Source organism: Nocardioides alcanivorans (assembly GCF_021555175.1).
Classification (GTDB): Bacteria; Actinomycetota; Actinomycetes; order Propionibacteriales; family Nocardioidaceae; genus Nocardioides; species Nocardioides alcanivorans.
This window is the reverse complement of record NZ_JAKGRW010000056.1, coordinates 1-55,214: the sequence shown is the minus strand read 5'-3', so window position 1 is coordinate 55,214 and position 55,214 is coordinate 1. Positions and strand designations below refer to the sequence as shown.

60 protein-coding genes and 4 pseudogenes (1 of these 64 running past the window's edge) are annotated in these 55,214 nt (G+C 68.7%); 12 read left to right on the top strand and 52 right to left on the bottom strand.

Features of this window, described 5'->3' with window-relative positions; all coding sequences use genetic code 11:
- Positions 1-407: the end of a 4-hydroxy-2-oxovalerate aldolase gene (gene dmpG / locus L1066_RS23905; protein WP_235738852.1), read on the top strand. The gene continues 607 nt to the left of window position 1, outside the view; the window shows 407 of its 1,014 coding nt (coding positions 608-1,014); its start codon lies beyond the left edge, outside the window; it ends in the stop codon at positions 405-407.
- An 81-nt stretch (positions 408-488) separates the two neighbouring features.
- Here the strand turns inward: dmpG and L1066_RS23900 are convergent, their stop codons facing one another.
- The 19 genes and pseudogenes from L1066_RS23900 to L1066_RS23820 form a co-directional block, all read right to left on the bottom strand.
- Positions 489-824, bottom strand: a complete 336-nt coding sequence (locus L1066_RS23900) for a YnfA family protein (RefSeq protein WP_235738851.1) — start codon at positions 822-824, stop codon at positions 489-491.
- A 156-nt stretch (positions 825-980) separates the two neighbouring features.
- Complete coding sequence (locus tag L1066_RS23895) at positions 981-2,150, bottom strand: benzoate/H(+) symporter BenE family transporter (protein WP_235738850.1); 1,170 nt, start codon at positions 2,148-2,150, stop codon at positions 981-983.
- Positions 2,151-2,221: 71 nt separating this feature from the next.
- The gene (locus tag L1066_RS23890) at positions 2,222-2,473 is read right to left on the bottom strand and encodes a hypothetical protein (protein WP_235738849.1); all 252 of its coding nucleotides are present in this window, start codon (positions 2,471-2,473) and stop codon (positions 2,222-2,224) included.
- A 23-nt stretch (positions 2,474-2,496) separates the two neighbouring features.
- Complete coding sequence (locus tag L1066_RS23885; RefSeq protein ID WP_235738848.1) at positions 2,497-2,817, bottom strand: VOC family protein; 321 nt, start codon at positions 2,815-2,817, stop codon at positions 2,497-2,499.
- Positions 2,818-2,890: 73 nt separating this feature from the next.
- Positions 2,891-3,787, bottom strand: a pseudogene (locus tag L1066_RS23880) (low temperature requirement protein A); the annotation flags it as partial.
- Positions 3,788-3,886: 99 nt separating this feature from the next.
- Positions 3,887-6,173 (bottom strand): annotated as a pseudogene (locus tag L1066_RS23875) (heavy metal translocating P-type ATPase).
- Positions 6,133-6,639 carry a DUF8832 domain-containing protein gene (locus L1066_RS23870; RefSeq protein ID WP_512699735.1) on the bottom strand — a complete coding sequence of 169 codons (507 nt, stop codon included), beginning with the start codon at positions 6,637-6,639 and terminating at the stop codon, positions 6,133-6,135. Before L1066_RS23870 ends, L1066_RS23875 begins: the two are co-directional and overlap by 41 nt.
- Positions 6,613-6,789, bottom strand: a pseudogene (locus L1066_RS29360) (DUF8832 domain-containing protein); the annotation flags it as partial. The gene L1066_RS23870 and the pseudogene L1066_RS29360, both read right to left, overlap by 27 nt.
- Positions 6,717-7,055 carry a hypothetical protein gene (locus tag L1066_RS23865; protein WP_235738845.1) on the bottom strand — a complete coding sequence of 113 codons (339 nt, stop codon included), beginning with the start codon at positions 7,053-7,055 and terminating at the stop codon, positions 6,717-6,719. The gene L1066_RS23865 and the pseudogene L1066_RS29360, both read right to left, overlap by 73 nt.
- Positions 7,052-7,270 carry a heavy-metal-associated domain-containing protein gene (locus tag L1066_RS23860; RefSeq protein WP_235738844.1) on the bottom strand — a complete coding sequence of 73 codons (219 nt, stop codon included), beginning with the start codon at positions 7,268-7,270 and terminating at the stop codon, positions 7,052-7,054. The genes L1066_RS23865 and L1066_RS23860 overlap by 4 nt, the downstream gene beginning before the upstream one ends.
- A 145-nt stretch (positions 7,271-7,415) precedes the next feature.
- On the bottom strand, positions 7,416-7,721 hold the full coding sequence (locus tag L1066_RS23855) for a metal-sensitive transcriptional regulator (protein WP_235738843.1): 306 nt from the start codon (positions 7,719-7,721) through the stop codon (positions 7,416-7,418).
- Positions 7,722-7,855: 134 nt separating this feature from the next.
- A complete protein-coding gene (locus tag L1066_RS23850) occupies positions 7,856-8,542 on the bottom strand; it encodes a hypothetical protein (protein ID WP_235738842.1) in 687 nt (228 codons plus the stop codon).
- A gap of 126 nt (positions 8,543-8,668) precedes the next feature.
- Positions 8,669-8,902, bottom strand: coding sequence for a biotin/lipoyl-containing protein (locus L1066_RS23845; RefSeq protein ID WP_235738841.1), 234 nt, complete (start codon positions 8,900-8,902; stop codon positions 8,669-8,671).
- Positions 8,899-9,927 carry an alpha-ketoacid dehydrogenase subunit beta gene (locus L1066_RS23840; RefSeq protein ID WP_235738840.1) on the bottom strand — a complete coding sequence of 343 codons (1,029 nt, stop codon included), beginning with the start codon at positions 9,925-9,927 and terminating at the stop codon, positions 8,899-8,901. The genes L1066_RS23845 and L1066_RS23840 overlap by 4 nt, the downstream gene beginning before the upstream one ends.
- An 11-nt stretch (positions 9,928-9,938) precedes the next feature.
- On the bottom strand, positions 9,939-10,067 hold the full coding sequence (locus tag L1066_RS27285; RefSeq protein ID WP_283095602.1) for a hypothetical protein: 129 nt from the start codon (positions 10,065-10,067) through the stop codon (positions 9,939-9,941).
- Positions 10,033-10,911 carry a thiamine pyrophosphate-dependent dehydrogenase E1 component subunit alpha gene (locus L1066_RS23835; protein WP_235738839.1) on the bottom strand — a complete coding sequence of 293 codons (879 nt, stop codon included), beginning with the start codon at positions 10,909-10,911 and terminating at the stop codon, positions 10,033-10,035. The genes L1066_RS27285 and L1066_RS23835 overlap by 35 nt, the downstream gene beginning before the upstream one ends.
- A gap of 64 nt (positions 10,912-10,975) precedes the next feature.
- Positions 10,976-11,344, bottom strand: coding sequence for an IclR family transcriptional regulator domain-containing protein (locus L1066_RS23830; RefSeq protein WP_249225380.1), 369 nt, complete (start codon positions 11,342-11,344; stop codon positions 10,976-10,978).
- Complete coding sequence (locus L1066_RS23825) at positions 11,227-11,715, bottom strand: helix-turn-helix domain-containing protein (RefSeq protein WP_235738837.1); 489 nt, start codon at positions 11,713-11,715, stop codon at positions 11,227-11,229. Before L1066_RS23825 ends, L1066_RS23830 begins: the two co-directional genes overlap by 118 nt.
- A 133-nt stretch (positions 11,716-11,848) precedes the next feature.
- Positions 11,849-13,318, bottom strand: coding sequence for an aldehyde dehydrogenase family protein (locus L1066_RS23820; RefSeq protein ID WP_235738836.1), 1,470 nt, complete (start codon positions 13,316-13,318; stop codon positions 11,849-11,851).
- A 370-nt stretch (positions 13,319-13,688) separates the two neighbouring features.
- Here L1066_RS23820 and L1066_RS23815 point away from each other — a divergent pair, with 370 nt between their 5' ends.
- Positions 13,689-14,378, top strand: a complete 690-nt coding sequence (locus L1066_RS23815; protein ID WP_235738835.1) for a DMT family transporter — start codon at positions 13,689-13,691, stop codon at positions 14,376-14,378.
- 20 nt (positions 14,379-14,398) lie between these two features.
- Here the strand turns inward: L1066_RS23815 and L1066_RS29005 are convergent, their stop codons facing one another.
- The 3 genes from L1066_RS29005 to L1066_RS23805 form a co-directional block, all read right to left on the bottom strand.
- Entirely contained in the window at positions 14,399-14,584 is a 186-nt protein-coding gene (locus L1066_RS29005; protein ID WP_376707730.1) for a YbdD/YjiX family protein, read from the bottom strand.
- A complete protein-coding gene (locus L1066_RS23810) occupies positions 14,581-16,770 on the bottom strand; it encodes a carbon starvation CstA family protein (RefSeq protein WP_235738834.1) in 2,190 nt (729 codons plus the stop codon). The genes L1066_RS29005 and L1066_RS23810 overlap by 4 nt, the downstream gene beginning before the upstream one ends.
- Before the next feature lie 271 nt (positions 16,771-17,041).
- Positions 17,042-17,314, bottom strand: coding sequence for a helix-turn-helix transcriptional regulator (locus L1066_RS23805; protein ID WP_235738833.1), 273 nt, complete (start codon positions 17,312-17,314; stop codon positions 17,042-17,044).
- 46 nt (positions 17,315-17,360) lie between these two features.
- On the opposite strand from L1066_RS23805, the gene map reads away from it, so the two are divergent.
- A complete protein-coding gene (gene map, locus L1066_RS23800; protein WP_235738832.1) occupies positions 17,361-18,143 on the top strand; it encodes a type I methionyl aminopeptidase in 783 nt (260 codons plus the stop codon).
- 173 nt (positions 18,144-18,316) lie between these two features.
- Here the strand turns inward: map and L1066_RS23795 are convergent, their stop codons facing one another.
- Positions 18,317-18,529 carry a helix-turn-helix domain-containing protein gene (locus L1066_RS23795; protein ID WP_235738831.1) on the bottom strand — a complete coding sequence of 71 codons (213 nt, stop codon included), beginning with the start codon at positions 18,527-18,529 and terminating at the stop codon, positions 18,317-18,319.
- Positions 18,529-19,053, bottom strand: a complete 525-nt coding sequence (locus tag L1066_RS23790; RefSeq protein WP_235738830.1) for a DUF2975 domain-containing protein — start codon at positions 19,051-19,053, stop codon at positions 18,529-18,531. Before L1066_RS23790 ends, L1066_RS23795 begins: the two co-directional genes overlap by 1 nt.
- Positions 19,054-19,184: 131 nt before the next feature.
- On the opposite strand from L1066_RS23790, the gene L1066_RS23785 reads away from it, so the two are divergent.
- The gene (locus tag L1066_RS23785; protein WP_235738829.1) at positions 19,185-19,772 is read left to right on the top strand and encodes a hypothetical protein; all 588 of its coding nucleotides are present in this window, start codon (positions 19,185-19,187) and stop codon (positions 19,770-19,772) included.
- A 167-nt stretch (positions 19,773-19,939) separates the two neighbouring features.
- On the opposite strand, the gene L1066_RS23780 is transcribed toward L1066_RS23785, so the two are convergent.
- From L1066_RS23780 to L1066_RS23665, 24 genes are all read right to left on the bottom strand, one after another.
- Complete coding sequence (locus tag L1066_RS23780; protein WP_235738828.1) at positions 19,940-20,689, bottom strand: thioesterase family protein; 750 nt, start codon at positions 20,687-20,689, stop codon at positions 19,940-19,942.
- A complete protein-coding gene (locus L1066_RS23775) occupies positions 20,686-21,000 on the bottom strand; it encodes a hypothetical protein (protein ID WP_235738827.1) in 315 nt (104 codons plus the stop codon). The genes L1066_RS23780 and L1066_RS23775 overlap by 4 nt, the downstream gene beginning before the upstream one ends.
- 250 nt (positions 21,001-21,250) lie before the next feature.
- Positions 21,251-21,418, bottom strand: coding sequence for a hypothetical protein (locus tag L1066_RS23770; protein WP_235738826.1), 168 nt, complete (start codon positions 21,416-21,418; stop codon positions 21,251-21,253).
- Positions 21,402-22,136, bottom strand: coding sequence for an HpcH/HpaI aldolase/citrate lyase family protein (locus tag L1066_RS23765; protein ID WP_235738825.1), 735 nt, complete (start codon positions 22,134-22,136; stop codon positions 21,402-21,404). The genes L1066_RS23770 and L1066_RS23765 overlap by 17 nt, the downstream gene beginning before the upstream one ends.
- Positions 22,133-23,311, bottom strand: coding sequence for an acyl-CoA dehydrogenase family protein (locus L1066_RS23760; RefSeq protein ID WP_235738824.1), 1,179 nt, complete (start codon positions 23,309-23,311; stop codon positions 22,133-22,135). Before L1066_RS23760 ends, L1066_RS23765 begins: the two co-directional genes overlap by 4 nt.
- Positions 23,311-23,757: a Zn-ribbon domain-containing OB-fold protein gene (locus L1066_RS23755; protein WP_235738800.1), complete on the bottom strand. Its 447-nt coding sequence runs from the start codon at positions 23,755-23,757 to the stop codon at positions 23,311-23,313. Before L1066_RS23755 ends, L1066_RS23760 begins: the two co-directional genes overlap by 1 nt.
- Positions 23,754-24,902 (bottom strand): acetyl-CoA acetyltransferase, encoded by a 1,149-nt coding sequence (locus L1066_RS23750; RefSeq protein WP_235738799.1) that lies wholly within the window; start codon positions 24,900-24,902, stop codon positions 23,754-23,756. Before L1066_RS23750 ends, L1066_RS23755 begins: the two co-directional genes overlap by 4 nt.
- On the bottom strand, positions 24,899-25,348 hold the full coding sequence (locus L1066_RS23745) for a MaoC family dehydratase (RefSeq protein WP_235738798.1): 450 nt from the start codon (positions 25,346-25,348) through the stop codon (positions 24,899-24,901). The genes L1066_RS23750 and L1066_RS23745 overlap by 4 nt, the downstream gene beginning before the upstream one ends.
- The gene (locus tag L1066_RS23740) at positions 25,345-25,866 is read right to left on the bottom strand and encodes an FAS1-like dehydratase domain-containing protein (RefSeq protein WP_235738797.1); all 522 of its coding nucleotides are present in this window, start codon (positions 25,864-25,866) and stop codon (positions 25,345-25,347) included. The genes L1066_RS23745 and L1066_RS23740 overlap by 4 nt, the downstream gene beginning before the upstream one ends.
- A complete protein-coding gene (locus L1066_RS23735; RefSeq protein ID WP_235738796.1) occupies positions 25,866-27,104 on the bottom strand; it encodes a RidA family protein in 1,239 nt (412 codons plus the stop codon). The genes L1066_RS23740 and L1066_RS23735 overlap by 1 nt, the downstream gene beginning before the upstream one ends.
- Before the next feature lie 14 nt (positions 27,105-27,118).
- Complete coding sequence (locus L1066_RS23730; protein ID WP_235738795.1) at positions 27,119-28,474, bottom strand: MmgE/PrpD family protein; 1,356 nt, start codon at positions 28,472-28,474, stop codon at positions 27,119-27,121.
- Positions 28,471-29,721, bottom strand: coding sequence for a CaiB/BaiF CoA transferase family protein (locus tag L1066_RS23725; RefSeq protein WP_235738823.1), 1,251 nt, complete (start codon positions 29,719-29,721; stop codon positions 28,471-28,473). Before L1066_RS23725 ends, L1066_RS23730 begins: the two co-directional genes overlap by 4 nt.
- Positions 29,718-30,749 carry an LLM class flavin-dependent oxidoreductase gene (locus L1066_RS23720; protein ID WP_235738822.1) on the bottom strand — a complete coding sequence of 344 codons (1,032 nt, stop codon included), beginning with the start codon at positions 30,747-30,749 and terminating at the stop codon, positions 29,718-29,720. Before L1066_RS23720 ends, L1066_RS23725 begins: the two co-directional genes overlap by 4 nt.
- Positions 30,746-31,279 carry a MaoC family dehydratase gene (locus tag L1066_RS23715; protein WP_235738821.1) on the bottom strand — a complete coding sequence of 178 codons (534 nt, stop codon included), beginning with the start codon at positions 31,277-31,279 and terminating at the stop codon, positions 30,746-30,748. The genes L1066_RS23720 and L1066_RS23715 overlap by 4 nt, the downstream gene beginning before the upstream one ends.
- Before the next feature lie 224 nt (positions 31,280-31,503).
- The gene (locus L1066_RS23710; protein WP_235738820.1) at positions 31,504-32,247 is read right to left on the bottom strand and encodes a FadR/GntR family transcriptional regulator; all 744 of its coding nucleotides are present in this window, start codon (positions 32,245-32,247) and stop codon (positions 31,504-31,506) included.
- Entirely contained in the window at positions 32,237-32,707 is a 471-nt protein-coding gene (locus L1066_RS23705) for a class I adenylate-forming enzyme family protein (RefSeq protein ID WP_376707729.1), read from the bottom strand. The genes L1066_RS23710 and L1066_RS23705 overlap by 11 nt, the downstream gene beginning before the upstream one ends.
- Complete coding sequence (locus tag L1066_RS23700) at positions 32,704-33,798, bottom strand: AMP-binding protein (RefSeq protein ID WP_376707728.1); 1,095 nt, start codon at positions 33,796-33,798, stop codon at positions 32,704-32,706. Before L1066_RS23700 ends, L1066_RS23705 begins: the two co-directional genes overlap by 4 nt.
- Before the next feature lie 3 nt (positions 33,799-33,801).
- Complete coding sequence (locus tag L1066_RS23695) at positions 33,802-35,004, bottom strand: enoyl-CoA hydratase-related protein (RefSeq protein ID WP_235738819.1); 1,203 nt, start codon at positions 35,002-35,004, stop codon at positions 33,802-33,804.
- Positions 35,001-35,798, bottom strand: a complete 798-nt coding sequence (locus tag L1066_RS23690; RefSeq protein WP_235738818.1) for an alpha/beta fold hydrolase — start codon at positions 35,796-35,798, stop codon at positions 35,001-35,003. Before L1066_RS23690 ends, L1066_RS23695 begins: the two co-directional genes overlap by 4 nt.
- Before the next feature lie 2 nt (positions 35,799-35,800).
- The gene (locus L1066_RS23685) at positions 35,801-36,655 is read right to left on the bottom strand and encodes an ATP-binding cassette domain-containing protein (protein ID WP_235738817.1); all 855 of its coding nucleotides are present in this window, start codon (positions 36,653-36,655) and stop codon (positions 35,801-35,803) included.
- A complete protein-coding gene (locus L1066_RS23680; protein ID WP_235738816.1) occupies positions 36,642-37,466 on the bottom strand; it encodes an ABC transporter ATP-binding protein in 825 nt (274 codons plus the stop codon). The genes L1066_RS23685 and L1066_RS23680 overlap by 14 nt, the downstream gene beginning before the upstream one ends.
- A complete protein-coding gene (locus L1066_RS23675) occupies positions 37,463-38,311 on the bottom strand; it encodes an ABC transporter permease (RefSeq protein WP_235738815.1) in 849 nt (282 codons plus the stop codon). The genes L1066_RS23680 and L1066_RS23675 overlap by 4 nt, the downstream gene beginning before the upstream one ends.
- Positions 38,304-39,299 (bottom strand): ABC transporter permease, encoded by a 996-nt coding sequence (locus L1066_RS23670; RefSeq protein WP_235738814.1) that lies wholly within the window; start codon positions 39,297-39,299, stop codon positions 38,304-38,306. The genes L1066_RS23675 and L1066_RS23670 overlap by 8 nt, the downstream gene beginning before the upstream one ends.
- An 88-nt stretch (positions 39,300-39,387) precedes the next feature.
- Complete coding sequence (locus L1066_RS23665; protein ID WP_235738813.1) at positions 39,388-40,983, bottom strand: ABC transporter substrate-binding protein; 1,596 nt, start codon at positions 40,981-40,983, stop codon at positions 39,388-39,390.
- Between the two features lie 267 nt (positions 40,984-41,250).
- Here L1066_RS23665 and L1066_RS23660 point away from each other — a divergent pair, with 267 nt between their 5' ends.
- From L1066_RS23660 to L1066_RS23650, 3 genes are read left to right on the top strand one after another with little or no spacing between them, the layout of a single operon-like run.
- Positions 41,251-42,417, top strand: coding sequence for an acyl-CoA dehydrogenase family protein (locus L1066_RS23660; protein ID WP_283095601.1), 1,167 nt, complete (start codon positions 41,251-41,253; stop codon positions 42,415-42,417).
- A 1-nt stretch (position 42,418) separates the two neighbouring features.
- Positions 42,419-43,333, top strand: coding sequence for a VOC family protein (locus L1066_RS23655; RefSeq protein WP_235738811.1), 915 nt, complete (start codon positions 42,419-42,421; stop codon positions 43,331-43,333).
- Positions 43,330-44,535, top strand: a complete 1,206-nt coding sequence (locus L1066_RS23650; protein ID WP_235738810.1) for an MFS transporter — start codon at positions 43,330-43,332, stop codon at positions 44,533-44,535. Before L1066_RS23655 ends, L1066_RS23650 begins: the two co-directional genes overlap by 4 nt.
- Here L1066_RS23650 and L1066_RS23645 read toward each other — a convergent pair.
- The 3 genes and pseudogenes from L1066_RS23645 to L1066_RS23635 all read right to left on the bottom strand — a co-directional run bounded on the left by L1066_RS23645 (position 44,508) and on the right by L1066_RS23635 (position 47,531).
- Positions 44,508-45,185: an enoyl-CoA hydratase-related protein gene (locus tag L1066_RS23645; RefSeq protein WP_235738809.1), complete on the bottom strand. Its 678-nt coding sequence runs from the start codon at positions 45,183-45,185 to the stop codon at positions 44,508-44,510. The genes L1066_RS23650 and L1066_RS23645 overlap by 28 nt on opposite strands.
- A pseudogene (locus tag L1066_RS23640) lies at positions 45,185-46,338 on the bottom strand (acyl-CoA dehydrogenase family protein). The gene L1066_RS23645 and the pseudogene L1066_RS23640 overlap by 1 nt, the downstream one beginning before the upstream one ends.
- Before the next feature lie 233 nt (positions 46,339-46,571).
- Complete coding sequence (locus L1066_RS23635) at positions 46,572-47,531, bottom strand: T3SS (YopN, CesT) and YbjN peptide-binding chaperone 1 (RefSeq protein WP_235738808.1); 960 nt, start codon at positions 47,529-47,531, stop codon at positions 46,572-46,574.
- A 151-nt stretch (positions 47,532-47,682) separates the two neighbouring features.
- Here L1066_RS23635 and L1066_RS23630 point away from each other — a divergent pair, with 151 nt between their 5' ends.
- The 3 genes from L1066_RS23630 (at position 47,683) to L1066_RS23620 (ending at position 51,875) form a co-directional block, all read left to right on the top strand.
- Complete coding sequence (locus L1066_RS23630; protein ID WP_235738807.1) at positions 47,683-49,293, top strand: long-chain-fatty-acid--CoA ligase; 1,611 nt, start codon at positions 47,683-47,685, stop codon at positions 49,291-49,293.
- A gap of 105 nt (positions 49,294-49,398) precedes the next feature.
- Positions 49,399-50,481, top strand: a complete 1,083-nt coding sequence (locus L1066_RS23625; protein WP_235738806.1) for a Fic family protein — start codon at positions 49,399-49,401, stop codon at positions 50,479-50,481.
- 227 nt (positions 50,482-50,708) lie between these two features.
- Positions 50,709-51,875 (top strand): pyridoxal-phosphate dependent enzyme, encoded by a 1,167-nt coding sequence (locus L1066_RS23620; protein ID WP_235738805.1) that lies wholly within the window; start codon positions 50,709-50,711, stop codon positions 51,873-51,875.
- A 46-nt stretch (positions 51,876-51,921) separates the two neighbouring features.
- Here L1066_RS23620 and L1066_RS23615 read toward each other — a convergent pair whose 3' ends face one another.
- Positions 51,922-52,629: a hypothetical protein gene (locus tag L1066_RS23615; RefSeq protein ID WP_235738804.1), complete on the bottom strand. Its 708-nt coding sequence runs from the start codon at positions 52,627-52,629 to the stop codon at positions 51,922-51,924.
- 163 nt (positions 52,630-52,792) lie between these two features.
- On the opposite strand from L1066_RS23615, the gene L1066_RS23610 reads away from it, so the two are divergent.
- Positions 52,793-54,358, top strand: a complete 1,566-nt coding sequence (locus L1066_RS23610; protein WP_235738803.1) for an AMP-binding protein — start codon at positions 52,793-52,795, stop codon at positions 54,356-54,358.
- Positions 54,355-55,214: CoA transferase (locus L1066_RS23605; protein ID WP_235738802.1), on the top strand; the 860-nt coding region annotated here is incomplete at its 3' end. The genes L1066_RS23610 and L1066_RS23605, both read left to right, overlap by 4 nt.

The window sequence follows — 55,214 nt, the reverse complement described above, 5'->3', positions numbered from 1 at the left end:
TGTCGGTGGCCAACTCCGTGGTGGCCGTGGAGAACGGCGTGTTCCGCGTCGACGCCTCGCTCGCCGGTCACGGCGCCGGCGCGGGCAACTGCCCGCTCGAGGCCTTCATCGCCGTCGCCGACCTGTCGGACTTCAAGCACGGCTGCGACCTCTTCGCCCTCCAGGACGCGGCCGACGACATCGTCCGCCCGCTGCAGGACCGACCGGTGCGGGTCGACCGCGAGACGCTCACCCTCGGCTACGCCGGCGTCTACTCGTCGTTCCTCCGGCACGCGGAGACCGCCGCCGAGCGCTACGGCCTCGACGTGCGCGACATCCTCACCGAGTGCGGCGCCCGCCGCCTCGTCGGCGGTCAGGAAGACATGATCGTCGACATCGCGCTCGACCTGGTCGCCGCGAAGGGCTGACCCCTCCGGGCACCACGACCGGTGGTCGCTCCCCTGCTGTCCTCACGTCGGAGGGCAGCAGGGGCGCCGACCGATCACGTCTCAGATGTCCCGCGGGGCATACATGATCATCGCGACCCCGACCAGGCACACCAGCGCGCCGGCGATGTCCCAGCGGTCGGGCCGGAACCCGTCCGCGACCATTCCCCACGCCAGCGAGCCCGCGACGAAGACACCGCCGTACGCCGCCAGGATGCGTCCGAAGTGGGCGTCCGGTTGGAGCGTGGCCACGAATCCGTAGGCACCGAGGGCCAGCACGCCGGCGCCGATCCAGAGCCAACCCCGGTGTTCGCGCACGCCCTGCCAGACCAGCCAGGCACCACCGATCTCGGCCAGCGCGGCCAGGCCGAAGAGCAGCAGCGACTTCGTGACGGTCATGGTGATGATCGTCGCAGACCCCGCGCCGCCCCGCGGCTCGCCCCGGCCGGTGCGCCGGGAGCGCTCGACCGATCCGGTTCACCTGCGATGCTTCCGCAGCGGATCCGGCAGTCTCCTGCTGCGAGGGTTCACGTGCCCCCGTTCAGCGAATGCGCGTCAAGTGACTGCCGCGGAGGGCCGACGCAGCACCAGGTGCGTGACCAGACCGGCCACCAATCCCCAGAAGGCCGCGCCGATGCCGAGCACCGTGACCCCGCTCGCCGCGACGAGGAAGGCGACCACGGCAGCCTCGCGCCCCTCGGCCGCGGACGTTGCACCGGCCAGGCTGGCACCAAGCGTGCCGAGCAGTGCCAGACCAGCCACGGTCTCGATCAGGCCGGCCGGCGCGGAGGTCGCCAGGCTGATCAACGCCACGGAGAGCAACGCCAGCACCAGGTAGGCCCAAGCTGCGGTCTCGGCGGCGATCCATCGACGCTTCGGGTCAGGATGGACCTCGGGGTTGGCCGCCAACGCAGCCGTGATCGCGGCCAGGTTCACCGCGTGCCCACCGGCCACTGCGCCTCCCAACGTGCCGAGTCCGGTGACGGTCATGGTCTCGCGCCACGGCACCCGATAGCCGTAGCTGGCCATCACCGCGACACCTGGCACGTTCTGCGAGGCCATCGTGACGACGTACAGGGGCAGGGCGATGCCGAGCACCGCGCCGACACTGAGCTGCGGGACCGTCCCGCTCACCGTCGGCACCCAACCCCCGTCGATCCCACCGTGGCCGGATGCCCAGACACCGATGACCACCAGAGCGACGGCGAAGGCAGTCGGCACCGCGGCCTTGGGGGCGAACCGGAGGAGGGCCAACCAGGTGAGCACCACCGGAGCGACCAACGCAGGCTCGTCGATGAGCGAGGTGACGGGCGCAAGGCACAGCGGCACGAGGACGCCGGCCAGCATCGCCTGTGCGATCGGCGTGGGGATCGCGCCGATCAGGTCGCCGAGCACCGGCCACATGCCGGTGAGCAGGATGAGAACACCGACCACCAGGAACGCGCCGACCGCGGCCGGCCAACCTCCGTCGACCATGCCGGTGCCTGCCAGCAGCGCGGCCCCGGGCGTCGACCAGGCGAGGGTGAGCGGAATCCGGTGCCGACGGACCAACCACAGCATTCCCAGCGCCTGCGCGATGCAGAGCACGGCGAGACCGCTCGCGGCTTGTGCTGGAGTCGCGCCGACTGCGGTCAGCCCGGCCAGCACCACCGCAAAGGAACTCGTGAACCCCACGAGTGCGGTGAGGATCCCGGCGGTCACCGGCTGACTGCGACTGCTCTGCACGTGAGCACGCTAGTGCCTGAGCCCCCGCCACTCGTGCCGACTCGACTGTCCGCGCTGGCTGACTCGAGCTGCTAGTTGCGCTGACTCGACTGGTCCTGGTGGTGCAGCGCCAGGCCCCAGGCGACGCCCTTGGCGATCACCCCGAGCATCAACAACACGGATCCGAACACGACGAAGGCCGCGCCGTAGCGCGCGGACTCCCCGGACCCGCCGATGCTCAGGCCCGCCACCACGAGCAGGGCACCGAACAGGATCGCGCTGTAGGGCAACGGCACTCGCTGGGTGCGGGTCGTGTTGGCGGGCTGGGGCGAGGAGGACGGCACGCGGCCATCCTCCCCACCTCGATTCAGCCGCGGATACCGATCAGGTTTCCGTCCGCGTCGACGAGCACGCAGATGCGGACACCGGCGGCGACCTGCTTCGGCGCCAGCTTCTCCGTGGCGCCGGCCGCGATCAGCTTCTCGCGTGCCGCGTCGAGATCCGGCACATCGGCATACAGGACGGGGACGCCGACGCTGTCGTCGCCGGGCGCGAGTGCGATCTCGAAGCCGTCGACGTTGTAGCCGACGTAGTACGGCGTGTCCGTGTGCGGCTCGCCCGCCAGCGCACCATAGACGGCCTTGGCGACGTCGAGGTCGGTCACCGGGATCACCATGCTGTTGAACATCTGCTCCTCCTTCTCCAAGCCGACGCTGCGTCGGCCTTTCCTCGTTGACGATCGGCCGTGGCCCGATGTGACATCAGGTCGCGGGAGTTCGATGCTCCCGCACCACGAGCACCACGACCAGGGCCGCCATGACCGCAGCGGTGATCGCGAACGGCACCGGAATGACTGGGTCGAGCAACACCAGCACCGCCGCGGCCAGCACTGTCAGGTCGACCCGACGGTCACCGACCTTCCGGATCGCCACCACCCAGACACCGAGCAGGAACACCGCGATCGGGACGGTCACCGTGAACGACGCCGCCACCTCGGAGAGCTCGCTGCGATGGGTCAACACATCGATCTCGACCTCGACCCCAGCAGAGAACGCCCCGGCGGCAGCGAAGACGAAGTAATGGCCGTAGCCGTAGCGCAACGTGTTCCAGATGCTCCCGATCGCGGCGTGGTGGGGCGGCCAGAAGTAGACCCACCACAGGGCAGCCGTCACCACAAGAGTGAGTACGGCGAGGGCAATCAGGCCAGCCATGTCTTCGTCGGCATGCAGGGCCCCAATGATGGCGGTCGACGAGGCGAGCAAGCTCTCGCCCAGCAGGATCAGGGTGAAGCAGCCATAGCGCTCGGTGATGTGGTGCGGGTGCCACGGCGTCTGCCCACGACGCTCGGCCGTCGCCGGCACACTGATCTCCGCGGCGATCAGCACCACCAACGCCACCGTCCCCGCGGTGCCGTCGAGCAGGAGCATTCCCAGCCAGAGCACCTGCAGCGCGGCGATGCCCCCGGCATAGGTGAGGGTCGCGACCCGTGCCTGACCGGCCGACCTCGAGGCGCGCAGCCAGTGGGCGACCATCGCGACCCGCATGACGACGTACGCCAGCACGAGCACGGTGAAGTCGTCGTCGACGAAGGCCGGCTCGATGCCCGCCGCCAGCACGAGCACCCCGCCCATCTGCACGAAGGTGACGACACGATAGAGCCAGTCATCCGCGGCCTACTCCGGGACCCGACGAGTGGTCGATCCTTGCTGTTTTCGGGAGGAAGAACAGCAAGGATCGACCACTGATCGTCGAGTGCGTCAGACCGAGCTGCGGAAGCCCCGCAGTCGCAGGCTGTTGGTCACCACGAAGACCGACGAGAAGGCCATCGCGAAGCCGGCCAGCATCGGGTTGAGCAAGCCCGCAGCAGCCAGTGGCAGTGCCGCCACGTTGTAGGCGAACGCCCAGAAGAGGTTGCCCTTGATCGTGGCCAGCGTGCGTCGCGACAACCTGATCGCGTCGACGGCCACGAGCAGGTCGCCGCGCACCAGCGTCAGGTCGCTGGCCTCGATCGCAACGTCCGTGCCGGTGCCCATCGCGAGCCCCAGATCGGCAGTGGCCAGCGCGGCGGCGTCGTTGACCCCGTCGCCCACCATCGCCACCACGCGGCCCTCGTCCTGCAGTCGCTTGACCACGTCGACCTTCTCCGAGGGGAGTACGTCGGCAATCACCTCGTCGATGCCGACCTCCGCCGCGACGGCGCGGGCCACGACCTCGTTGTCACCGGTGAGCAGCACGGGGCGAAGCCCGAGCTCACGTAGGCGCCGGATCGCCTCGGCGGAGGTCTCCTTCACCGCGTCCGCGACCACGACGATGCCGCGAGCGGCCCCGTCCCAGCCGACGGCGACCGCCGTACCCCCTGCTCCCGAGCGTCCTGCAACGCCGACTCCAGCTCGGGCGTGAGGTGCTGCGACCACTCCTCCAACAGCCGCGGACGGCCGACCAGGACGGCGTGGGTGGTGTCGCCGACCGCGACGACACCCTGCACCCCGAGACCCTCGATGCTGGTGAAGTCGTCGACCTCGGGCAACGCGCCGTCTTCACGAGCGGCGTCGGCGATGGCCCGGGCGATCGGGTGCTCGGAGGCGGCCTCGAGGGCTCCGGCCAACCGGAGCAGGAGATCGGCGTCCTCGCCCTCGGCGGCGACCACGGAACGCAGTCGCATCTCGCCCGTGGTGACGGTGCCCGTCTTGTCGAGCACCACGGTGTCGACCCGGCGGGTGGACTCGAGCACTTCCGGACCCTTGATCAGGATGCCCAACTGGGCCCCTCGTCCGGTGCCGACCATGAGGGCCGTCGGCGTGGCCAACCCCAGCGCGCAGGGGCAGGCGATGATCAGGACCGCGACAGCGGCAGTGAAGGCAGGACTGAGACCGTTGCCGGTGCCCAGCCAGAAGCCGAGGGTGGCCGCGCTGAGCAGGATCACGATCGGCACGAAGACGCCCGAGATCCGATCGGCCAAGCGCTGCACCTGGGCCTTCCCGGTCTGCGCGTCCTCCACCAGACGGGCCATCTGTGCCAGCTGGGTGTCGGCGCCCACGCGGGTCGCACGCACCACGAGCCGCCCGCCAGCATTGACGGTCGCGCCCACCACCGCGTCACCGGGTCCGACCTCCACCGGGACGGATTCGCCGGTCAACATCGACGCGTCGACCGCCGACGTTCCGGTCTCCACGACACCGTCGGTGGCGATCTTCTCGCCGGGACGGACCACGAAGCGCATCCCCTCGGCCAGGTCGCCGATCGGCAGCAACCGCTCGGTGCCGTCGTCGGCCTGAACCGCGACCTCCTTGGCGCCGAGCTCCATCAGGGCCCGCAACGCGGAGCCAGCCTGCCGCTTGGCGCGATGCTCGAACCATCGGCCGGCGAGCAGGAACGTGGTCACGCCGGCAGCAGCCTCGAGATAGATGTTGCCGGAGCCGTCCGTGCGCTCCACGGTGAACTCGAAGGGGTGGGTCATCCCCGCGACGCCCGCAGTGCCCCAGAAGAGCGCATAGACCGACCAGCCCAACGCGGCCAGCGTGCCCATCGAGATGAGCGTGTCCATCGTGGTGGCGCCGTGCCGCAGGTTGGTCCAGGCCGCCTTGTGGAACGGCCATGCACCCCAGACCACGACCGGCGCGGCCAGGGTGAGGGAGAGCCACTGCCAGTTGGTGAACTGCCAGGCCGGCACCATCGCCATCGCGATCACCGGCACGGTGAGTACGGCGGAGATCACCAGCCGCTGCAGCAACGGGTCGACGCCCTCCTCGGCACCAGGCTCCGACGCGGCACCCGCAGCACCCGGCGAGGGGGCAGCGTGGCGGCGTATCCGGCCTCCTCGACGGTGGTGAGCAGCAGGTCGGGGCTGATGTCGGCGACGAAGCTGACCTTCGCCTTCTCGGTGGCGTAGTTGACGGTGGCGGTGACGCCGTCGAGCTTGTTGAGCTTGCGCTCGATGCGGTTGGCGCAGGAGGCGCAGGTCATGCCGGTGACGGCGAGCTCGACCTGCTGGTCGACCTGGCTGTCAGTGGGTGTGGGAGTCACTGTGATCCTCCTGCTCCTCATCCTGCGCAGCGGGCGCCGCGCCACTCGTGCTCAACGTGAAGGCCGCGGTGCGGACCACCCCTTCGTGCCGGAAGTCGAGGTAGAGGTGATAGCGGCCAGTGCTGGGAACGTTGGTGTGGAAGACGACCTCGGGACCTGCGTCGCCCTCCTCCGGGTGGACGTGGAGGTAGGCCAGGTCGCCGGCGCGCAGCGCCACGAGGTGTCCGTAGGCGCCCAAGTAGGGCTGGAGGTCGGTGACCGGCCGGCCGTCCTTCGTGATCGCCAGGCTCAGCTCGGTGTCGCTGCCGGGGGTGAGGTCGCCGGTCAGACGCACCTCGTAGCCGTCGACCTCGGCCGTTCGCGACTCCGCCGCTGCCTCGGTCGGTTCGTAGTCACCGGCGACCTGGAGGTCGGCACCGAGAGTGAGTGGGGCGCCGTGGGCCGAGAAGTCGGCGAAGACCCGCCAGGTTCCTGGTGTCAGGTCCAACTCGGTACGCCAGGTGCCCCGCTCGCCGAGCGTGGGGTGCACGTGCTGGAAGCCGGTGAGGTCACGGCGTACGGCGATCAGGTGCAACTGCTTCTCGTGCACGACGTCGTAGTCGGTGACCGGATCGCCGTCAGCGTCAGTGATGGTGAAGGCGAGCTCACGAGCCTTCCCGGCGGGGGCGGACTCGGAGGCGAGCTCGAGCGTGTGACCCGCGCTGCTGACGGCGAGGCCCCCGGGGAGCGTCTCCGGGGGTCGCCCTCGTCACCATGGCCGCCGTGCCCCTCCGCCTCCTCGGTGTGCCCGTGGCTCCCGGTGTCGGTGTCGACCGGGCCGACCGCCTTCCCGATGCCCGCCGCTGCGCCGAAGACCACCAGCGCGATCGTCAGGAAGCCGAGCAACCTCACCGGCGTGCTCATGACGGGCCCTCCGTGACTTGGTAGCCGGCCTCCTCGACGGCGGCACGGACGGCGGTGTCCTCCAAGGGAGAGGCACTGGTGACGGTCACGGCACCGCTGGGCAGGTCGACGTCGACCTGCTCGACGCCGGCGAGCTCGGAGACCTCCTCGGTGACCGACGAGACGCAGTGTCCGCAGGTCATGCCGGTGACGGTCCAGGTCTGGATGGTGCTCATGGTGACTCCTTCGGTCGATGTCAGATGGTTGAACTTGCCTCGGTGCTCGAGACCCCGTTGGTCGAGCCTGTCGAGACCCTGCAGAAGGGTCGACCGTCCTGAGCCCGTCGAACGGCCGAGACCTGCGAAGGGCCGAGACCCACGGTCAGGAGCGGACGAGCCGCGCGATCGCGTCGGAGGCTTCCTTGAGCTTCACGTCGGCCTCGGGCCCTCCTGCCTTCACGGCATTCACGACGCAGTGCGCCATGTGCTCGTCGAGCAGGCCGAGCGCAACCGCTTCGAGCGCCTTCTTCATCGCGGAGACCTGCGTGAGGATGTCGATGCAGTACTTCTCCTCCTCGACCATCCGCTGCAGCCCCCGGGCCTGACCCTCGATCCGGCGCAGCCGCCTGAGGTAGTCGTCCTTGGTGTGGTTCGCGATGTAGCTGTGCTGGTGGGCGTCGTGCTCCATGGTGGCCTCCTCGGTTCCTGCGACATCAATACAGTACCCCCTAGGGTATATGGATCAAGAACAGGCACCCCGAACGAAGTCGTGCGCCCCAGCTGCCGGAGCAACCGGGGCGCACGACCTAACGAACGACCGGATCAGCCGCGTTCGGCCCAGGCCCGCGCGAGCGCCTCATGAGCGGGGTGGTCGACGTCGACCTCGACCGGCTCCCCCTCCAGCCACATGGAGCCGGACCAGGCCTCCAAGGTCATGGGCGCGGAGGGCGAGGGATACCAACCCGGCGGCAGCACCCGACGGTCGGGCGGCGCGACGACAGTGCCGTCCCGGCGCAGGCACCACAGGCCACGGAGGTCGAAGGCCGCCCGGGTGCGGACCCCGTTGTTGCGGGCCGATCCGACACCGCCTTGGCCCAGCTGTCCGTCGCGCAGGGCCCAACCGCGGGCGGCTCGCTCGAACACGACCAACATCGACCGCACCTGGTCCCGCAGGGTCACCCAACCGGCGACGAGGACGCCGAACACCGGCAGGATCCAGACGAACCAGGGCGCGTCCAAGTAGATGCAGAGCAGGTAGCCGGCCACCAGGACGACCCACGCCGAGACCGCGCGCCACCACGCGAAGCGCACCGGCGTCGGCACCGCGGCAGGCGGCTCAGCAGGCACGACCGGCGCGCAGTCGAGGGAGCGGAACTCCCAGAACCCGGGAGCCAGGGTCGGGTGGGTGATGCTCAGCTCCGCCACGACCTTGGCGGGGAGCAACTCCAGCGCCGGTACGTCGCCCCAGCGACGCAACGGGTCATCCTGCGGCTGCTCCGGATCCACCAAGGCACTGCTCCTCGACTCGCTGTGTCTGCGCAACCGTCAGTCTGCCCTCCTCGCCACAACGTCATGTGCCCCGGTCGTCAGGACGACCGGGGCACATGACGTCCCACTGGGGAGGGGGAACCGGGTTCAGGTGATGGTGCCGAGGGGTGAGCCCTGCTTCACCACGTCCCCCTCGGCGACGCCGTGGGTCAGGGTGCCGGCGCAGGGGGCGACGATCTCCATGTCGACCTTGTCGACCGCGACCTCGGCGAGCAGGTCACCCTCGTCGACGACGCTGCCGTCCTCGGCGAACCACGTGGCCAGCGCCCCCTCGGCATCGGGATCCTTCTCCGAGACGATCGGAAACACGACGTCGGTCATCGCCCCACCTGATCAAGGATCGCCGCCTTGATGCGCGCCGGAGTCGGGAGGGCGGCGTACTCCAGGGGGCGGGAGTAGGGGATCGGCACGTCGGGCACGGCGACCCGGCTGACCGGCGCCTTGAGGAGCGTCGGGTCGTGCTCGACCACGCGAGCGACGATCTCGCCGGAGAGGCCGTAGGAGAGATAGTCCTCGTCGACCACCACGAGGTGGCCGGTGCGCGAGACCGATTCGATGATCGTCTCGGCGTCGAGCGGCACGAGGCTCCGCAGGTCGATCACCTCGGCATCGACCCCCTCCCCGGCGAGCTCCTCGGCAACATCGAGGGCGTGGTGCACCGACAACGAGAGGGTCACCACGGTGACGTCGGAGCCGGATCGCGCGACAGCGGCCTTGCCGATCTCGACCGTGTGGTCGCCCTCGGGGACCGGACCGATCGAGCGAGGGTTCTTCGCCATCCACGGCAGGCCCTGGATGCCCTTGTGGAACATGAAGACCACGGGGTTGTCGTCACGGATCGCCGAACGCATCAGACCAGCGGCGTCGGCCGGGTTGCTGGGCACGACCACCTTCATGCCGGGCAGGTGGGCGAAGGTGCCCCACAGGCACTGCGAGTGCTGGGCGCCGTCGGAGTAGCCACCGCCGACCGCGGTCATCAGCACCATCGGCACCTTCACGTTGCCGCCGGACTCGTAGTGGATCTTCGCCATGTGGTTGTAGATCTGGTCCATGCAGACGCCGAAGAAGTCGACGAACATCAGCTCGACGATCGGCCTCATGCCCTCCACCGCAGCACCGATGGCAGCGCCGATGAATGCGGTCTCCGAGATCGGGGTGTCCATCACCCGTTCCGGACCGAAACGCTCGAGGAGCCCGGTGGTGGAGGAGAAGATGCCTCCGTAGGGTCCGACGTCCTCGCCGAGCACGAAGACACTGTCGTCGCGCTCCATCTCGGCGGCGATCACCTCGACGGTGGCCTTGGCGGTGTTGAGCCTGCGGGTCCTCGGCTCCTGGATCGTGGTCATGGCACTACCTTTCAGGCGAAGACGTAGTCGCGGACGCTGTCGGGGTCGGGCAGCGGGCTCGCCTTCGCGAAGTCGATGGCCGCCTCGACCGCCGCCGAGGCCTGCTCACGGATGGTGGTGACGCTGTTGTCGTCGAGCACGCCGTCTGCGCGCAGGGTGGCCTCGTAGGTGGGGATCGGGTCGTGTCCCGGCACCCTCCAGATCGGGCCGATAACCCTGCGCGTCTCCCTCGAAGTGACCCCACAGCCGCAGGGTGTGCACCTCGAGGAGCGTGGGTCCGCCGCCGGCGCGGGCCCGGTCGATCGCCTCGCCGGCGGCGGCGTACACGGCCTCGACCGAGTTCTCCTCCACCCGCACGCCCGGGATCCCGTAGCCGCGGGCCCGTTCGGCATTGGAGGGGATCGAGGTCGACGCGCTGCGGGGCACCGAGATGCCCCAGTCGTTGTCCTCCACCACGAAGAGGACGGGGAGCTTCCAGAGGGCAGCAAGGTTGAGGGACTCGTGGAAGGCGCCCTGGTTGGCGGCACCCTCACCGGTCACGGCGACGGCGACGCGATCGGTGCCGCGCTTGCGGAAGGCGAGCGCCTGGCCGACGGCCGGCGGATAGCCCTCGGCGATGATCCCGGAGCAGGAGAAGTGGGTGGCCGGATCGAAGAGGTGCATGTGGCCGCCCCGGCCGCGACCGAGGCCGTCGACCCGGCCGAAGATCTCGGCGGTCATGGCTTGCAGGTCCATGCCGTGCGCGATGGCGAAGTGATGGGGTCGGTGAGTGGCAGTGACCGCGTCATCGGCGGTGAGATGAGCACAGACACCGGCAGCGACCGGCTCCTGCCCTGCGGAGAGGTGCATCTCTCCGGGGATCAGGCCGGCACCGATGTCGAAGACCGGCTTCTTGTCGGCGTGGTATTCGCGCAGGATCGCCTCCTCGTAGGTGCGCACCAGCACCATCGTGGAGAAGAAGTCGAGTCGGGTGGTTGCTTGCATGGGTCCTCCTTGACCGGGACTCCATGCTGTGACCTGGGTCACGCCTTCGGCAACGGGTGTTATTTCAAATGGTGATCGGCTGCGATATCGCCCAGCCGAGCCGGCGGGCAGCTCGCCGTAGCGCGACCGATGGCGCAGGGTCGGCTGCGCGTCGCGAGGGCAGCGACACCGCAACGGCGCCCACGGTGTCGCCGACCCGGATCGGCGCCGCCCGGCAGGAGGTGCCGAGCAGGTACTCCTCCGCATCGGCCCAGATGTCGGTCTCGTCGGCCAGCCGCTGCTCCAGCACTCGCCGACTGGTGATCGTGTTGGGCGTCAGGTCGTGGAGTTGGTGGCGATCGATGTAGTCCATGCGCTGCTCCAGCGGCAGCCCGGCAAGGATGCACTTGCCGAAGGCGGTCGCATGCCCCGAGTCGTGCACCCCGACCCACAGGTCGACGCACGGTGCATCGGGGCCCTCGGCGATGTCGACCAAGCGGATCTCCCCTCGGAGAAGACCGACAGGTAGGTCGCGCCGCGGACCTCGTCACGCAGACTCCGCAACACCGCCCGGATCTGCGGCAGCTGCGCCTGCAGCCCGGGGGCGTCGTGCGGCCGGGCCGCCTCGCCGAGCACGTAACCCTCGTCGAGCTTGCGCAGATATCCCTCGTGCACCAGCGTGCGCAGCAGGTGGTAGGCCGTCGGCAGCGGGAGACCGACCATCCGGGCCAGACGCTTGGCGGACAACACGTCCTCGCTCGCCGCGACAGCTTCGAGCAGACGCAAGGCCCGCTGCACCGAGCCGATGAGCGTCGGCTGAGCCACGACGTACCTCCTCGCGCCACTCGACCGGGGCCGCGTGGCGCCGGTCACATCACCACGGTATCGGAGCCGACCGCAGAACTCACTCCCCGAAATGGTGGAAGCGAGGGACGACCCACCACCTGGCCGGCGTCGGTCAGCGGCCGTGGAGGAGGCGGAGCATCCTGGGCAGCGCCTTCACGAGCCAGCCGGGGCGGTCCATGGTCATCAGGTTGACCGGCGCCCGGCGGCGTTGGGTGGCGACGGCGCGGGTGCGGGTGAACTCGCGCAGACCCTCGGGTCCGTGGATGCGCCCGAAGCCGCTCTCGCCACGCCCACCGAGCGGCATCGAGGCCATGCCGGCGAAGCCGATGACAGAGTTGACCGACACCTGCGAGGTGTCGAGCTGGTCGACGATCTCGTCGGCGTGGTGGCGCGAGAAGACGGATCCGCCCAGACCGTAGCGGGTGTCGTTGGCGAGCTTCACCGCCTCATCGAGCGAGTCGACCGTGGTCACCGTGATGGTCGGCCCGAAGGTCTCCTCCTGGATCGCCGCCGACTCGTGCGGCGGGTCGAGCAGCAGCACCGGCGCCGCATAGCGGTCACCGACGCTCTCCGGACCGCCCACGACGGCCTCGGCTCCACCGGCGATCGCGTCGTCGATGTGTCGTCGGACCACGTCGAGTTGGCTGGGCATCGTCATCGGCCCGTAGGAGGAGCCTGCCTGCGATCCGGGCCGCAGCGCCCGCATCCGGACCGCGAGCAGCTCGACGAACCGGTCGCGCACCTCTCGCTCCACATAGACCCGTTCGATGCCGACACACGTCTGCCCGCTGTTTCCGAGAGCACCGAAGGCGATGGCGTCAGCGGCCCGTGCCAGGTCGGCGTCAGCGGCGACGATCGCGGCGTCCTTGCCACCGAGCTCCATGACCACCGGCACCAGCGACTCGGCGCATGCTGCCATCACCTTGCGGCCGGTCGGGCCGGATCCGGTGAAGGCGAGCTTGTCGACGACGGCACGGCACAGCGCGGCTCCCGTGTCGCCGTACCCGGTCACGACCTCGAGTACGCCGCGGGGTGCGCCGGGATTGGCGGCGCGGAAGGTCTCCGCGAAGAAGGTCCCGATCGCGGGGGTGTATTCGCTGGGCTTGAAGACGACCGTGTTGCCGGCGGCGAGGGCCGTGGCGATGGAGCCGTTGGGAGTGAAGACGGGATAGTTCCACGGGCCGATCACGCCGACGACGCCGAAGGGCAGGTGGTCGACGCGGGCGGAGAAGTTGGCGAGCATCGCGCCGGGCCTGCGCTTCTCGGAGGCGAGTTCCTTCTCGGCATGCTTCGCGACCCAGGTGATGTGCTCGAGCGCGAGCAGGATCTCGAGTCGCGCGTCGGTGAGTGGCTTTCCGTTCTCACGGCGGATCAGCTCGGCCAACTCGTCACTGGTCCGGGCAAGGTGGCGCCGCCAGTTGAGCAGCGCGACGCGGCGACCGCCATGTCCCTGTTCCTGCCACCAGACGCTGGCCTCACGCGCTCGCCTGACGGCGTTGCGGACCTCCTCCTCACCCTGGACGGGGAACGTGGCCACCACCTCGTCGGTGGCCGGGGAGGTCGAGACGAGCTGCTGGGTCATGCCGACTCCTGAGTTCGGGGGCGCGCTGAAGACGTCGCCACCTACGGTACGAGAATGACTCACGGAGGGCCGCAGGTCCATCGACGCGATGCGTGACGGCGCAGCCACCGACAGCACTACGCTGCGCTGGTGGACACTCGCCGGCGGGACGCATGAGTCGGCGCATCGGCCTGCTGCAGGTGTGCACGGCCGGCATCCTCTGGGGCACCGGAGGCCTGGTGGTGACACTGCTGCACCAACGCGACGGCATGGGCGCGATGACCACCAGCGCCTGGCGCACCCTGCTCGCCGCGCTCACGCTGCTGCTCTTCGCCGCCGCCACCCGGGGATCGCGAAGGCTCGCGCCACGTTTCGGACCCACCCCGGTCTCGTGGTGCTGGTGGGCTGCGGCACGGCGCTCTACCAGGCGACGTACTTCATCGCCGTGCTCTGGGTCGGCGTCAGCGTCGCCACGGTCGTCTCGCTCGGTCTGGCGCCGGTGCTCGCGGCTGCGGCCGACCACCTCCGCGCGGGCAGCCGGCCGGATCGACGCGAGGTGCTGGTGCTGCTCGCAGCCCTCGGCGGGCTGGCACTGATCAGCTCCCAGGCCGGTGGCACTGACGGCCCGCGCCCGGTCGCCGGCCTGCTGCTGGCCGTCCTCGCCGGTGCCGTGTACGCCGCCACGACGGTCCTCGGGCACGGCCTGGCCCAGCGCGTGGAGACAACGGCGCTCACCACCTGCGCAACAGCGGTGTCAGCCGTCGTGTTGGCGCCGTTCCTCGTGATCGCCGGGCTGTCCGGCGACGCGTTGGTGCCTGATTCGAGCGGGTCGTGGGTGCTGCTGGTCTACCTCGGCGTGGCGACGATGGCGTTGGCCTATGCCTTGCTCTATGCGGGACTGCGCACCACGTCGGGGTCGGCAGCCACCGTCGCGACGCTGGTGGAGCCGCTCTCCGCCGCGCTGCTCGCCGCGCTCATCCTCGACGAGGTGTTGACCGCGGCCGCACTGGTCGGTGGGGTCCTCCTCCTCGCCGCAGTCGTGGCGTTGCATCGGCCGGAGGAGCATCCGGCGCCGGTCTGAGCCGAGACGACCTGCACGGCCTAGCAACAACTCGACCGCGCCGAGGTCTCCCGATGCTGATCACGATGGCGCTCGAACTCCCGCCGTGACATCGGCGTGGTGCCGGCGGCAGCACAACGGAGGAGGTAGTCGTCCCACTTCGCCTCGCCGGTGAACTGCCGGACATACCACCGCAGTCGGCCGAGCCCTCGCCGCAGCGCCGTCATCGGTCGCTCCCGACCTTCTCGCGCGACTCCTCCCAGAGACGCAACTCCTCCTTCTCCTCGGCAGTGGCGAAGAAGTCGGCAGGAGCCACGAGCTCGGACTCGACCTTGGGCACCTCGGTGGTCGGCAGCCCTCCAGCCCGGATGCCCTTGATCCAGATCCAGATCGCGTTGAGCACCACGACGATGACCAGCAGCGCGAAGGTCGCCTGGAGGGTGCCGTTGAGAGTGGAGTTGGAGATGATCTGGTCCATCTCCGAGCGGTTGCTCGCGGGCGCGAGCAACTCCCCGGCATCTCGGGCCTCGCGATAGCGAGAGGCCTGACTGAAGTAGCCGATCGCCGGGTTGTCGGAGAAGACCTTCTGCCAGCTCGCGGTCAGGGTGACGACGAGGTCGAACACGAGCCCGATGCCCGGCACCCACGCCCATCGCACCTTGCCGTGCTTGATCAGCAACGTCACGCACAACGTCAGCGCGATCGCGGCGAGCAACTGGTTGGCGATGCCGAAGAGCGGGAAGAGCTGGTTGATGCCACCGAGTGGGTCCGTCACCCCGACGTAGAGCATGTAGCCCCACAGCCCGACGACGATCGCGCTCGCCGACCACGAGGCGGGGATCCAGGAGATGTCGGCGTAGCGCTTCCAGATGTTGCCGATCGAGTCCTGCAGCATGAAACGACCCACCCTGGTGCCGGCGTCGACGGCGGTGAGGATGAAGAGTGCTTCGAACATGATCGCGAAGTGGTACCAGAAGGCGGCCATCCCGCCGTGGAAGGCATCGGTGAACACCTGCGAGATGCCGAAGGCGAGCGTCGGCGCTCCGCCGGTGCGGGAGATCAGAGTGCTCTCCTCCACGCTGGCCGCCGCGGCCTGGAGATCTGCCGGGGTGATCGTGAAGCCCAGCGTGGCCACGAAGTCCGAAGCAGTCGCCGGGTCCACCCCCGTCGCGCTGGCTGGCGCGTTGATCGCGAAGTAGAGGCCGGGGTCGATGACGCTCGCCGCGATCAGCGCGGAGATCGCCACGAACGACTCCATCAGCATGCCGCCATAACCGATCATCATGACCTGCGGCTCCTTCGCCACCATCTTCGGCGTCGTTCCCGAGGAGATCAGCGCGTGGAAGCCGGACAGGGCGCCGCAAGCAATGGTGATGAACACGAACGGGAAGAGCTTGCCAGCGAAGACCGGTCCGTCACCGTCGACCGCGAAGGAGCTCACCGCCTCGTTCTGCAGCGATGGCGCCGCGACCACGAGCCCGATGGCGAGGAGCACGATGACGCCCACCTTCATGAAGGTGGAGAGATAGTCACGCGGGGTCAGCAGCATCCACACCGGCAGGATCGACGCCACGAAGCCGTAGACCACGAGCGCGAGCGTCAGTTGCTCCTTCGACAGGGTGAGCGTGTCGGCCCAACCCCACTCGTCGACGTACCCGCCGCCGATGATGGCGAGCAACAACAGCACCACACCGATGGCGGTGACCTCCATGACCCGGCCCGGCCGCAGGACCCTCAGGTAGAAGCCCATGAACAGCGCGATGGGGATGGTCAGCCCGATCGAGAACACACCCCACGGCGACTCGGCCAGGGCGTTGACCACGACGAGTGCGAGCACTGCCAAGATGATGATCATGATCGCGAAGACCGCGATCAGAGCGGCGATCCCGCCGACCAGCCCGATCTCCTCGCGCACCATCTGGCCCAGACTCTTGCCGTCACGGCGCATCGAGAAGAACAGCACGATCATGTCCTGGACGGCGCCGGCGAAGATGACGCCGACGATGATCCAGATCGTGCCGGGCAGGTAACCCATCTGCGCAGCGAGCACCGGGCCCACCAACGGTCCGGCTCCCGCGATCGCAGCGAAGTGGTGACCGAACAGCACGTGCCGATCGGTCACGTCGAAGTCGTGGCCATTCTCCAGGCGTTCAGCCGGGGTCGCTCGATCCTTGTCGACCTTCAGCACCCGGTAGGCGATGAAGCGGGCGTAGAAGCGATAGGCAATGGCGTACGACGACAGCGCGGCGAAGAGGATCCACAGCGCCGAGACCTCCTCACCTCGAGAGAGCGCAAGCACCACCCAGCAGACGGCGCCGACGACGGCGATCGCCGCCCACACGGCGATCGACAGCGGAGTGGGACGTTTCGACTTGGGGCGTGGCGCGGACGGTGTCGACGTGGTGGTGGGCATGTCGCCTCCTCGAGCGGCTGGCTCGTCACGATCTGTGGGTCGCATCACTGATCGTGGCCCTCTCGGCCAGTCCCCGCAAGGGTGCCGCGTTCAGCCACGCGCCTGGGCGCCGGCGATCACCTCCCCGTGCGCTCACGGCCCTCGTGCCTCGTCGGCGCATCCGTCGCTGAGCAGGGTCAGGAACGCTCGCTGCACCGGCGCACCGTCGTGGCGCATGTCGGGGTTGTGACAGTGGCTCCCTCCCTGGGCACTCACTCCCGACCAGCGCGCATCACACTCCCGCGACCGTCACCTGATCCGCGGGTACGGCGATCTGTGCCCAGACATCGTCGAGCGAGAGCCCCAGTGCCTGAGCAAGGGCGGCGATGGTCGAGAACGCCGGGGTGGCCACGCGGCCGGTCTCGATCTTGCGCAGCGTCTCCGGCGACACTCCGGCGACGAGGGCGACCTCAAGCATCGAACGTTCCCCGCGAGCAAGCCTCAGCAGCGCGCCCAAGCGTTTCCCGCGTTCGATCTCCTCTGGGGTGAGTGGCAGTCTGACCATGCTCCTATTCTAGTACCGGTATTTTTTGACCGGTATAGTTATAGTCATGATTGAAATCCTCACCCCCGCTCAACTCGACCGCGCACGTGGCACCGGACGCCTGGTCGGCGACATCCTCCACAGCCTGAAGCACCGCGCGAACGTGGGCACGAACCTGCTCGACATGGACCGATGGGCGAAGGAGATGATCCTCGACGCCGGTGCCGAGTCCTGCTATGTCGACTACGCCCCGTCGTTCGGCCGCGGCCCCTTCGGCCACTACATCTGCACCGCCGTCAACGACGCCGTGCTGCACGGCATGCCGCACGACTACCGGCTCGCCGACGGTGATCTCCTCACCCTCGACCTCGCGGTGAAGCTACGGGGTGTGGCTGCCGACGCCGCGATCAGCTTCGTCGTCGGCCATCGGCGTGATCCCGCCGATGAGCGGATGATCGCGACCACTCAGCAGGCGCTGACGGCCGGAGTCGCGGCAGCCCGCCCGGGCGCGCGGATCGGCGACCTCTCCCACGCCATCGGCGACGTGCTCTCCGAAGCGGGCTATCCGATCAATCTCGAATTCGGCGGCCACGGAATCGGCACCACCATGCATCAGGACCCGCACGTCGCGAACACCGGCCGCCCCGGCCGCGGCTACAGGCTCCGCCCCGGCCTCCTGCTCGCCCTCGAACCATGGGTCATGGCTGACACCGACCAGCTCATCACCGACGCGGACGGCTGGACCCTGCGCAGTGCCACTGGGGCCCGGACCGCGCACAGCGAACACACGATCGCGATCACCGACGGCGGGGCGGAGATCCTGACGTTGCCCAGCGAGCACATCGCGTAGGTGCACGAGCGCGTCCAGCCCGGTCGAACCTTGCGTTCTGCACCCCGGCGGCGGCAAGGATCAGCTGACCGGCGACGAACCCGGGGCCCCGGCGGCAAAGAACACCATGGCCGAGCCGAGGTCGGCGTCGGGCCGTCATACAGACCGAGCCAGCGTGGCCCGCGGCGCGCCACTCAGGGAGCCTCGGACTCCCAACGGAGCAGATCGCCGGGCTGGCACTCCAGCACCTCGCACAGAGCCTCGAGCGTGGTGAACCGGACGGCCTTGGCCCGGCCGTTCTTGAGCACGGCGAGGTTGGCGGGCGTGATGCCGACGCGTTCCGCGAGTTCGCCGACAGCCATCTTGCGGCGCGCCAGCAGGACGTCGATGTCGACGACGATCGGCATCAGATCACCTCGTCGAGCTCGGACTGCAGCTGCTTGGCCTCGGAGTCCAATGCCACCGCCTGAGCCAGGAGCGCACGCAGGACATAGACCACCAGCGCGACGCCCGCAGCGACGAGGGCCGCTCCGCAGATCAGACCCACGACACCCGGTGCTACCTCGTCACCCGGTGCCGCACGGTTGGCGAACCGAGCAACCACCGCGACCGCGAAGATGAGCCCGGCGCCGACACCGATCGAGGCGATCACGATGTCGACATAGCGGAACGAGGCGTGGGAGAAGACAGTGCCACGGCGTACGAAGGTCAGCAGCCGCCAGATGCAGACCGCGATCACCTGGAGACACAGCACGCCCAGGACGCCGATCGCCACCACGGCGACGCGGAAGCCGATCGGAGCGTCGTCGAGATCGAGCCACACCAACGGCATCATCACGACCTGCACGAACAAGGATCCGATCAGTGCGAGTGCGATGACGACTCGCAACGCAAGAACCGCGCGTCCACCCATGACCGCTTCCTTCGTCATGCCTTGATGCAACGATGAACGATTGAAATCTATCGTTAAGCGATAGACTCGGCAAGGCGCAGCGGTGCTCGAGGGGGCGATCCACCGCAGGCTGCGACGGCGTACCGTTGCTGGCGGCCTAGGCTTGCGCAGTGGACAACCGACGAGCACGGGCAACGCTGGCCGACGAGCTGCTGGGGCTGGCGGGGCAGTCCTATGGCGCACCCCGAGCCGGGTTCGACAGCAGCCCGGACCCAGCCGTCCCCGCCAGCGCTGCCGCCGACAACCTGCTGGCCAAGGCATACGACGGATTGCTCACCGGAGACCGGGACCGCACCGATCGCTTCGTTGACCGCGCAGTCGCACTCCCCTACGACGATCACATCTCGGCGATGCCGGCGGCGATGGCATCGAGCATGGCGCTCTTCAACCGAGTGATCGACGAGCTGGAGGACAGCCACGTCGACGACGCCACTTGGCTCGACGCCGCCCTCGAGGTGCTGGAGGGAGCTGACGGCTGGGGGAAGAGCGAGTTGCGGATGACGCTGACCCACATCGATGACGAGTGCGAGACCAGGGCGCAGGAGCGGCGCCGCATCCGTGCGGCCGTCGCTGGTGTTCCGATCAGGGCGTCGATCGCCGACCACGACCTGTCGACGACCGAACTCACCCAAGCCGTGCACTCCGTGCTCCGCACCTTGCACCAGTACGACGCCGCCCTCGCCCGGCACAGGACCTGAGGCGGCCCGCCAACTGTCGGACCGGCGTACGGCTGAGGTGTTGCTCGGGCGGGGGACTGTGTCACCCAATTGCATGCTTGGTGTGCGTGGCTACGGCATGCAGGAACCCAATTCCCCGCCCGGGCGGGGAATCTTGACCGCTACCGGGGCCGCTGGGACGGCGGGGGTCAGGCGTCGAAGACCACCCGGCGGTTCTGGGTGCCGCGGGCGACGAAGGTGCCGTCGGCAGACCAGAGCGTGGCCGACTCGGCACAGAAGCCGTCGGCCCACCACTCGGTGGTGCTCTCGGCGTAGTGCCAGCCCCCGGGAGCGGAGGTGACGGGGGCTCGGTGCAGGGAGAAGTCGACGGTGGGCACGAACGCCGGTGCGGCATCGGCGAAGAACGGGCCGGGCGGCACGATGTCGAGGAGGACGGCGGCCCGACCAGTCGGGTCCAGCTCGGTCACGGCCGGGGATGCGTCGTCCAAGCGCACCCACACCCGTGTCGACGGTTGGCCGTTCACCCTCGTGTGCTCGACGAGGCGGATCTCGGTCAGCGCCGAGTAGGCCATGGGTGGATAGGGCGGGACGAAGGGGGACAGGCTCTCGGGCGTCGGCAACGACCTCAGGTCACGCCGCGGCAGGCACGACGGCTCACCGGCACGCACCATCTTGACCGAGGCACTGGCCCGCCGGTGCCCCTGACGGACGGCCGTCGCCACTCGCGCCGTACGTCGTCCCGCATGCAGGACCTCGGCGGTCACCTCCGCGGCACCCAGGTCCACGGCTGCGGAGAACTCCGCGTGGAGGGAGGCCGGGACCAGACCGGCCAGGTATTCGTCGGCGTTCGGCGCACGTGTGACCGCAGCAGCGAGCTCGGCGACGACACGGCCGCCGAAGACTCCGGTGAAGCCACCCCACTCCTCACGGAAGGTCATCGCGGCGCCCGCAGCAGCACCGACTCGGCAAGGTCGGCGACCGTGGGCTCCCCGGTGCGCCACCAACGCCCGGCCATCGGATCGATGATCTCCTCGCCCGGCTCCCGGTCGCTCAGGGAGGCCAGCCGCCACCGCGACTGCGAGCTCTCCCACCGGTTCGACGAGAGGTCGGTGACCGACACGCTCGTGATGCCCTCGCCCGTCACGATCAGCGCCTCGGGCGCAAGGAACTCCGCCGGTCCACCGAACCAGGCGAAGACGGTGCACCCGCGCTCGGTGCGCATGTCGGTGCGCAGGAAACCGGCCGGCACGTGCACGATGCTGCCCGATTCGTGTCGCAGCCCCTCGAGGTCCAGACTCCCTCGAGCACCACGAACTCCTCGGCGTGCGCATAACCACCGGGGCTCGCGCGCACGAAGCCTGCCGGGAAGCGACCGAGGATCGTGAAGGCCGAGCCAGCGGAGGCCAGGGGCACCAGGTCCAGCGGCAGGTTCGCGCCCGGCATCGGCACCGGCCGCCACGGAACGTCGCCTCGCAGGTCGATCGATTCAGGTCGCGACATCACTCCATCACTCCCTTCCGCGCGGCCCGCTCGTGCAGGGCCAAGGTCTTGCGGGCTCGGCGCAGCACGGCCTCATCGACCAGACGACCGGAGGAGTCCAGCACCACACCGCTTCCTTCCGCTTCCGCTGCGGCCAGGAGCGCGATCGCCTCACGGGCTCGTGCCACCTCGGCGGAGGTCGGGGTGAAGACCTCGTGCGTGAGCGGCACCTGCATCGGGTGGATGCAACAGCGTCCGACGAAACCCTGGCGGCGCGCTCGTCGCGTCGACTCGCGGAACGCCGCCGCGTCGCGGGTGATCACCGAGACCGGCGCCGGCGGTGGGTGGATCCCTGCTCGCTGCGCTGGCCAACACCACCATGGCACGCATCCACGCCAGCTCGGCGTCGTCTGCGCCGGGTTCCAGACCTGCGTCGCCGGCCAGGTCCACCTCCCCGATCTGCAGTCGGTGCACTCGGGGAGCGGTCGCGACCATCTGCGCCGCCAACACGCCGGCTGCCGACTCCAGCAGCGGCATCAGCACCGTGTCCGTGTCGCCCAACGACGCCAGCAGGTCCGCAACCTCGGTGACCTCGGCAGCGGACTCCGTCTTCGCCAGTGCCAGTCCGCGCAGTGCGGGGAGCCCGGCCAGTGCCGTCACCTCTCCCACGCGCCGCTCACCGGGGTTGAGCCGTACCCAGAGCTCCACGTCACCGTCGGCCGGCAGCTCACGCAACCAGCCGACCACGGCCGCCAGCGCGGCATCCTTCTCCGCCAGCGGGACGGCGTCCTCGAGATCAAGGATCAGCGCGTCGGCGCCACTGCGCAGGGCCTTGCCGACCAAGGCATGGGCATTGCCCGGGACATAGAGATAGGTCCGCGGCAGCTGAGCGACCTCGACCGTCATCCGACGACCGTGTCGCCCTTGATCAACGACTTCGCGACGACGGTGCGCAGGATGTCGTTGGTGCCTTCACCGATCGACATGAGGATGGAGTCGCGATAGAGCCGCTCCACCTCGAACTCGGTGGAGTAACCGTAGCCACCGTGCACCTTCATCGAGTCGATGGCGGCCTGGAGCGCCACCTCGGAGCAGAAGATCTTCGCCATGCCGGTGGCGCCGTCGGCGCGGCCGGAACGCACCGCATCAGCCGCCCAGTAGGCCATCAGCCGCGCTGCCTGCACCTGGGTGCCGAGCTCACCGAGCTTGAGCTGGATCGCCTGGAAGTCGGAGATCGGCTGGCCGAACGCCTTGCGCTGCTGGGCATAGGACAACGCCTCCTCGTGGGCGCGCTGCGCGATGCCCACCGAACGGGCCGCGATGTTGACCCGGCCCCACTCCAGCGCTGAGAGCACCTGCTGCATGCCCTTGCCCTCGACGCCACCGACCAGCTGCGACACCGGCACCCGCACGTTGTCGAGCAGGATCTCGCACGACTCGGTGCCCTTGTAACCGAGCTTCGGGATGTCCTTGGTGACCTCGAAGCCGGGGGTGCCCGCCTCGATCAGCAGCACACTCATGCCCTTGTGGGCAGGCGATGCGGTCGGGTCGGTCTTCACCAGCACCGGCAGCGGGTCGGCGTAGCGGGCGTTGGTGATCCACATCTTCGCGCCGTTGACGACGTAGTGGTCCTCGTTGGTCGAGCCTGTCGAGACCAACCGAGCGGTGGTGCGGATGCCCTGCAGGTCGGTGCCGGCGTCCGGCTCGGTGAGACCGATGCCCGTACGCCGCTTGCCGGTCGCCAGGTCAGGCAGATACTTCTGCTTCTGCTCCTCGGTGCCGTGCATCGCGATCAGCCGGCAGGCAAGCGAATGCGAGCCGAGGATGCCTGCAACGCCCATCCAGCCGCGGGCGATCTCCTCGAAGACCAAGGCGAACGACACCGGGTCCAGGTCGAGGCCGCCGTACTCCTCCGGCACGGTGATGCCGAAGAGGCCCATGTCGGCCATGCCCTTGACGATCTCGGTCGGGTAGCGGCCGGCCTGTTCCCACTCCCGGGCGACCGGGACGATCTCGTTGTCCACGAACTGACGCAGCAGTGCCTTGAACTCGCGCTGGTCCTCGTCGAGCTGGAAATCCATCAGTTCTCCCCATCGTCGGTGGCCCCTGCGGGCCGGTAGTACGGAAGCGCCCGTCCGTCGGGCAGGTCGCGCCAGGCAACGGCGACCGGGTCGCCGATCTGCCACCCGTCGCCCGGCACAGCCGGCTCGAGCCGGCTCAGCACGATCGGCCCCTCGGCCAGCCGAACCCGGGCAACCACGTACGGCGTCACAAGTTCTGGCCTCGGCGCGCGGTGCACGAGGGTGAAGCTGTCGATGGTGCCGGTGCCCGCAGCCGCGATCTGCTCCAGGTGCTCCATCGAGCCGCAGCCCGTGCACACTGCCCGCGGTGGGTGCTGCACCCGGCCGCACGACGTGCACGACTGCGCCGTCAGCAGGTGCTCACGCGTCGCCTCCCAGTAGTCGGCGCTGTTCTCGTCGGCCGGCGGCACCTCGCCCGGGATCCACTCGGTCTGGAGCTCGCTCATCGGTCAACCCCCAGGACGACGGTCGCATGCGTGGACAGGATTCCTCCGGTGCCGTGGGCAACGGCGATCTCGGCGTCGGCGACCTGCCGCGCGCCGCACTCGCCGCGTAGTTGTCGAACGGCCTCGACGAGCAGCAGCACGCCGTACTGACCGGGGTGGCAGTAGGAGAGCCCACCACCGGAGGTGTTGAAGGGCAGCGAGCCGCCGGGCCGGATCCGACCGCCCTGGATGAAGTCGAGCGCCTCGCCCTCACCGCACAGGCCGAGCGCCTCGACGCTCAACGCGGCGGTGATGGTGAAGGAGTCATAGACCTCGACGACGTCGATGTCGGCAGGGGTGATGCCCGCACGGGCGTAGGCGTCCTGCGCCGCTCCCCGCGCTCCCGGCACCGCGAGGTCGTCGACGGCGGTGAAGGAGGTGTTGGTGGTGCGCTCGCCGTACCCGAGCACCTCGACGGGCGTCCTGGCCAGGTCGCGCGCCCGCTCCAACGAGGTCACGACGACCGCGCCGCCGCCGTCGGTGACCAGGCAGCAGTCGGCGGCGGACAGGGGCGACGAGATCATCGGTGACTCGACGACATCGGCCACCGACAACGACCCCTTGCCGTGGCGGAAGGCCGCCGGGTTGAGCAGGGCCCATTCGCGGGCGGCGATCGCGATCTCCGCGAGCTGTTCGCGGGTGCCGCCGTATCGGTGCAGGTAGGACTGCGCCGCCATCGCGTAGTAGGAGAGCGGATAGAGCACGTCGTAGGGCTCTTCGAACTGCGCCTCGGGGATCCACGGTTCGTGGACGCCGCCCATCTTGCGCGACCTGGCAGAGCGCTGGTTGGAGGCGAAGGAGATGACCACGACGCTCGCCTGCCCAGCCTGGATCGCCTGGGTGGCGCGGGCCAGGTAGAGCTCGAAGGCGCTGCCACCGGCAAAGGTCGAGTCGGTCCACGTGGGTACGACGCCGAGGTAGTCGGCCAGTTGGGTGGCGGAGAAGCGCGAGATGCCGTTGGTGGCGATGCCGTCGACATCGGCCAGGGTGAGGCCGGCGTCGGCGAGAGCCCGCGTCACTGCTTGCGATTGCAACGTGAGGATCGACTTGTCGGTCACCCCGAGGTCGCACTCGGCTGCGCCGACGATGGCGACGCTGGTGCTCACGAGGTGGCCCCCGGTCCGTCGGCGGTACCGAGGAGTACGACGGCACGCCCGGCTCCGGCTGCCAGACGGCCCGCGCTTCCGTCCGCCGCCACGACCACGACCCGCAGCTCCGCGGTGAGCCGGTCGTCTCCGACCTCGGTCACCGAACCCTCGCAGCGCACGGTCTCGCCGGCGAAGACGAGGTTCTTGAAGGTGAAGGCGAGCTCGCGCACGAACGACTGCGGTCCGAGCCAGTCCTGCAGCTGCTCGACGAGCAGTGCACCGAAGACCTGGCCGTCGACCATCGGCGCCGGCAGCTTCGCGGCGGCGACGAACTCGGGATCGTAGTGCGAGCGGTACCAGTCCCACGTGGCACCGGCGTAGGCGACCATGTCGGTGAGGCTGATGGTGCGTTCCAGCGGCGGGACGACGTCACCGACTGCGATTGCGGCGTGGTCGATGCTCATGCCTTGCCTCCCTCGCTCTTCTGCTCCAGTCCGACGAAGATGATCGTCTCGGTGTTCTCCGCGAGCGGCTCGCCCTCGGCCGTGGCGTAGCGGGCGGTGGAGGTGATGATCACCATCTCGTGGCCGCGGCCGTTGACCTTGCCGACGACGTCATCGATCGACCAGGTGGCGACGATCATGTCGTCGGGGCGGACCCGGCGGTGGAAGACATAGGAGTTGCCCCCACGCACCTGCCGGGTGCCCGGCAGGTCGAGCCCCCAGGTGTGACCGGCATAGCCGTCGCGGTCGATCGGCAGGTCGGCGTACTGGTTGGTCTCGCAGATCAGTGTCGGCGGCCAGGTGACACCCCGCAGGCCCTGCTCCTTCGCGAAGCCGGCATCGGAGTAGAGCGGGTTGTCGTCCCCGATGGCCAGGCCGAAGTAGCGACCGGCTGCGGCACCCGCCGGGTCCGGAGCGGTGTAGGTCACCGTGCGGCCCTTGAGCGCCAGCACCTCCTCGGTCAGGAGCGAGTTGCTCATCAGCCCTCCTCTGAGGCGGACGCAGCCTCACCCGCAGGGTAGAGCGCGGTCGGGAAGACCTCGAGCTTGAACTCGTCGCGCAGCAGGCTGTGGCACAGTGCGCCGGTCGAGGCGGGCCACGGCGGTCCGAGCAACTGCTCACGTACGTCGGCCACGGCCCGATAGTCGCCCACGGCCGACTCGACGCAGTACTCGGTCGTCTCGAGCAGGTCGGCTGGTCCGAGTCCTGCGTGCTCGAGCAGGTGCAGGATGGCGCCGTACGTCGTCTCGGCCTGCTTGCCGATGTCGTCGGCGTGCATCGCCTGCTGGGTCTCCATGTCGAGGGCCGCGAAGCCCGACATGAAGAGCGTCCGCCCGGCCTTCACCCCCGGCGCATAGGTGAGCGTGTCGTAGCGCGACCAGCCCGGGTTCACGAGCTCGAGCGGGTGCCGCGACGCGGTGACGTCGATCGCGACCAGCTGACCCGGCGCGTGCAACCGCGACATCAAGATGCCGCCGGCACCCGGATAGACCCCACCCTCGTTGTTGCCGAGCAGCTCCTTGCGCACCTTGTGGGTGCCGCGATAGACGGAGCGCACCTCGGGCAGTGAGTAGTCGTAGGTGGTGACCGCATGACCGAGGCTGAGCCCGACCTTCTCCAGCATCACACCGGCCTGCTCGAGGCAGTAGCGGTACTGCGACACGAAGTCACCGGGGAAGACGACCTCACCGTTCGCGTCGATCGGAACCGAAGTGGGGAGGTAGACGGTCTCGTCCTGGCCCTCGGTCACGGCGGATCGCTGCCAGGTGCCGGCGTCGCGCGCCTCGCTGGCCGCGCGCAACTGCCGGCCACCGCCCTTGACCGTGTGGAGCTCGACCTCGAGCCACGCGGCCCTGCGGACCAGCCGCTCGACCACGACGGTTCGCACGGTGGGCCGATCCCCCAGCAGTTCCCGCCGCACGCCGGCGGCGGTCTCGTAGTGCGGCAGGCCCGCGATGGTGACGTTCTCGCTGACCCGCGTGACGTCTTCGGGACCGAAGCCTGCCGCGGCGAGGATCGCCAGACACTTCTCGTAGGCGATCCGCGCCTGCTGCTCCATGGTGCCCTCGACGGTCATCTTGCCGATGTCCGGATCGTGACGGGCCGAGGTGTGACCGGAGGTCCAGGCGGTGTCACCCTCGGTCAGCCCCAGGCAGAAGGTGAACCCCTCGTAGGGGAACCACGGGAACTCGGTGGGCGTGATCGCTTGCAGGGTCACAGGGAATCCATCCTTCAGTGCGGAGCCAGGGAGTCGAGGACCGCCAGCAGGGCGGTCAGGTCAGGTTGGTCGTCGAGCACGGCGAGCGCCGCGAAGAGCGGGGTGGCGTCGATACCGGCCAGGCCGGTGGCCTTCTCGATGAGCAGGGCGTCGGTGAGCGGGTTGTCGGGGCCGCCGGCGCTGCGGTCGACGTGACCGGTGACGGTCGTGCCGTCGGCCAACTCGATGCGTACGTCGCCCGGTGCGTCGGCAGCCACGCCGTCAGGCACGGTGATCTCGACGACGACGCGGCCAGCCAGGTCGGCGACCTCGGGTCGGCGGATCGAGACCTCCTCGAACGTGTCGAGGCCGACGGACCCGTCGACGAGCAGTGCAGCCACGCTCCACGGCAGCGAGAACTTCGCGGCGTAGTCGCTGGCCGGGCGGGTGAGGTCACGGGTCGCGTCGCAGACCACGGCAGCTGAGTCGGGATGCACCTGCGCGGTGAGCCGCACGACCTCGGTGACCTCGAACGGGCGCCGGGCACGGGCGTCGCGCACTGCGTCCAGCGTGGCGTGCGAGAGCTGGCAGGCCGGGTAGGGCTTGATGCCGATGCGCGTGGTCTCCCAACGCACTCCGAGGTCGGCCACGATGGAGGCCGGGTCGGCGGGGCCGTCGACCAACGTGTCGTAGAGGCCGTGCGGGCCGTCGAAGACCGTCTCCGGGCCGGTCGCTCCGGCTGCCGCCAGCCGCGCGGCGAGGATGCCGGACTGCGACGCGAAGCCAGGATGGAGCTGCTTGGTGGAGGCGCCGGTGGCGAGGAAGGCGAGCAGGCCACCGGCCTGGCTCCCGGCGATGCCGAGCGCGTTGGTGGTCTGGGCCAGGTCCATTCCGAGGAGTCGCGCGGTGACGGCAGCCGACGAGAAGACCCCGGCAGCCATCGTGGAGTGCAGTCCGCGGGCGTGGAAGCCGTTGGGTGCGGCGGCCGCGACCCGACAGGCGACCTCGTAGCCGACGACCGCGGCCTCCAGCACGTCGGCACCCGTCGCCCGCACCTGCTCACCGACGGCGAGCGCGGCGGGGAGAACGACGGCGGTGGCGTGGATCAGGCCACCGGCGTGGGTGTCGTCGAAGTCGAGCGCATGCACGAGCGAGCCGTTGGCCAGACCGGCTGCCGGTGCCGACACCTTGTCCGGTTGCCCCCAGATCGTGGCCTCGGGTGGTCCGCCCAGATCTGTGGCGACCGGCACGGCAGCAGGGACCTGGCCGGTCCGCAAGGCGCCGAGTGCGGTGCCCAGGCCGTCGAAGAGGTGGCGCTGCGCGGCACGCCGCACCTCGACGGGGATGTCTCCCGTCGAGACGACCCAACGCGCCAACGCCGGTGCGATCATCGCGCCGCCGCCTCTTGCTCGGGTGTCGGATGGCCGTGCGGCGGCCGGCCGGCACCGAAGGCACCGTCAGCAGCGAGTGCAGCGACCTTCGCGTCGTCGTAGCCGGCCACGTCGCGCAGCACCTGCTCGAAGTGCTCGTTGCGCAGCGGCGCCCGGCGATACTCGGGCCGCTCATCGCCCACCCGTACCGGGGAGGCGACCTGCTTGACCGTGCCGTAGCGCGGATGCTCCGTCTCGACGATGAGGTCCCGGGCAACGGTGTGCTCCTCGCGCAGGGCAGCGGGCACGTCGTTGATGGGGCCGCACGGGATGCGGGCCGGATAGAACTCACCCAGCCACTCGTCGACGGTGCGGGTGCGGAAGATCTCCTCGAGCTTGTCGGTGAGCTCGGCCTGGTTCTGCTGGCGCAACGAGAAGTTGGCGTAGGGCGAGCCCTCCTCGGCCCATTCGGGGTGACCGACGGCCTCGGCCAACCGGGTCCAGAACTTCTCCTTGGCGCAACCCACGACGAACCAGCCGTCCTTGGCCTCGAATGCCTGGAACGGCACCAACGACGGGTGTGCGGAGTGCCGGGTACGTGCCGGGGTGTAGCCGGCGTTGAGGTGCCACGTCGCCGGATAGGTCAGCATCGCCATCGCGGTGTCGTAGAGGCTGACGTCGCAGTCCATGCCGATGCCGTCGCGGCGCGCGGCGTGGAGCCCTGCCAGCAGGGCGATCGCGGCGACGTACCCGCCGGAGAAGTCGACGAGCGACAGACCCGACTTGGTCGGTGGTCCGTCAGGTTCGCCGGTGAGGTCCATCCAGCCCGCAAGTCCTTGCAGGATGTAGTCGTAGCCGGGTTCGTTCTTGCGTGGCCCGGTCATGCCGAAACCGGTCAGCGAGCAGCAGACGATGGCCGGGTTGAGATGCTTGAGCTGGTCGTAGGTGATGCCGATCTTCTCGGGCACGTCGCCACGCAGGTTGGAATAGACCGCATCGGCGTTCTTCACCAGCTCCTCGAAGACCTCGCGGCCGGCGGGAGTGGTGAGGTCGAGGGAGATCGACTGCTTGTTGCGGTTGAAGGTCTCGAAGAAGAGCGAGTCCTCCTCCTCGAAGTAGGGCGGAACGTAGCGACCGACGTCGCCGCCGACGCGTGGGTCCTCGATCTTGATGATCTCGGCGCCGAGATCGGCGAGGTGCACGCTGCCGAAGGGACCGGCGCCGTACTGCTCGAGGGAGATGATCCGGACGTCCTGCAGCGGCTTCATGCCACGTCCTCCTTGATGTCGGCGATCATCGCGATGATCTGCTCCTGCGCGAGACGGGTCTCGCTCGCGGCGATGCCGTGGGTGGGTGGGCTGAGCTTCACCGAGTCGGCGAGCCCGCGGTAGTCGGTGATCTTCTCGGCGACGTGGTCGCGGTCGCCGGTCATGGTGAGCGCGTCGACCATGCGGTCGGTGACGACGTCGGCAAGGTGGTCAGCACCCGTTCCGGCGCGGAAGGCGTCGATGACCTGCTGCTGGTCGTCGGCGAGGTCGTGGAAGGCGAAGAAGTCGGCATAGGTGCGCACGCTGGCGTAGAAGCCGACCAGGCCGGCCACCCGGCGACGGGCGGCGTGCGGGTCGGAGTCCACCGAACAGCAAGCGGAGACGACGACATCGAGGTCGGCCCGCTTGCGCTCGGCCGACTCCAGGCCGGTCATCAGCTCGGGCAGGATCTGCGCTTCGAGATAGGACGGCGAGCACAGCTCGTGACTGATCCACCCGTCGGCGATGCGCCCGGAGAGTCGGGTCATCGCCGGGCCCATCGCCGCGAGATAGATCGGGATGTCGGTGCGGACCGGCTCGAAGGGGCGCTCGTAGCCGCGGATCCGCATCGGCTCCCACTCGCCGTCGAGGGCGATCTCCTCACCCGAGGCGCAACTCGCCCAGAAGTGCCGCAGGTTGCGCACCACCTCACGGAGGTGACCGACCGGCTTTCCCCAGCTGGCGTTGTGCCAGTCCTCGTTGAGCCGCTTCACCCCGGTGCCCAGGCCGAGCACGAACCGGCCGCCCGACAGCTCATCGAGATCGAGTGCCTCGAGCGCGGTGACCATCGGGCTGCGGGTGAAGGCGAGCGCGATCGCCGTACCCACCTTGGCTTCGGTGGTGGCGGCGGCGAGAGCAGCCGCGGTGATCGTTGCGCTGCGGTGCAGTTCGGAGACCCAGAGCACCTCGGCGCCGGCCGCCTCGGCGCGACGACCGGCATCGACGAGCTCGGCCAGGGTCTCGCCCCAGGGCTGGTAGGTGATCTTCATCGGAGCGACTCGCTCTCGAGAGTCAGCGCCACCTTGCCCTCGGGGAAGATCCCCTCGACCTGGTCGGCGCCGCGCTTGTAGACGTAGAACATTCGCTTGAAGGAGCAGACCTCGTCGCCGTCCTGGTTGAGGCCACGGGTGCGGACGGTGACGATGCCGGCGTGCGGGCGGCTGCCGGACTCGCGCTTCTCGAGCACGAGCGACTCACTGAAGATCGTGTCGCCGGCAAAGACCGGGTGGGTCATCTTGATGTCGTCCCAGCCCAGGTTGGCGAAGGCGTTCTGGGTGAGGTCGGTGACGCTCTGGCCGACGCAGATCGCCACCGTCAGGGTGGAGACCACCAGCGGCTTCTCGAACTCCGACCTGGCCGCATAGACGGAGTTGAAGTGCATCTGGTTGGTGTTCATCGTGAGCAGCGTGAAGGAGATGTTGTCCTGCTCGGTGACCGTGCGGCCCAGTGGGTGCTGATAGACGTCACCCACCTCGAAGTCCTCGAAGAATCGCCCCGTCCAGCCAGTCTTCGTGGCCATGTCCCACCTCTTAGGAGTCGTCGAACCGATCAGCGCTTGATGCGCGACACGATGTTAGGACCATAAAAGTCTGACATATGAAGTGTCAAGCGCAGTATCGAGAGAATTTCATGCCATTGAGACCCATATGTCGATCGTATATCCTGACCCGAGGAGGGCATGCCACAGGGCGGTGACCCGATTCGGGCACCGCTCGCTCGTCCGACTGCGTGGGTGGATCCGACTCAGTCGGAGTAGGCCCCGCGAAGGCCGAAGAGGTGACGCTGCATGGCCTCCGCCGCCGCATCGCCGTCACCGCCCTCGATCGCCGCGAGGATGTCCTCGTGGTCGTGGTCCACGTCGCCCCAGAAGTTGTCGGGCACGTCGGGAGACAGGAACTTGTTCTGCAGCACGCGATAGACGGGTTCGGTGACCATGGCGAGGAGCGGGTTGCCCGACGCCTCGACGATCACCTGGTGGAAGGTGCGGTGCTCGGTGAACCGTCCGGCACGGCCCCGGCTGGCCTTCTCCCGCGCGACAGCCTCACGCAGTTGCTCGAGATGGGACTCACCCCGCCGGGTCGCCGCCAGACGAGCCGCCGGCACCTCGAGCACCTCGCGGGTCTCGAGCATCTGCGCGACCGTGACGTCGTCGCTGCCCGAGAGCAACCCGATGCTCGTCTCGAGGTAGTCGCTCACCTTGTCGATGCGCACCTGGCTGACGAAGGTGCCCCCGGTGGTGCCCCGCGTGGTGTGGATCAGGTCGCGGGAGGCCAGCACCCGCAGTGCCTCCCGCACCGTGCTGCGGCTGACTCCGAAGGTCCCTGCGAGGTCCGTCTCCGGCGGCAGTCGGTCCCCCGACGAGAGCGACCCGCTGAGGATCAGCTCCCGGAGTTGGTCCGCCACCTGCTGGTAGGCCGGACGCACCTTGCTGACTGTCAGGCCTCCGGGACGCGACGAGCGGCGTACCGAAACTCCTTCACCGCTCATCTGTTCCCCCTGTCTGGGCACCCATCATGCCCTGAACATAGTCGTCCCTGATCTGCCGCTTCAGAATCTTGCCACCCGCATTGCGCGGGAGGCTGTCCACCACGTACCACTCCCGCGGCACCTTGTAACGTGCCATCGCCGCACGGACGTGCTCCTCGACGGACCGGGTCTCCAGCATGCGTCCCGTGCGCGGCACGACGAAGGCGGCGATCCGCTCGCCGTAGGTCTCGTCCGGAACCCCCACGATCGCAATCTCGTCGACATCGACGTGCTGCGCGGCGACCTCCTCGATCTCCCGCGGGAAGATGTTCACACCGCCGGCGATGATCATGTCCTTCTTGCGATCCACGATCGAGATGAACCCCTCGTCGTCACAGACCGCCACGTCACCGACGGTGATGAAGCCCTCGGCGTTGGTCGCCGCGCGGGTCGCCTCCGGGTCGTCGAGATAACCCTTCATGAGCATCGGCGAGCGGGCGAAGAGCTCCCCGGCACACCGGGTGCGACCTCCTGGCCCGCATCGTCGAGGAGCTTCACCTCGTTCATGAACCACGGGTGACCCACGCTCCCGGCCTTGCGGAGCGAGTCCTCGGGGCGCAGGTCGGTCACGACCGAGCACTCCGTGGAGCCGTACAGCTCGTGCACGCCGACCCCCGGGAAGGCCTCGTGCACCCACTTCTTGAGTTCCACGGGCAGCGCCGCTGCGTTGAAGTAGAGGGTCTGCAGTGCCGAGAGGTCGTACGCCGACGCCGGGCTCTCGCAGATCCGACGGATCTGCTGCGCGTGGGTGGGGACCAGGAACACCGTGCTGGTCCGGGAACGCTCCAACATGCGGAGGAACTGCTCGGGGTCCCAGCTCCTGAGGACCTCCGTGGTACCGCCGAACTGTGGGCCGGCGTATCCGAATGCGAAGCCGGCTCCGTGGTACATCGGTGCCACCGCCATGGTGTTGCGCGTCGGCCCGAGTCCGTATTCGAGAGCCGTGGCGTAACCAGTGAGCGTGCGGCCGGTGTGGGTGAGCAGCACTCCCTTCGGACGACCGGTGGTGCCGGACGTGTAGGTGATGCAGAAGATGTCCTCGCCGCCGATGTCCTCCTTGGCGTCCGTGGCCCGGCCCTGCGCCACGAAGGTGTCGTAGTCGCGACCCACGTCGCCGCCGCCGTCGAACGCGAGCACCAGGTCGAGCTCGTCGAGAACGAGCTCCGCCCCAGCTGCCAGTGCGGGGTCCAGCAACAGCGTGCGAGACCGGGAGTGGCGGATGATGAAGGCGTTGTCCTCGGCGGAGTTCCGGGAGTTGAGCGGCACCATCGCCACCCCGATCTTCGCGAGTGCCGTGGCGATCTCGAAGTACTCGAGTCGGTTGGCGGAGAGCACCGCGACCCGATCACCCTTCCGGACTCCTTGGGCGAGCAATGCCGTCGCCAGACGGTTGGAGCGGTCGTCCAGGCCGGCGAAGGTGAGCTGTCGATCTCCGTCGACGACCGCCACCCTGCGCGGGGACGCCCTGGCGAACTCGCGGATCCCGCTCGCCATGTTGAGTTTGGTTCCCACGACTCAGTCCACCTCGACTCTTGAGTTCATCAACATCACCACTGTCGCTTCGAGGACCGGGTCCCCCTGGCCATCGACGACCTGCCAGCCGAACTCCTGGATCCAGCGCCCGGCGCTCACCTGCTTCGCGTGCCCCGGCCGGATCCGCACCGATATCCGCGCACCGGCTCGGACCATGGCCATGAAGCGGACGCTGCGGATCTCGACCATCGCCACCGCGTCATCGAGGAGCCCCGACTGCTCCACCAGTCCGCCGGCCAGGAGCAGCACCGCCTGCCCCGGCAGGGGCGGGCCTGCCGGGTCCGAGGTGTCGGAGCGAGCGTGGAACAAGGGATGTGTGTAGCCCCCGGTCTCGATGAGGTCGGCGACCAGGCCGGGAGTGAGGTCCGAGGATCCGGTCTCAACCGAGGTGACTGACATCGGCCCTCCCCAGTGCGGACGCCGCTTCTCGACGTAGGCCAAGTAGCCTTCGGCAGCATCGGGCGAGCCCGTCAGGTGGCGCGCGAACAGTTCCCGCTCGTGACGCAGGCCTTCGGCGAGCGACAGGTTCGCCGCTGCTCCAACAGCCCACTTGGTCACCGCGATGGCCGGCCGCGACCGCCCGCGGAGGCTGGCAAGGAGGCGTTCGACCTCGTCGTCGAGGACGTCGCGTGGCACCGAGGAGAGAGCAAGCCCCCATTCGACCATCGTCGGGCCGTCGAGCCACATCGACGTGAGCATCAGAGCCTTTGCCCGCTGGTCACCGAGCTTGCGAGCCGCTCGTTGGCTGGCGCCGGCCCCCGGTGGCACGCCGAACTCCAGATGGATGTCGCCCACGCGTGCGTCAGCGGCGACCACCACGAGGTCACAGGCCAGGAGGATCTCGAAGCCGCCGGCGCGGGCCAGACCGTTCACCCGGGCGATCACCGGCACGGACAGTCGCTCGATCCGTTGCAGGAGCGCGTGCAGGCGATCGATGAACGGCAGGAAGACCCCCTCTGGATCACCGAAGCAGGCGCCCAGATAGGTGATGTCGATGCCGACGCAGAAGGCTTGGTCACCGGCACCGGTGATCACCACGGCCCGTAGGTCGTCGTCCGCCTCTGCTGCGTCGAGGGCTGTCTCCAGTCCGTCGACCGCTTCCGGCGTCAGGCTGTTCATGGTGTCGGCGCCGTCGAGCAGGATGTGCATGACCTGCTCCTCGACGCGGTGGCGCGTGACCGTCATCGCGCCACCTCCTCGACGAAGTCGACCAGATGTCGCGCATACTCCTCGGGCGCACGCAGGTGGGGCTGCCCGTGCAGGCCGGGCAGCGAGACGAGCCGCGCAGCAGGCGCCGTCTCCAGCGCCGCGGCGTCCTTGTCGGCCAACAGGTCGAACTCGGCATCGAGCAGGAGCACCGGGCTCGTGATGGCTGCCAGCGCCGGCGCCGGATCGTGCCGGAAGGCCGCGTTGTAGCCCCAGTTGTACCGATCGACGACCGACATGACGTCGACCACGGCCAGCTGAAGCATCGCCGGGGTCAGCCCGGGCCAGATCCGGTTGTAACGCTCCACGGCCCAGTCGAACTGGCTGCCGGCAAGGTCGACCTGCGGTTGCGGCGCCCAGCTGGCCAACTTCTCGGCTCGTTCGTCGGGCGTGTAGAGCGCCACCCCGGAGAGCACCGCTCCACGGACCTGGTCGGCATGCAGCCGCGCCACCTCGACCGCGATCGAGGCGCCCGTGTGCACGCCACCCACGATCAGGTCGTCCGGGTCGGCGTACAGCGCCCGGATCGCGCCGGACAGGACGTCGGCGTAGTCGGGAATCTCGAAGCCGTTGGTCGGCGGCGGGTCCGAAGCGCCGTACCCCGGGGTGTCGAAGGCGACGGCGCGGCAGTGCGGAGCCAGAAGCGGAAGCACTTCCTCGAAGACCTTCGAGGAGAGCGGCGACTCGTGGAACAGGACGACGAGCGGACCGTGCTCACCTGCTGCCCGGTAGTGCACCTGTCCCCAGGTGGAATCGACATAACCCCTGCGCATTCTCATTGCTCCTCGTTGGCGTCGGGCGTCGCGACCACGTCCGTGTGGGCAGCGAAGGACTTGTAGGCGTGCTTCTCGCGTGGATCGGCCGAGAGCCGGGCCGAGAGCAGGGTCTGGGTGTAGGCGTGCTCCGGCGTGTCGAAGAGCTTGCGGGTCGGCGCGGTCTCGACGACCTCGCCCAGATACATCACCGCGATCCGGTCACTGACCCACTCCACGGTGTGCATGTCGTGGGAGACGAAGAGATAGGCCATGCCGAAGTCCTGTTGCAGCTCCGCAAGGAGCGCCAGCACCTGGGCCCGGATGGAGAGGTCGAGCGACGAGGTGGGCTCGTCGAGCACGAGGAAACGGGGGCGGCTGATGATCGCCCGAGCGATGCCGACCCGCTGCTGCTGACCTCCGGAGAGCTCCCCGGGCAGGCGCCGCGCCGCGTCCTCGGGCAGCCCGACGCGGTCCAGGGTCGCAAGCACCTGCTTGCGGACCTCCTGGGTTCCCAGTTGTGGCTTGTGGATCTGCAGGGGCTCGGCCACGATCGACCCGATCGACAGCCGCGGGTTGAGCGACTCGTAGGGTTCCTGGAAGACGATCTGCATGTCTGCGCGCTTCGCGCGCATTGCCGCCGCGTCAAGGCCTGCCAACTCGGTCCCGTCGAAGCGGACGCTTCCCGAGTCGAGGTCGAGCAGCCGGAGCACGGCCCGGCCCAGGGTCGACTTCCCGGATCCGCTCTCGCCGATCACCGCCAGCGTCTCCCCCTCGTCGATGGTCAGCGAGACGCCGCGCAGGGCACGGACCGGGTCGCCGCCCCGCTGCCGCGGAGCGAAGGTCTTGACGGCGGACTCCACCTCAACGAGTGACACTGAGCTTCTCCCCTGCTTTGGGCACCGAGCCGATGAGCTTGCGGGTGTAGGGATGCTTCGGGTTCACCATCACGTCGACGATGTCACCGGACTCGACGACCTCGCCGCCGTACATCACCACCGCCTTCTGGCAGTACTGGGCGATCACGCCCAGGTCGTGGGTCACCAGCACCATGGAACGGTCCTCGCGACGCACCAGGTCGGAGATCAGGTCGAGGATCTGCGCCTGGACCGTTGCGTCGAGACCGGTGGTCGGCTCGTCGGCGAACAGCAGGCCGGGGCCGAGCGTGGTCGCGAGGGCGATCACCACCCGTTGTGCCATGCCGCCGGAGAGCTGGTGGGCATAGCCGTCCAGGACCCGTTCGGGACCGACGATGCCGACACCGGCCAACATCTCCAAGGCGATCCGGCGTGACTCCTTCTTGCCCACCCCGGTCCGGTGCGCCTTCTGCAACTCGTAGAACTGCCGCTCGATCGAATAGATCGGGTTCAGGGAGCCGAAGGGATTCTGCGCGACGAAGCCGATGTGACGGCCGCGGATCCGTTGCATCTCCCGCTTGCCGGCACGGGTCAGGTCGGCGCGACCGACCAGCTCGATCCTGTCGGCAGTGACGTGGCTGTTGGATCCCAGCAAGCGCAGGATGCCCTTGATCGTCGTCGACTTCCCGCAGCCCGACTCCCCCATGATGCCGACGATCTCGCCGCGACGAACGGACAGGTCGATGCCCTTGACCGGGTGGACGACGCCGTCCGGGGTGTCGATGGTGACAGCGAGGTTGCGGACGTCGAGGACGAGGTCGTCGCCGGTCATCGGTGGCTCCTGGCGGTGGTGTCGCCGATCGCGTCGGCGAGCTGGTTGAAGGCCAGGACGCACAGCAGCACGGCCAGGCCGGGGAAGGTCGCGATCCACCACTCACCCGACGACATGTTGCTCGAGCCGGCCCGGATCATGCCGCCCCACGAGGACTTGTCGGCGCTCACTCCCACGCCGAGGAAGGAGAGCGAGGCGATCACCACGATCGCGTTCGCGACGGTCAACGTCGTCTGCACCAGGATCACGCCCCACACGTTGGGGAGCAGGTGGCGAAAGGTGATCCGGCGGGGAGGCGCGCCCATCGCGATCGCGGCTTCGATGAAGCGGGCCTCACGCAGCGAGAGGATCTCGCTGCGCAGCAGTCGCATGTAGCGCGGGATGTTGATCAGTGCGATCGCGACCACGACCATGTAGAGCTTGTTGCCCGACAGCGAGACCAGGGCCAGGGCCAGGATCAGCAGCGGGAAGGCCTGGAAGGCATCCAGGGCGCGTACGACGCGTTCACTGCCGCGGCCCTTCGTGCTGGCGGCGAGCCCGAGCAGCACCCCGAGCACCAAGGACAGGAGCGTGCCCCCGAGTGCCAGCGACAGATCGATCCGCGCCGCGTCGATGACCCGACTGAAGACATCGGCCCCGGCGCCGTCGGTGCCGAACCAGTGCTCGGCCGAGGGCCCGGCCAAGGTGGCCGAGCTGTCGGTCCCCTGAGGGTCGTGCGGCAAGGGCGCGACCAGGCTGGCGACCAGCAGGGCGATGATGAAGGCGACGCCCAGGGAGGCGGCCTTGTGCTGACGCACCACCTTGGCCAGGACGCTTCGCTTGGACGCGGTGAACACCTCAGGCATGGGAGATCCTCGGGTCGAGCAGGCCGATGACGATGTCGAGCAGCGTGTAGATGATCAGGGTGAGGGCTCCAGCCACCAGGACCATGCCCTGCACGACCGGGACGTCGAGCTTGATGATCCCCTCCAGCGACCATCGCCCGATCCCGTCCCAGGAGAAGATCCGCTCCACGATCGCCTCCCCGCCGAGCAGTGACGCGAAGATGACGCCCGCGTAGGTGACGATCGTGGTGCGCGACTCGACGAAGGCGTAGCGGACGACCGTTCGTTCCGGGAGCCCGAGTGCGCGCGCGAACTGTGCCTGCTGGGAGTTCAACGACTTGCCGATCGTGGTCCGGGCGGTCTTGGCGAAGTACGCCGCATAGACGAGCCCCAGGGTGAGCACCGGAAGCATCAAGTGCCCCACCACCGAACCGAACAGCGCCAGGTCGCCGGCCAGCAGGGAGTCGATCGTGTGGAAGCCGGTCACCTTCTCCGGTGCCTGCTCGAGGATGCCCACGCGTCCGGTGGGCGACGGTGCGACTCCAGCCAGGAAGAAGAGCGTGTAGATCAAGATGAGTCCCAGGAAGAAGTCGGGGATCGCCTGGAAGACGCCGGTCACCAATCTGCTCAGCCGATCCGGCCAGCGGCCCCGGAAGTAGGCTCCGAGTGCTCCGGTGGCGACGCCGAGCACCGCGGCGAGGAGCACGGCCAACAAGATCAACTCCAAGGTCGCCGGCAACTTCTCCAGGATCTCGTCGGTGACGGGCCGTTTGGAGAAGTACGACGTCCCGAGGTCGCCGTGCGCCAGGCCGGTCATGTAGTCGACGTACCGCTTCCCCAGGGAGTCATCGAGCCCCAGGTCGGTCCGGATCTGCTCGACCTGGTCCTGGGTGGCCATCGGCCCGGCGATGAGTTCAGCGGGGTCTCCGGGGGTGACGCTGACCAGGAGGAAGGACAGCGTCACCACACCGAAGAGAGCCGCAACGAGGAAGCCCAGTCGAGCCAGCACCAGACGGACGGGGCCGGACGCCTTGGGGGCTTCCTGATCGCCACGCCCGGTGTTGTGCTCAGGGCCATGCGTCAGCCTCGCTTCATGTTCACGAACGGGAAACCACCGGAGGGAGCCCGATGCGGCCCTCGAGGGCCGCTGCCTCGCCCGTGATGTCGGGCATCTCCACCAGGGAGAAGATCGGCTGGTTGTCACGCAGCATCCCGAGCGCCTCCTCGACCACCTCGTCACGCTCTGCGCCGAGGTCGAGCTGGAGTGCCCTCGCCACGACGGCGTCGAACTCGGGGTCGGAGAACCCGACCTTGTTGAGCACCGAGCCGGAGGCGTTGTAGAGGAACATCGAGAAGCCCGGGTCCGGCTGGCTCGGCCGATCGGTGTAGAGGTAGGCCTGCAGCGACTGCTGGGAGACGGCCTCCTCGAAGTCGGCCGGCGACGGGATGTTCTTGATCGTGACCTCGACGCCGATCTCCTTGAGGTCGCTCTGGATCAGTCGAGCGATGTTCTCGGCGTAGGGACCGGGGCGTTCGGAACTGATCGAGATCTCGAACTTGAGGCCGTCGGGATATCCCGCATCGCTCAGAAGTTGCTTGGCCTGTGCCGGGTCGTACTCGATCATCGGCTCCTGGTCGGCCATCATCGAACTCGGGACCGGGGTCCACGCGGCGTTGGCGTAGCCCTGGTAGACCGACTCCACGATGGCGTCGCGGTTGATCGCCATGTTGATTGCCCTGCGGACCTGCGGCTTCTTCAGGTCCGGGTCCTTCATGCTGAGGTTGAAGTTGTGCCGGTTGGCGTCGGGCTGGACGTTGACGGTCGTGGAACCGTTCTCGTCGATCTTCTTCAGCTGGTCGATCGGCGGCTCGGCGATCAGGTCGACCTCGCCCGACATCAACAACTGCGCCCGGTTCCCGCCGTCCGGGACGCTGCGGATCACGACGTCCTCGAAGTACGGCGTCTCGTCCCAGTAGTTCTCGTTCAGGGACAGGCGGATCTCCTCACCCGGCTTGAGGGAGTCGAGCTTGTAGGGACCGAACCCGGCGGAGTTGGTTGCCAACCACTCACCGGCATACGGGTCGTCGTCGGTGGCGTGCGCGGCGGCCTCGGTCGAGTCGAGGATGCCCATGAGCGGATAGGCCAGGATCGAGAGCCCGATCGAGGAGGGTGCGGTGAGGTTGTACTTGACGGTGTAGTCGTCGATCTTCTCGACAGCGTTCTCGAGGTCGACGTTGGCCGGCGTCATCAAGGCGCCGGCCTGGATGCTGGTCGGCTCGGACAGGAACCGCTCGAAGGTCCAGAGCACGTCGTCGGCGGTCATCTCGTTTCCGTACTGGCTCTTGACCCCCTTGCGCAGCTTGAAGGTGAACTCGGTGCGGTCCTCGTTCGTCTCGAACGACTCGGCCAGGGCGGGAACCAGTTCGTCGGTGGCGATCACCTTGTCGTCACTGGCCTTCGAGTAGTCGTACTCCAGCAGCCCCGAGAGAGTGGCGTCCGTGGCATAGACCACCGTATTTCCGGTGTAGACCATCGGGTCAAGTTGCGGCGGGACGACCGACCAGGCCATGACCAGCGTCTTGTCACGCTCCGACGACGATCCGCCGGAGTCGCCACCACAGGCGGCCAGGACTCCCGCCGTCAGCGCGACGGCGGCCGCCACCGCAAGTCCGCGAGCTTTTCTCGAACGCATCTCGACTCCGTCTCTCTGGATGGCCGACCCGGACGGCCGACTTATATGTCAGACATAGACACTAAGTGAGACGAGTCACGCGCGCAAGAGAGTGGGAGGACTGATTCGATGATGATGCGGCGGGGGTGGATTCTTCCGGTTGTCCCCCTACTCTGAGCGTGATCGCCGCTCAGTTGCCTATGTTCCTCTGAGTCATCGGCGATCGGCGAACTGGCTCCAACAGCCGGAATCAATTAACCAGACTTTTACATAACGCGGAGGAAAGTGATGCTTCGTCTCGTGCCGGAAACAGAACCGGAGACCCGACGTGACCTCCGCGCCATGACCAGTCGTCTCCTGGGCCGAGAGCTGCCCGACGAGCGGGCCCTGGAGATCGACCGGACCGGCGGATTCGACCGCGGCCTCTGGGAGCGACTCGGCACGGCGGGGCTGCTCGGCCTGGGCGCGCCCGAGGAGCTCGGCGGCAGCGGCGGCACCGTCGGCGACAGTGTCGCGGTGACGGAGGAGATCGCGCGGGTCCTTCCCAGCCTCGCCGTCGACCACGTGCTGAGCGGCATGGCCATGCGCATGCTCAGTGAGGCCGACGCAGGCCCCGTCAGCGCCCTGCTCCCCGAGATCGCAGCGGGAACCCACGTGGTGAGCTACGGGTTGAGCGAGCCCGACGTCGGCACCGACCTGCTCCGCCTGCGGACCTCGGCTCGGTACGACGGCTCGCGCTGGCTGGTGAACGGCCGGAAGACCTGGATCTCCCTGGCCAGCGAGGCCGACACGATCTTCGTGCTGTGTCGCACGGATCCGCTCGACCCGGATCATCCGTCGCGCGGCCTGAGCCTGCTCGCGGTACCCGCCGACCAGCCCGGGGTCGAGGTCCGCCGGGTGCACCTGGCGGGCATGCGGGCGGCCGTCACCTGCGAGGTGACGCTGACCGATGCCGTGGCGTCCGACGAGACACCGGTCGGGGGCCGTGGACGTGGCCTCCGGATCCTGTCGCGGGCCCTGGACGTCGAACGGGTGATGGCGGCAGCGATCAGCATCGGGATCGGGCGCGGCGCGCTCGAACTTCATCGCGACTACGCACTGCAACGTGAAGCCTTCGGCCGTCGGATCGGGGCGCTCCAGGCGATCCAGCATCCGCTGGCCGACTCCGCCGCCGAGCTGTCCGCAGCCCGGTCCCTGCTGGACGACACCGTGCGGCGGATCGAGGACGGCAGGAGCTCGGTGGCCGAGTCCGCGATGTCGAAGCTGGTGGCCTCCGAGACCACCGCGCGCATCGTCGACCGCGGCATGAGGGCCATGGGAGCCATGGGCCTGGCCGAGGAGTCCCGGATGCAGATGTTCTTCCGCGACGCCCGGCTCCAGCTGTTCAGTCCCATCAGCAACGAGATGATCCGCAACCTCGTGGGCGAAGCCCTCGGGATGCCGAGGAGCTACTGAGATGTTCGACGGCATCGATGAACTGGTGCTGCCCGCGCCTGATCTCAACCCCTTGGTGAGCCTCTACCGCGACCGGCTCGGCTTCGCGCTGGTGAGTGACGACGTACCCGATCCTCGGTGGGGAGCGCTCTGGGGACTGACGGAGGCCCCCACGCGCGAGGTGCTGCTGGGCAAACCTCACAGCGCCGGGGGATGGATCCGCCTGGTGGAGGCTCCGGGGCTGCCCTCGCCGGCTCCCGCGGGCCGACCGGACCGGCCCGGCCCCTACGCGCTCGACTTCTATCTCCGCGACGCCGCCGCCACCGAGGACGACGTCACCGAGCACGGCGGCGACTTCCTCTCCGAGGCCGTCCACTACTCCCTGCCCGGCACCGACATCCCGGTGCGGGAGCGGATGCTGGCGCAACCCCACTCCGGCCTGCTGCACGCCTTCGTCCAGTACCGGCCCCGGGGAACCCGCTGCGTCATCGACCACGACTCCACCGAGGCCGTCAGCGAAGTGGTCGCGGCGGTCTTCCTCACCGATGACCTGCCCGGGGCCCGACGCTTCGCGACCGACGTGCTCGGGGCCCACCCCTACTTCGACGGCCGGTTCGACGGCCCTGCGGTCGAGCGGATGCTCGGGCTGGTTCCGGGAGAGGGATTCACCGGCACCCTCTTCCGCGGGCCGGGATCCCGCAACGCCCGACTCGAGTTCGCCGAGACCGTCCCGGGGCGTCGCCGGGACCCGGAACAGGTGCGCCGGGTGGTGGCGGTCTGCACCATGGATGATCTCGACGGCCTCGCGGGCCGGCTCGCGGGCAGCGAGCACGGGCACCTCAGCGGTGACCTCACCCTCGACGGGATCCGGCACATCGGCTTCACCTCGAGGTACGGAGCCACCTTCGTCTTCCGCGAGCGACGGGCTCTGGCGTGACCACCACGCGCGGCCGGATCCTGGTCGGCGCGGGCAGCCTGGTCTTGGTGGCGATGGTGGCGAGCTATGCCCCGACGCCGCTCTATCCCGCCTACCAGGCAAGGTGGGGGATGTCGGAGAGCGACGTCAGCCTGGCCTTCGCCGGCTATCCGGTCGGAGTGGTCGTCGTGCTGCTCGGCCTGGGCGGACTGTCCGATCGGATCGGGCGGCGCGCCACGATGCTCATCGGCCTGGCCGTGATGACCTTCGCGATGCTGATCCTGGGGTTCGCCTCCGGACTGCCGATGCTGGTGGGCGGCCGGCTGCTGCACGGCATGGCGGCGGGCCTGATCACCGCGGCGGCCGCTGCCGCACTGATGCAGCTGCACCCGCGAGGTGCTGATGCCGGTTCCTTCCTCAACGCCTTCCTCGTCAGCCTGGGGGTGGCCGTCGGGCCCTTCGTCGCGGGGGCGCTCGCGGAGCACCTCCCGCGGCCCGTGCTGACTCCCTACCTGGTGGTGCTCGCGCTGCTGCTGGTGCCGCTGATCTCACTGGCGTTCAGCCGGGAGGCGCCCTCGCCGCCCGGCGCGCCGGGACGGCTGGTGCGGCGACTGCGGGTGCCCAGGCAGATCGCAGCGCGTTGGGGCCTCGCGGCAGCCGCCATCGTCGTCACCAACACGCTCTTCGGTCTGGTGGGCGCGTTCGGTCCCCTGGTGGCGCACGAGCTGGGCTGGCGCTCGGAGTCAGCGGTGGGGCAACTGGTTGCGCTGCCCCTGGCGCTCGTGGCCGTCGCCCAGATCGGTGGCCGCTGGCTCGGCCACGTCCCGGCGCTCCTGATCGGCACACCGTTGGCGGCGCTGGGCTGGTTCGTGTTGGCCCTGGGAACGAGTGGATCCACGGCGAGCACGGTCCTGGTGGGTTTCTCCCTGCTGGGTGCGGGCGCCGGGCTCAACCTGTTCGGAGCCGCGACCCTGATCGGGGTGATCTCGCCGAAGGACCGGCAGGCGGAGATCTACGCCGCCTGGCTGGTGGTCGCCTTCGGCACCCTCGCCACGTCAGCACTGCTTGCCGGGCCCCTGGTGAGTCATTTCCCGCTGGCATCGGTGCTGACCGGGTGTGGCGTGCTCGCCGCAGCCCTCGCCTGCTGGATCGTGCCCGGAACGCGCCGCCTCCTCTCCGCCTCCCGCGAAGCGGATCAGGAGATCCGGTCGAGACAGGCCTGAACCTCCGACTCGTACGCCCGCGCGGTCCGCTCCCGCTCTCCGTCGCCCCAAGCCCTTCGGGCGGAGGCAGTGACGTCCGGGTCGAGCCCACGCAGGGTGGCGACCTGCTCGACGGCCGTGGCGTCGAGATCTGCCCGCGAGGCCAGGACGGCTGCACCGCTCCCGGCGATCGAGGCGGCGCTCACCCGGGCACCGGTCAGCAGCATCCGGCGTACGGTCGCGGGCGGCAGCAGCCGTTCCGCTACGGAGGCACCAAGGAGAAGGCCCAACTGCAACTCCGGGAGAGCGAGCCAAGCGTCGTCGGCGACCACCGCCACGTCGGCCGCCGCGACGAGGAGGGCGCCGCCACCCACTGCCGCGCCCTGCGCAGACGTCACGACCGGTCCGCGGCAACGCAGCACGGCGAGTACGGCGGCACACCCGGTACGCAGCAACTCGGAGCGATCTGCGTGGGTCCGCCACTCATCGAGGTCCTGACCACCGGAGAAGTGCCGTCCCTCCGCGCGGATGTGCAGCACCTCATCGGGTTCGACCGACTCAGCAACCTCGCGGATGCCGACGTATCGGCCCGTGTCGAGGGCATTGCCCCGGCTTCCGTCGAGCGTGAGCGTGCGCGTGCCGTCCGCCTGTTCGACGTGCATGCCCGACATCAGTAGGACCGCGGCAGGCCGAGGGCCTTGTGGGAGATGTGGTTGAGCAGCATCTCGGTGCTCACCGGGGCGATGCGGAAGAGCCGCACCAGGCCACTCAGCGTGGCCAGGCCGTACTCGCGGGCCATTCCGTTGCCACCGTGGGTCTGGATGGCAGCGTCGAGTGCGAGCTCCGCGGTCTCCGAGGCTTCGAGCTTGGCCATCGCCGCCGCCACTCCCCGGTCTCGCCCCGATCAGCAGCGCGGGACGCCTCGAGCGTCAGCAACCGGGCCGCTGCCAGCCGCGTCTCGGCCCTGGCCAAGGGGTGGGCAACGGCCTGGTGGGCGCCGATCGGTTGCTGCCACACCACGCGCTCGCGCGCGTAGACACAGGCCTTGTCGATGGCATAGCGGCTGATGCCGTTGAGGAGTGCCGCGCTGAGGATCCGCTCGGGGTTGAGCCCGGTGAAGAGCACTCCGATGCCCTTCTCCCCCGCGACGAGAGCATCGGCGGGCACCCGCACGTCATCGAAGAACAAGGAGTACTGACGCTCGGGCGAGATGATCTCCACCTCGATCTCCCGACGTTCGAGCCCCACCACGTCAGTCGGGACCAGGAAGGCCTTGGGGCCCGCCGGCAGGTCGTCGGGCCCGCCCCGGGCGTCGGCGATGACGACCATGGCGTCGGCGTTGTCGACATGGGAGACGTAGTACTTCTTCCCACTGATCACCCACTCGCCGTCGTCGTACGTCGCCCGAGTGGAGATGTTGTGCGCGTTGGAACCGGCGTCGGGCTCGGTGATGGCAAAGGCCAACACCTTGCTGCCGTCGGCCAGTCCAGGCAGCCATTCCTGCTTCTGCGCCTCACTGCCGTGGTCGCGGAGCATGGTGGCGCACACCGCTGGCGACAGTGCGATCAGCATCAGCGGGGAACCACATGCAGCGACCTCCTCGGCCACGACCGCCAGCGCTTCGATGCCCTGCCCCCCGCCGCCGTACTCGTCGGGAATGGCGACCCCCAGTGCTCCGATCGCCCCGAGTTCGGCCCAGAGCTCTCGGGCATTCCCACCGTTGGCGCTCGTCTCCAGGTAGTAGTCGTGCCCGAACTTGCCGCACACCTGGCGTACGGCGTCACGCAGCGCCTCGAGCTCTTCTGCTCCTGCAGCGTCGGTCATCAGAACCTCTCGATCACGATTTCGAATGCCCTTCCACCGAAAAGTCTGAGGTATTGGTCGAAAGGACGCAAGGCTCCGGCGCAATTGGCTCACAGGCCTCGCCTTGAACCAGAGAGGCAAGCTGGCTCGCCGCATGATCGATACCTCGGACATTTTCCTCGAAGGAATCCCCGGTCCGAGAAGGCACTCCGCTCCGCGTGTTGGGAGGCTCAACCGCGCAGCGCCGTGCACCGTCAGGCGTCGTCGCGCCTCTTCTGCTTCTCCGACCTCGACTCGTCGCCCTTGCGGGCCCTGCGGAGACTGCGTAGCGCCCGCTTGGCGCGGTCGCGCTCGCGCTCGGCCTTCCGTTTGGCCCGCTCAAGGCCGTGCACCGCCTCGGTGAGTTCACCGACCTCGACGCGCAGCCGTTGGGTCCGCTTGCGTTCGACCTTCTCCTGGACCCAGTCGAGCTTGTCGACGTCACGCAGGAACGCCTTGAGCGCAGACACCAGCTGTTCGGGAACGAACGGCTGGGCAATGACGAGCTGCGACACGATCAGGGAGTCCCTCTCGAGGAAGAACTTGAGCGCGAACCACTTCTTGGAGAGCTCGTCGATGAGCTCGTGTGCCCGCTTGAAGCCGACCTCCCGCGCCAACACCGCGTGCAGTTCGATGCGGCCGGCATTGTGCACCCGGAGGACGACCAGGTTGCCACCGCGCGTGTTCCAGACGACCGTGCCGTCAGGGTTGACCTTGACTCGGCGGTTGAGCCAGCTCGAGAGCGACGCCACCACCCAGGTGTGCAGCTGCTCGGTGGACTCCGCCGTGCCCATGACGAGGCCGTCACGCACCTCGGCCGCCGGGCCGGGCTCCGCAGCTTCCCTGGGTGCCTCCGCGGGCACCTCCACCAGGTCGGTGTCGAGGAAGGCGGGGTGGACCACCTGCCAGTCGTCGCGGAGCACCCGATAGATCGTGTGCGCGGCCTCGTCGACATTGTCGGTGGCGGCGGTGTCGAGTGCGTCGGTCACGACCACGACTCGACCGTCCTCCACGAGCACCGTCAGGGTCTGGCCGGTCGGTCCACTGATCCCGACACCCTCCATGCCACCGTCGGCGAGAGCCGCGGCGAACCGGTCGGCCAGGCGAAGCCGCAGGTCGAGCCAGGCCTTGTCGACCTGGTGGTCGACGAAGCGCTCCTCCCATGACTCATTCATGGTGCCCCCTTCGTCGTCTTCCAGCATACGGAGGCACTCGACAGACGCAGTCGCATCGGCAGGTCCATCTCAGCGAACTGATCTACTTCAATATATTTCTATTCGGCATAGAGTGGCCGTTGTCGACCAGACCCCAGGAGAAGAGACAGCAATGAGCTTTGAGGCGTCCATGGCCACGAGTCGGCTGGAGTCCGCCGGCGTCACCCTGCGCGACCAGCTGCTGGCGCGTGCCGACGACCCGAATACCGCGCTCCTCTTTGGCGAGCAGCAGTGGAGCTGGGCGGAATACCTCCAGGAGTCGGCCGCGCGAGCAGCCGCCCTCGACGACCTCCTCGACCCAGGAGAGCCCCCGCACGTCGGGGTCCTGATGGAGAACACCCCGGAGTTCCTCTTCCTCCTGGGGGCGGCCGCCCTCTCGGGGAGCGTGATCGTCGGCCTGAACCCCACTCGCCGTGGCGCTGCGTTGCGTGCCGACATCGAGCACAGCGACTGCCAGGTCGTGCTCACCGACGAAGCGCATGCCGAGCTGCTGGCCGGCACCGGGACGACCGTGACCACGATGAACGCCGCAGACAGCACGTGGCACGGCGTACTGGCGAAGCACGCGGACGCAGCCCTCCCCGGGGCCGACGTACGCCCCGAGACGCTCTTCATGTTGATCTTCACCTCCGGCACCACAGGCGACCCGAAGGCGGTCAAGGTGACACACGAGAAGATCGCTGGTCCCACTGTCTACATGGTCGACCGCTTCGGGCTCACCCATGAGGCCGTCGGCTACCTGTCGATGCCGATGTTCCACTCCAACGGGGTGATGGCGGGGTGGGCGCCGATGATGGCGGTCGGCGCGACGATCGCTCTCGCCCCGCGGTTCAGCGCCTCACAGTTCCTCGCAGACGTACGCCGCTACGGTGCGACATACGCGAACTATGTGGGCAAGCCGCTCGCCTACATCCTCGCCACGCCCGAACTTCCCGACGACGCGGACAACCCGCTCAAGCTGGTGTTCGGCAACGAGGCGAACGACCGCGACATCGATCTCTTCGCCGATCGTTTCACGTGCGCCGTGGTCGACTCCTACTCCTCGACCGAAGGCGCCGTGATCGTCTCGCGGGTGCCCGGGATGCCGGAGGGAAGCCTCGGGATGCCGTTCGAGGACGTCCGGGTGCTCGACCCGGAGACCGGCGAGGAGACGGCCGACGCCGAGTTCGACGAGCACGGGACGCTGCTCAACGCGGAGGCGGCGACCGGCGAGATCGTCAACATCCTGGGGGCCGGCGCCTTCGTCGGCTACTACAAGAACCCCGCGGCCGAGAGCGAGCGGTTGCGCGGCGGGATGTACTGGAGCGGCGACCTCGCCTACCGCGACGCCGAGGGCTATGTCTACTTCGCCGGTCGTACGGCCGACTGGCTCCGCGTGGACGGCGAGAACCTCGCCGCCGCCCCGGTCGAGCGACTCCTGCTCCGTCACCCTGCAATCGCCGAGGCGGCGGTCTATGCAGTGCCGGACAAGTCGACCGGCGACCAGCTCGCCGTCGCCATCACGCTCGTCGCCGACCTCGACCCGGTCTCCTTCGCCGCGTTCCTGGAGGCGCAGGCCGACCTCGGCACCAAGCAGTGGCCCCGCTACGTGCGCATCCTCGAGACGATGCCCCGCACCGCCACCAACAAGGTGCTCAAGCGTGAGCTGCGCGCCGAGGGCATCAGCGATGTGACCTGGGTGCGGGAGGAGCGGGGGCGGAGCTACGAGGTCGTGGACAGCTGACCTGCCCGCAGGCGACATGTTGAAGAACCTGACATGTCCGCGGGACGTGTTAAGTTTTCGCCAGATTTTTAACATGTCCCAGGAACGTGTCAAAGGAGTCGACACATGCCGTGGAGCCCGGAGCAGCCGTTCAACGACCTGCCGGCCCTTCCCCCACCCGGACTCGATCTGGAACCGAAGTCTGTCCTCAAGGCGACCATTCAGGCGCGCGCAGCACTCGCCTCTTTGGCGCAGGCCGGCCAACTCCTCCCCAACCCGCACGTGTTGATTCACTCCATCCCACTCCTTGAAGCACAGGCGAGTTCCGAGATTGAGAACATCGTCACGACGGCTGACGAACTCTTCAAGCACGTCGACTCCGGTGGCGGTGACCACGCCACGAAGGAAGCGTTGCGGTATCGCGCAGCGCTCTTCGCCGGCGTGGAAGCCATTCGCGCTCGCCCGCTCTCCACCAGAACAGCAACTACCATCTGCTCCCGCTTGCAAGACCGCGAGATGGAAGTACGCAGGGTCCCAGGCACCCGAATCGCCAACCCCGCGACTCGCGAGATCATCTACGCACCGCCGGAGGGCGCCGAGACGATCCGCACGAAATTGGCCGATTGGGAGCGGTTCGTGCACGGGGCCGACGACCTCGACCCACTGGTGCGGATGGCAGTCGCTCACTACCAGTTCGAGGCAATCCACCCGTTTCACGACGGGAATGGGCGTACTGGTCGGGTGATCAACATCCTCATGCTGATCGAAGCCGGACTTCTCACGGAACCGATTCTCTACCTCTCGCGGTCGATCATCGCCCAAAAGAGCGACTACTACCGTCTGCTGCGTGCAGTGACTGCCGAGGGTGCGTGGATCGAATGGATCCACTTCATGTTGGAGGCCGTCCGTGACTCAGCGACGTCAACCACACGCAAGATCGCCTCCATTCGCACCTGCCAAGAGGGCATCGCCGAACGCGCCCGCGCAGCGACTGTGGGAGGACGCGACGCGCGGTTCGTCTCTGTGCTGTTCGAGCAGCCGTACTGCCGGATCGGAACGGTTGTCGAACACTGCGAAGTGTCCCGCCAGACCGCCTCATCATGGTTGCAAGCGCTCGTCGATGCCGGGCTGCTGTTCGACGCTCGGATCGGTCGGGAGCGGCTCTTCGTCAATCATGAACTTCTGGAGGTTCTCACTCGCCCCGAGTAGCGCACTCACCAACCGATCTGTCCAAGGCATGTGGCCGAAGAAGCTCTATCCGCGTCTGCTCGCCGCCGGACACCTCGGCGCGGCGGTGCCCGAGCTCCATGCTCGGCTGGCTCGCGCGCTGCCCGCCAACTGATCCGCGGTCGCGGTGTCGCAAACCGGTCACGTGGTCGAGACTGGAGTCGCCGATCGCGCGCAGCTCCCTGACCCGAAGGGCTCCGGACAGATCAATGGACGACACGACCGACCGCCCCGCAGCCACTCGGCCCTGGCTCGAGGACAGGTCCGGCAGGCGCTATCCGCTCGACGGGGCACGTTGGCGCGGCGACGACGGCACTCCGCTCGCGTTCAGCCCGCTTCCCGGCATCGGGCCCGAGCAGATCGACACGACGGAGCGATCACTGTGGCGTTATGCCGCGGCGATCCCGCTCGACCCTGCGCACCGCGTGAGCCTGGGCGAAGGGCTCACCCCGTTGCTGCCGGTGGCCTGGGACGGGCAACGAGTGCACTTCAAGCTGGAGTGGTTCAACCCGACGTCGAGCTTCAAGGACCGCGGCGTCTCGGTGATGATCACGCACCTCCGTGGTCAAGGAGCCACCCACGTCCTGGAGGACAGCTCCGGCAACGGCGGCGCCTCGGTCGCCGCCTACGCGGCGGCCGCGGGGATCAGGGCGAAGATCATCGTGCCGGCCACGACGTCAGCGGCGAAGATCCTCCAGGCCCGCGCGTACGGCGCCGAGATCGAGTTGGTCGAGGGGACTCGTGACGAGGTGTCCGAGGCGGCGATCCGACAGGCTGTACGCATCCCCTACGCGAGCCACAACTGGCACCCGTTCTTCCTCCAGGGCACGAAGACGATCGCCTACGAGATGTGGGAGTCCCTCGGGTTCACCGCACCGGACAACGTGGTGCTCGTCGCGGGCGCCGGCAGCAACGTCCTGGGATGCGACCTCGCCTTCGGCGAGCTGCTGTCAGCAGGCCAGATCGAACGCCTCCCGCGGCTCCTGGTCGGCCAGCCCGAGCACTGGGCGACGATCGCCGACACCCTCAACGGCATGGACCCGCAGCGCCACGGGACACGGCCACCAACGATCGCCGAAGGCGCTTCCATCGCCCACCCGGTGCGCCTGCCCGAAGTGGTCGAGGCGATCCGCCGGTCGAACGGGGCGACGATCGCGGTCGCCGAAGGCCAGATCCGCGCAGCCGTCCGCAAGCTCGCCCTGCGCGGGCTCTACGCAGAACCGACCAGCTGTGTGGCCGTGGCCGCACTCGACCACTTCCTCACCACCGGCGTCATCGGTCCCGACGAGACCACCGTGGTCGTGCTGACGGGCGCGGGCACCAAGTCGGCGGAGAGGATGGCGACCGTCTTCGGTGGCCACGCAGCTTCCCCATGACCGACATCTCGTCGTGCGCCCTCGTCGGGGCGGCCCGACCCTGCGCTCAGCGCGCGGGGGCGAAGGTCATGAGTGCCACGCTGGCACCACCTTCTGAGCTCGCTGCCGCGCTGAGCCCCGCGACCTCGGAAGGCTGGCTGAAGGCAAGGATCGACCGTGCCGGCAGGACCTGCTCCGCCAACTGCGCGACGCCATCCAGCACGACGACGTACCCACGTTCCGCAGCAAGCTCCGAAGTCTGCGCCGAGGTCAGGGCAACGTCAGCCGCTAGGTGGCAGGCATAGGCGACGGCGCCGCGCGGAGAACGGGCAATGAGTTCGAGCTGTCCTCCGGTCGGCTGCCCCACGGCGACCTGAGCGGTGAAGTGTTCACCGCCGCCGCCGGCCTCTGCCCGCTTGCGGCGCTCCTCAGGCATGTAGTTGATGCCCGTCGTCGGCTCGGCTCGCAGCGTGAAGTAGGCCAACGGTTCCTCCGTCCGAATCGGACCGTAGGACGTGTAGCCCTCCGTGTAGTGCACCGCCCCGTTGGAGATCTGGTCACGGCCGAGAGTGCCGTCACCGCCCACGACGACCTGGAACTGATCGACTTCGTGGAAGTGGGGACGGAGTTCAGGGGCCCGCTGCTCCACCAGGTAGGCCTGGAACCCCGCTGGAAGGGCTGGGTCCTTGTGATCACCCAAGAAGTCGGTGATCAAGAAGTCCCCATAGTCATTGACCAGGGGAGCAACGGAGTCGGGCACGACCGCCTGCAACATGTTGGTCTCCAGGATTCTCCGCCCGCGAGCCCGTTGCTCCGGGGCGACGTTACGCAGTCTGCCGGATCCGAGCCCTGGTGTCCGTGCTGCTCCCAAACACCGTGGTTCCGCCCAGCGAACCACCACGGTCGCGACCAGGGACGGCCCACCACACACTGGCGTCATGTCCCGAGCCCGGTCCTCCGATGCGCTGACGCCGACCGTGGCGAGCGTGCTTCGAGACCGTGCCCGCACAGACGGGGATCGCGAGGTCGTGCGGTACGCCGACGGCCCAGCGTGGAGCGCGTCCGAGCTCTGGGACGCGACGACGTCGGCGGCACGGTCACTCGAGGCGACGATCGCACCGGGCGACGTCGTACTGACCGCTGCCGACACCGGTCCGGACGCGATCGTGATCACGGCAGTGGTCTCCTCACTCGGCGCAGTCGAACTGCCGCTCGCCCCTGACGTCTCTCCCGCCTGGGCCAACCGCCTGATCCAACTCACCTCACCGGTCACGCTCCTGGCATCCCCGCAGAGGGCTGCGGCCCAACGACTCCTCCAGGATCTCTCCGGGCCCGGCCGCCCCCTCGTGGTCGTGGACGCCTCGACGATCGCGGCACGTCCGACGACGTCTCTCACACCCCGCCCGCGTGAGCTGACCGACCCCGCGCTGATCATGTCCACTTCGGGGACCACGGGACGGGCCAAGGCGGCGCTGCTGCCGGTCGGCGCACCGATCCGGCAGGCCGAACGGGTCGCGAGCGCCATGGGGTACGGCCCCGACGACGTGCTCCTCAACGTCTTTGCTTGGCACCACATCAACGCCCGCAACGCCTGCTTCCTCCCGGCGCTGATGTCCGGAGCACGGATGGTCGTCGTTCCCCGCTTCTCCGCCTCCCGGTTCCTCGATGTCGCACGACACGAGCAGGTCACCGCCTTCAACTTCATGGGGGCGTTGTGCAGCATGCTGCTCTCCCAACCACCCACGCCCCACGATCGGGACCACCGGATCCGGGCCGCGTACGGCGGTCCCGCCCCCGCCGCCCTCGTCTCCGCCTTCCGCGACCGGTTCGGCGTGGCTCTCCGGCAGGCCTACGCCTGCACCGAGCTCGCGGACGTCGCACTCACGCCGATCGACGAGCTCCGCCCGGGATGGGCGGGGAGGATCGGCCCGGACCACGACGTGCGGATCGTCGACGAGTCGCTGCAGCAGGTCCCCGACGGTCAGCCCGGCGAGCTGCTCGTCAGGCCGCGTAGCGAGGGCATCTCCTTCATCGAGTACGTCGGCGACCGACGGGCCACTCGTGACGCCTGGTACGACGGGTGGTTCCGCACCCGTGACCGGGCGCGGCTCGATGACGGGTGGCTGGCGATCGAAGGGCGGCTCGGAGACGTCATCCGACGGCGAGGCACCAACATCGATCCCCGAGAGGTCGAGGAAGTCCTGCTCGGCCATCGCGACGTCGTCGAGGCGGCTGCCGTCGCCGTACCGTCCGAGCTGACCGAGGACGAGATCCTGGCAGTGGTTGTCCTGGCAGCGGATCGCGCGGTCGAACCGGCCGTTCTCTGGGCACACTGCCGCGACCGACTGCCCCGCCACCAGGTCCCCAGATTCTTCTCGTCGACGTCGGCACTCCCCCACAACGACAGCCTCAAGGTCGACCGGGCCGCGCTGCGGCAACTCGGGCTGCCGTCGACCGCCTGGGACGCCCAGGCCCACGTCCCGACCGCCACGGAGGCCCAATGACCACCCACCCGCTCCGCGTCCTCGACCTGACCGACGGTCTGGCGCTGATGGCCGGCCGGTTGCTCGTCGGCACCGGCGCGGACGTGATCCGCATCGAGCCTGACAACCGCACCCAGCAGAGCGAGGCTGCACGACTGCACTGGCACGCGGGCAAGCGAGTCGTCCGGACCGCTCCCGAACAACTCGACGCACTGATCATGCGACTGGCCGCCGACGCCGACGTGGTGGTCGAGTCCGGCTCGGTCGCCGAGCTCCGCACGACGCGACTGCGCGAGGTCGAGCCGAAGGCCTGGGAGGACGTTGCCCATGTCGTCGTCACGCCCTTCGGGCTCACCGGCCCGCGGGCGGGGTGGTCAGCAGACGACGCCGTCGCCGCAGCGGCGGGAGGGATGGCATGGCTCGGCGGCGACCCGGGGTCCGCGCCCACCCCTCCGCCGCGCGACCAGGCCACCCAGCTGGCAGGTGCCCACGCTGCCATCGCCGCCCTGCTCGCGGTCTTCTCCCGTCGACGCACCGGTCAGGGTCAGTTCGCCGAGATCTCCGTGCAGGAGGCCGTCGCGGCCCTCTCTCGAGACCGGTGCGTCTCCTGGATCCGCATGGCACGACCCCCGGTCGGACCAGCGGCGATACACGCTCACGTCGCCCCGTGTCGCCCCCACCACGGACGGGTACGTCGCTGGCGGGTACTCGGGATCGAACCGGATGTGGCGACCTGCTCGCCTGGATGGTCGAGGAGGGCGAGGCCGAGTTTCAGCCGACGAGATCTGGTTGAGATCCATCGCTGGACGCACCGGGTATCGACACGGTGGTCGCTTTGCCTTCTCGAAGCGTCGCAGCACGGCGGTGATGGCAGCGG

Bases quoted from the DNA above. Each gene is read 5' to 3' on its own strand.
- L1066_RS23900 (WP_235738851.1), bottom strand. From the start codon at position 824: ATGACCGTCACGAAGTCGCTGCTGCTCTTCGGCCTGGCCGCGCTGGCC.
- L1066_RS23885 (WP_235738848.1), bottom strand. From the start codon at position 2,817: ATGTTCAACAGCATGGTGATCCCGGTGACCGACCTCGACGTCGCCAAG.
- L1066_RS23865 (WP_235738845.1), bottom strand. From the start codon at position 7,055: ATGAGCACGCCGGTGAGGTTGCTCGGCTTCCTGACGATCGCGCTGGTG.
- L1066_RS23860 (WP_235738844.1), bottom strand. From the start codon at position 7,270: ATGAGCACCATCCAGACCTGGACCGTCACCGGCATGACCTGCGGACAC.
- L1066_RS23855 (WP_235738843.1), bottom strand. From the start codon at position 7,721: ATGGAGCACGACGCCCACCAGCACAGCTACATCGCGAACCACACCAAG.
- L1066_RS23845 (WP_235738841.1), bottom strand. From the start codon at position 8,902: ATGACCGACGTCGTGTTTCCGATCGTCTCGGAGAAGGATCCCGATGCC.
- L1066_RS23840 (WP_235738840.1), bottom strand. From the start codon at position 9,927: ATGACCACGATCCAGGAGCCGAGGACCCGCAGGCTCAACACCGCCAAG.
- L1066_RS23835 (WP_235738839.1), bottom strand. From the start codon at position 10,911: ATGCAAGCAACCACCCGACTCGACTTCTTCTCCACGATGGTGCTGGTG.
- L1066_RS23820 (WP_235738836.1), bottom strand. From the start codon at position 13,318: ATGACCCAGCAGCTCGTCTCGACCTCCCCGGCCACCGACGAGGTGGTG.
- L1066_RS29005 (WP_376707730.1), bottom strand. From the start codon at position 14,584: ATGACGGCGCTGCGGCGAGGGCTCGGCCGACTGCGGTGGTATGTCCGG.
- L1066_RS23810 (WP_235738834.1), bottom strand. From the start codon at position 16,770: ATGCCCACCACCACGTCGACACCGTCCGCGCCACGCCCCAAGTCGAAA.
- L1066_RS23805 (WP_235738833.1), bottom strand. From the start codon at position 17,314: ATGGTCAGACTGCCACTCACCCCAGAGGAGATCGAACGCGGGAAACGC.
- map (WP_235738832.1), top strand. From the start codon at position 17,361: ATGATTGAAATCCTCACCCCCGCTCAACTCGACCGCGCACGTGGCACC.
- L1066_RS23795 (WP_235738831.1), bottom strand. From the start codon at position 18,529: ATGCCGATCGTCGTCGACATCGACGTCCTGCTGGCGCGCCGCAAGATG.
- L1066_RS23790 (WP_235738830.1), bottom strand. From the start codon at position 19,053: ATGACGAAGGAAGCGGTCATGGGTGGACGCGCGGTTCTTGCGTTGCGA.
- L1066_RS23780 (WP_235738828.1), bottom strand. From the start codon at position 20,689: ATGACCTTCCGTGAGGAGTGGGGTGGCTTCACCGGAGTCTTCGGCGGC.
- L1066_RS23765 (WP_235738825.1), bottom strand. From the start codon at position 22,136: ATGACGGTCGAGGTCGCTCAGCTGCCGCGGACCTATCTCTATGTCCCG.
- L1066_RS23760 (WP_235738824.1), bottom strand. From the start codon at position 23,311: ATGGATTTCCAGCTCGACGAGGACCAGCGCGAGTTCAAGGCACTGCTG.
- L1066_RS23755 (WP_235738800.1), bottom strand. From the start codon at position 23,757: ATGAGCGAGCTCCAGACCGAGTGGATCCCGGGCGAGGTGCCGCCGGCC.
- L1066_RS23745 (WP_235738798.1), bottom strand. From the start codon at position 25,348: ATGAGCATCGACCACGCCGCAATCGCAGTCGGTGACGTCGTCCCGCCG.
- L1066_RS23740 (WP_235738797.1), bottom strand. From the start codon at position 25,866: ATGAGCAACTCGCTCCTGACCGAGGAGGTGCTGGCGCTCAAGGGCCGC.
- L1066_RS23730 (WP_235738795.1), bottom strand. From the start codon at position 28,474: ATGATCGCACCGGCGTTGGCGCGTTGGGTCGTCTCGACGGGAGACATC.
- L1066_RS23725 (WP_235738823.1), bottom strand. From the start codon at position 29,721: ATGAAGCCGCTGCAGGACGTCCGGATCATCTCCCTCGAGCAGTACGGC.
- L1066_RS23720 (WP_235738822.1), bottom strand. From the start codon at position 30,749: ATGAAGATCACCTACCAGCCCTGGGGCGAGACCCTGGCCGAGCTCGTC.
- L1066_RS23715 (WP_235738821.1), bottom strand. From the start codon at position 31,279: ATGGCCACGAAGACTGGCTGGACGGGGCGATTCTTCGAGGACTTCGAG.
- L1066_RS23710 (WP_235738820.1), bottom strand. From the start codon at position 32,247: ATGAGCGGTGAAGGAGTTTCGGTACGCCGCTCGTCGCGTCCCGGAGGC.
- L1066_RS23705 (WP_376707729.1), bottom strand. From the start codon at position 32,707: ATGAAGGGTTATCTCGACGACCCGGAGGCGACCCGCGCGGCGACCAAC.
- L1066_RS23695 (WP_235738819.1), bottom strand. From the start codon at position 35,004: ATGACGGTCACGCGCCACCGCGTCGAGGAGCAGGTCATGCACATCCTG.
- L1066_RS23690 (WP_235738818.1), bottom strand. From the start codon at position 35,798: ATGCGCAGGGGTTATGTCGATTCCACCTGGGGACAGGTGCACTACCGG.
- L1066_RS23680 (WP_235738816.1), bottom strand. From the start codon at position 37,466: ATGACCGGCGACGACCTCGTCCTCGACGTCCGCAACCTCGCTGTCACC.
- L1066_RS23675 (WP_235738815.1), bottom strand. From the start codon at position 38,311: ATGCCTGAGGTGTTCACCGCGTCCAAGCGAAGCGTCCTGGCCAAGGTG.
- L1066_RS23665 (WP_235738813.1), bottom strand. From the start codon at position 40,983: ATGCGTTCGAGAAAAGCTCGCGGACTTGCGGTGGCGGCCGCCGTCGCG.
- L1066_RS23660 (WP_283095601.1), top strand. From the start codon at position 41,251: ATGCTTCGTCTCGTGCCGGAAACAGAACCGGAGACCCGACGTGACCTC.
- L1066_RS23655 (WP_235738811.1), top strand. From the start codon at position 42,419: ATGTTCGACGGCATCGATGAACTGGTGCTGCCCGCGCCTGATCTCAAC.
- L1066_RS23645 (WP_235738809.1), bottom strand. From the start codon at position 45,185: ATGTCGGGCATGCACGTCGAACAGGCGGACGGCACGCGCACGCTCACG.
- L1066_RS23635 (WP_235738808.1), bottom strand. From the start codon at position 47,531: ATGAATGAGTCATGGGAGGAGCGCTTCGTCGACCACCAGGTCGACAAG.
- L1066_RS23630 (WP_235738807.1), top strand. From the start codon at position 47,683: ATGAGCTTTGAGGCGTCCATGGCCACGAGTCGGCTGGAGTCCGCCGGC.
- L1066_RS23625 (WP_235738806.1), top strand. From the start codon at position 49,399: ATGCCGTGGAGCCCGGAGCAGCCGTTCAACGACCTGCCGGCCCTTCCC.
- L1066_RS23620 (WP_235738805.1), top strand. From the start codon at position 50,709: ATGGACGACACGACCGACCGCCCCGCAGCCACTCGGCCCTGGCTCGAG.
- L1066_RS23615 (WP_235738804.1), bottom strand. From the start codon at position 52,629: ATGTTGCAGGCGGTCGTGCCCGACTCCGTTGCTCCCCTGGTCAATGAC.
- L1066_RS23610 (WP_235738803.1), top strand. From the start codon at position 52,793: ATGTCCCGAGCCCGGTCCTCCGATGCGCTGACGCCGACCGTGGCGAGC.